Source organism: Alkalibacillus sp. S2W (genome assembly GCF_046764385.1).
Lineage (GTDB): Bacteria > Bacillota > Bacilli > Bacillales > Alkalibacillaceae > Alkalibacillus > Alkalibacillus almallahensis.
The window spans coordinates 2,710,161-2,767,831 of the sequence record NZ_CP177234.1; the positions used below are offsets into that span (position 1 = coordinate 2,710,161).

At 37.1% G+C, this 57,671-nt stretch carries 57 protein-coding genes, 2 tRNA genes, 3 pseudogenes and 1 riboswitch (2 of these 63 cut by a window edge); of the genes and pseudogenes, 8 read left to right on the forward strand and 54 right to left on the reverse strand.

The features are described 5' to 3' along the window. Positions 1-417, reverse strand: partial view of an OsmC family protein gene (locus ACKXGF_RS13990; RefSeq protein ID WP_411954305.1) — the 5' portion only. Its footprint begins 360 nt before the window's first position; only the first 417 of its 777 coding nucleotides appear in the window; the start codon lies at positions 415-417; its stop codon lies beyond the left edge, outside the window. Between the two features lie 161 nt (positions 418-578). Further along, positions 579-1,184, reverse strand: a complete 606-nt coding sequence (gene wrbA / locus ACKXGF_RS13995; protein ID WP_411954306.1) for an NAD(P)H:quinone oxidoreductase — start codon at positions 1,182-1,184, stop codon at positions 579-581. 259 nt (positions 1,185-1,443) lie between these two features. Between wrbA and ACKXGF_RS14000 the strand changes: the two genes are divergently transcribed. Beyond that, entirely contained in the window at positions 1,444-1,629 is a 186-nt protein-coding gene (locus ACKXGF_RS14000) for a small, acid-soluble spore protein, H family (protein WP_411954307.1), read from the forward strand. Between the two features lie 717 nt (positions 1,630-2,346). On the opposite strand, the gene ACKXGF_RS14005 is transcribed toward ACKXGF_RS14000, so the two are convergent. Both ACKXGF_RS14005 and ACKXGF_RS14010 read right to left on the reverse strand, forming a co-directional pair. After that, positions 2,347-3,672 carry a DUF2254 domain-containing protein gene (locus ACKXGF_RS14005; protein WP_411954308.1) on the reverse strand — a complete coding sequence of 442 codons (1,326 nt, stop codon included), beginning with the start codon at positions 3,670-3,672 and terminating at the stop codon, positions 2,347-2,349. A gap of 102 nt (positions 3,673-3,774) precedes the next feature. Beyond that, positions 3,775-4,035 (reverse strand): hypothetical protein, encoded by a 261-nt coding sequence (locus tag ACKXGF_RS14010; protein WP_411954309.1) that lies wholly within the window; start codon positions 4,033-4,035, stop codon positions 3,775-3,777. Positions 4,036-4,278: 243 nt separating this feature from the next. Here ACKXGF_RS14010 and ACKXGF_RS14015 point away from each other — a divergent pair, with 243 nt between their 5' ends. Beyond that, positions 4,279-4,587 carry a GNAT family N-acetyltransferase gene (locus ACKXGF_RS14015; RefSeq protein WP_411954310.1) on the forward strand — a complete coding sequence of 103 codons (309 nt, stop codon included), beginning with the start codon at positions 4,279-4,281 and terminating at the stop codon, positions 4,585-4,587. Between the two features lie 55 nt (positions 4,588-4,642). Here the strand turns inward: ACKXGF_RS14015 and ACKXGF_RS14020 are convergent, their stop codons facing one another. The 3 genes from ACKXGF_RS14020 to ACKXGF_RS14030 form a co-directional block, all read right to left on the reverse strand. Further along, positions 4,643-5,512, reverse strand: a complete 870-nt coding sequence (locus ACKXGF_RS14020; protein WP_411954311.1) for an EamA family transporter — start codon at positions 5,510-5,512, stop codon at positions 4,643-4,645. 152 nt (positions 5,513-5,664) lie between these two features. After that, positions 5,665-6,336 (reverse strand): phosphatase PAP2 family protein, encoded by a 672-nt coding sequence (locus tag ACKXGF_RS14025; protein WP_411954312.1) that lies wholly within the window; start codon positions 6,334-6,336, stop codon positions 5,665-5,667. Between the two features lie 56 nt (positions 6,337-6,392). Further along, positions 6,393-6,581 carry a hypothetical protein gene (locus tag ACKXGF_RS14030; RefSeq protein ID WP_411954313.1) on the reverse strand — a complete coding sequence of 63 codons (189 nt, stop codon included), beginning with the start codon at positions 6,579-6,581 and terminating at the stop codon, positions 6,393-6,395. A gap of 276 nt (positions 6,582-6,857) precedes the next feature. Here ACKXGF_RS14030 and ACKXGF_RS14035 point away from each other — a divergent pair, with 276 nt between their 5' ends. Next, entirely contained in the window at positions 6,858-7,064 is a 207-nt protein-coding gene (locus ACKXGF_RS14035; RefSeq protein WP_411954314.1) for a helix-turn-helix transcriptional regulator, read from the forward strand. Next, positions 7,061-7,537, forward strand: a complete 477-nt coding sequence (locus ACKXGF_RS14040) for a hypothetical protein (protein WP_411954315.1) — start codon at positions 7,061-7,063, stop codon at positions 7,535-7,537. Before ACKXGF_RS14035 ends, ACKXGF_RS14040 begins: the two co-directional genes overlap by 4 nt. A gap of 129 nt (positions 7,538-7,666) precedes the next feature. On the opposite strand, the gene ACKXGF_RS14045 is transcribed toward ACKXGF_RS14040, so the two are convergent. The 16 genes and pseudogenes from ACKXGF_RS14045 to ACKXGF_RS14120 all read right to left on the reverse strand — a co-directional run. Further along, the gene (locus ACKXGF_RS14045) at positions 7,667-7,927 is read right to left on the reverse strand and encodes a hypothetical protein (RefSeq protein ID WP_411954316.1); all 261 of its coding nucleotides are present in this window, start codon (positions 7,925-7,927) and stop codon (positions 7,667-7,669) included. A 5-nt stretch (positions 7,928-7,932) separates the two neighbouring features. Continuing rightward, the gene (locus tag ACKXGF_RS14050; RefSeq protein WP_411954317.1) at positions 7,933-8,460 is read right to left on the reverse strand and encodes a metalloprotease family protein; all 528 of its coding nucleotides are present in this window, start codon (positions 8,458-8,460) and stop codon (positions 7,933-7,935) included. Between the two features lie 261 nt (positions 8,461-8,721). After that, the gene (locus ACKXGF_RS14055) at positions 8,722-10,164 is read right to left on the reverse strand and encodes a hypothetical protein (protein ID WP_411954318.1); all 1,443 of its coding nucleotides are present in this window, start codon (positions 10,162-10,164) and stop codon (positions 8,722-8,724) included. Beyond that, positions 10,145-10,921, reverse strand: a complete 777-nt coding sequence (locus ACKXGF_RS14060) for an ABC transporter ATP-binding protein (RefSeq protein WP_411954319.1) — start codon at positions 10,919-10,921, stop codon at positions 10,145-10,147. Before ACKXGF_RS14060 ends, ACKXGF_RS14055 begins: the two co-directional genes overlap by 20 nt. Positions 10,922-11,373: 452 nt before the next feature. Next, a pseudogene (rhuM, locus tag ACKXGF_RS14065) lies at positions 11,374-11,484 on the reverse strand (RhuM family protein); the annotation flags it as partial. A 374-nt stretch (positions 11,485-11,858) separates the two neighbouring features. Then, the gene (locus tag ACKXGF_RS14070) at positions 11,859-12,734 is read right to left on the reverse strand and encodes a metal ABC transporter permease (RefSeq protein WP_411954320.1); all 876 of its coding nucleotides are present in this window, start codon (positions 12,732-12,734) and stop codon (positions 11,859-11,861) included. Next, a complete protein-coding gene (locus tag ACKXGF_RS14075; protein WP_411954321.1) occupies positions 12,731-13,645 on the reverse strand; it encodes a metal ABC transporter permease in 915 nt (304 codons plus the stop codon). Before ACKXGF_RS14075 ends, ACKXGF_RS14070 begins: the two co-directional genes overlap by 4 nt. Beyond that, positions 13,626-14,384: a metal ABC transporter ATP-binding protein gene (locus tag ACKXGF_RS14080; protein ID WP_411954322.1), complete on the reverse strand. Its 759-nt coding sequence runs from the start codon at positions 14,382-14,384 to the stop codon at positions 13,626-13,628. Before ACKXGF_RS14080 ends, ACKXGF_RS14075 begins: the two co-directional genes overlap by 20 nt. A 1-nt stretch (position 14,385) precedes the next feature. Continuing rightward, on the reverse strand, positions 14,386-15,327 hold the full coding sequence (locus tag ACKXGF_RS14085; RefSeq protein ID WP_411954323.1) for a metal ABC transporter solute-binding protein, Zn/Mn family: 942 nt from the start codon (positions 15,325-15,327) through the stop codon (positions 14,386-14,388). Between the two features lie 628 nt (positions 15,328-15,955). After that, a complete protein-coding gene (locus ACKXGF_RS14090) occupies positions 15,956-16,054 on the reverse strand; it encodes a hypothetical protein (protein ID WP_411955603.1) in 99 nt (32 codons plus the stop codon). A 23-nt stretch (positions 16,055-16,077) separates the two neighbouring features. Continuing rightward, positions 16,078-16,401 (reverse strand): ATP-binding protein, encoded by a 324-nt coding sequence (locus ACKXGF_RS14095; protein ID WP_411954324.1) that lies wholly within the window; start codon positions 16,399-16,401, stop codon positions 16,078-16,080. 487 nt (positions 16,402-16,888) lie between these two features. Next, the gene (locus ACKXGF_RS14100; RefSeq protein ID WP_411954325.1) at positions 16,889-17,797 is read right to left on the reverse strand and encodes a virulence RhuM family protein; all 909 of its coding nucleotides are present in this window, start codon (positions 17,795-17,797) and stop codon (positions 16,889-16,891) included. Next, positions 17,754-17,885 (reverse strand): hypothetical protein, encoded by a 132-nt coding sequence (locus tag ACKXGF_RS14105; RefSeq protein ID WP_411954326.1) that lies wholly within the window; start codon positions 17,883-17,885, stop codon positions 17,754-17,756. Before ACKXGF_RS14105 ends, ACKXGF_RS14100 begins: the two co-directional genes overlap by 44 nt. Before the next feature lie 112 nt (positions 17,886-17,997). After that, positions 17,998-18,591, reverse strand: a complete 594-nt coding sequence (locus ACKXGF_RS14110; RefSeq protein ID WP_411954327.1) for a histidine phosphatase family protein — start codon at positions 18,589-18,591, stop codon at positions 17,998-18,000. Positions 18,592-18,801: 210 nt separating this feature from the next. Next, on the reverse strand, positions 18,802-19,629 hold the full coding sequence (locus ACKXGF_RS14115) for a LysM peptidoglycan-binding domain-containing protein (RefSeq protein ID WP_411954328.1): 828 nt from the start codon (positions 19,627-19,629) through the stop codon (positions 18,802-18,804). A gap of 269 nt (positions 19,630-19,898) precedes the next feature. Beyond that, positions 19,899-20,684, reverse strand: a pseudogene (locus ACKXGF_RS14120) (NAD(P)-dependent alcohol dehydrogenase); the annotation flags it as partial. 170 nt (positions 20,685-20,854) lie between these two features. Between ACKXGF_RS14120 and ACKXGF_RS14125 the strand changes: the two are divergent. Continuing rightward, a complete protein-coding gene (locus ACKXGF_RS14125) occupies positions 20,855-21,004 on the forward strand; it encodes a small acid-soluble spore protein P (protein ID WP_411954329.1) in 150 nt (49 codons plus the stop codon). A 1,298-nt stretch (positions 21,005-22,302) separates the two neighbouring features. Here ACKXGF_RS14125 and ACKXGF_RS14130 read toward each other — a convergent pair. Beyond that, complete coding sequence (locus tag ACKXGF_RS14130; protein WP_411954330.1) at positions 22,303-24,549, reverse strand: YhgE/Pip family protein; 2,247 nt, start codon at positions 24,547-24,549, stop codon at positions 22,303-22,305. A gap of 367 nt (positions 24,550-24,916) precedes the next feature. Beyond that, positions 24,917-25,019, forward strand: a riboswitch (TPP riboswitch). A gap of 153 nt (positions 25,020-25,172) precedes the next feature. Between ACKXGF_RS14130 and ACKXGF_RS14135 the strand changes: the two genes are divergently transcribed. After that, positions 25,173-26,497, forward strand: a protein-coding gene (locus tag ACKXGF_RS14135; protein ID WP_411954331.1) for an IS3 family transposase whose coding sequence is annotated in 2 segments (ribosomal slippage) — positions 25,173-25,545 and positions 25,545-26,497 — 1,326 coding nt in all. Because the reading frame shifts where the segments join, the coding sequence is not laid out codon by codon here. A 1,466-nt stretch (positions 26,498-27,963) separates the two neighbouring features. Here the strand turns inward: ACKXGF_RS14135 and ACKXGF_RS14140 are convergent. The 3 genes and pseudogenes from ACKXGF_RS14140 to ACKXGF_RS14150 all read right to left on the reverse strand — a co-directional run bounded on the left by ACKXGF_RS14140 (position 27,964) and on the right by ACKXGF_RS14150 (position 30,263). Next, the gene (locus ACKXGF_RS14140; protein WP_411954332.1) at positions 27,964-29,067 is read right to left on the reverse strand and encodes a low temperature requirement protein A; all 1,104 of its coding nucleotides are present in this window, start codon (positions 29,065-29,067) and stop codon (positions 27,964-27,966) included. A gap of 203 nt (positions 29,068-29,270) precedes the next feature. After that, a complete protein-coding gene (locus tag ACKXGF_RS14145) occupies positions 29,271-29,594 on the reverse strand; it encodes a hypothetical protein (RefSeq protein ID WP_411954333.1) in 324 nt (107 codons plus the stop codon). 18 nt (positions 29,595-29,612) lie between these two features. After that, a pseudogene (locus ACKXGF_RS14150) lies at positions 29,613-30,263 on the reverse strand (SDR family oxidoreductase). Positions 30,264-30,759: 496 nt separating this feature from the next. Here ACKXGF_RS14150 and ACKXGF_RS14155 point away from each other — a divergent pair. Further along, entirely contained in the window at positions 30,760-31,107 is a 348-nt protein-coding gene (locus tag ACKXGF_RS14155) for a MerR family transcriptional regulator (RefSeq protein WP_411954334.1), read from the forward strand. 195 nt (positions 31,108-31,302) lie between these two features. On the opposite strand, the gene ACKXGF_RS14160 is transcribed toward ACKXGF_RS14155, so the two are convergent. The 22 genes from ACKXGF_RS14160 to ACKXGF_RS14265 all read right to left on the reverse strand — a co-directional run bounded on the left by ACKXGF_RS14160 (position 31,303) and on the right by ACKXGF_RS14265 (position 53,139). Further along, positions 31,303-32,352 (reverse strand): 2,3-butanediol dehydrogenase, encoded by a 1,050-nt coding sequence (locus ACKXGF_RS14160; RefSeq protein WP_411954335.1) that lies wholly within the window; start codon positions 32,350-32,352, stop codon positions 31,303-31,305. 424 nt (positions 32,353-32,776) lie between these two features. After that, a complete protein-coding gene (gene rlmH / locus ACKXGF_RS14165) occupies positions 32,777-33,256 on the reverse strand; it encodes a 23S rRNA (pseudouridine(1915)-N(3))-methyltransferase RlmH (protein ID WP_411954336.1) in 480 nt (159 codons plus the stop codon). Positions 33,257-33,701: 445 nt separating this feature from the next. Beyond that, positions 33,702-34,943, reverse strand: coding sequence for a S1C family serine protease (locus tag ACKXGF_RS14170; RefSeq protein ID WP_411954337.1), 1,242 nt, complete (start codon positions 34,941-34,943; stop codon positions 33,702-33,704). 60 nt (positions 34,944-35,003) lie between these two features. Next, complete coding sequence (locus ACKXGF_RS14175; protein ID WP_411954338.1) at positions 35,004-35,798, reverse strand: MBL fold metallo-hydrolase; 795 nt, start codon at positions 35,796-35,798, stop codon at positions 35,004-35,006. Next, complete coding sequence (locus tag ACKXGF_RS14180) at positions 35,795-36,631, reverse strand: two-component system regulatory protein YycI (protein WP_411954339.1); 837 nt, start codon at positions 36,629-36,631, stop codon at positions 35,795-35,797. The genes ACKXGF_RS14175 and ACKXGF_RS14180 overlap by 4 nt, the downstream gene beginning before the upstream one ends. 2 nt (positions 36,632-36,633) lie before the next feature. Further along, entirely contained in the window at positions 36,634-37,968 is a 1,335-nt protein-coding gene (locus tag ACKXGF_RS14185; protein ID WP_411954340.1) for a YycH family regulatory protein, read from the reverse strand. Positions 37,969-37,974: 6 nt separating this feature from the next. Then, positions 37,975-39,795 (reverse strand): cell wall metabolism sensor histidine kinase WalK, encoded by a 1,821-nt coding sequence (gene walK, locus ACKXGF_RS14190; RefSeq protein WP_411954341.1) that lies wholly within the window; start codon positions 39,793-39,795, stop codon positions 37,975-37,977. A gap of 5 nt (positions 39,796-39,800) precedes the next feature. Beyond that, positions 39,801-40,508, reverse strand: coding sequence for a response regulator YycF (gene yycF, locus ACKXGF_RS14195; RefSeq protein WP_167261558.1), 708 nt, complete (start codon positions 40,506-40,508; stop codon positions 39,801-39,803). A 147-nt stretch (positions 40,509-40,655) separates the two neighbouring features. Next, positions 40,656-42,212 carry a peptidoglycan DD-metalloendopeptidase family protein gene (locus tag ACKXGF_RS14200; RefSeq protein WP_411954342.1) on the reverse strand — a complete coding sequence of 519 codons (1,557 nt, stop codon included), beginning with the start codon at positions 42,210-42,212 and terminating at the stop codon, positions 40,656-40,658. A gap of 279 nt (positions 42,213-42,491) precedes the next feature. Next, positions 42,492-42,567: transfer RNA gene (locus tag ACKXGF_RS14205), tRNA-Phe, on the reverse strand. Between the two features lie 110 nt (positions 42,568-42,677). Then, positions 42,678-42,754: transfer RNA gene (locus tag ACKXGF_RS14210), tRNA-Asp, on the reverse strand. A 200-nt stretch (positions 42,755-42,954) separates the two neighbouring features. Further along, positions 42,955-44,244 carry an adenylosuccinate synthase gene (locus ACKXGF_RS14215; protein WP_411954343.1) on the reverse strand — a complete coding sequence of 430 codons (1,290 nt, stop codon included), beginning with the start codon at positions 44,242-44,244 and terminating at the stop codon, positions 42,955-42,957. 157 nt (positions 44,245-44,401) lie between these two features. Beyond that, positions 44,402-45,754 (reverse strand): replicative DNA helicase, encoded by a 1,353-nt coding sequence (gene dnaB, locus ACKXGF_RS14220; protein WP_411955604.1) that lies wholly within the window; start codon positions 45,752-45,754, stop codon positions 44,402-44,404. A 44-nt stretch (positions 45,755-45,798) separates the two neighbouring features. Further along, positions 45,799-46,245: a 50S ribosomal protein L9 gene (gene rplI, locus ACKXGF_RS14225; protein WP_167261498.1), complete on the reverse strand. Its 447-nt coding sequence runs from the start codon at positions 46,243-46,245 to the stop codon at positions 45,799-45,801. Beyond that, entirely contained in the window at positions 46,242-48,215 is a 1,974-nt protein-coding gene (locus ACKXGF_RS14230) for a DHH family phosphoesterase (protein ID WP_411954344.1), read from the reverse strand. Before ACKXGF_RS14230 ends, rplI begins: the two co-directional genes overlap by 4 nt. 32 nt (positions 48,216-48,247) lie before the next feature. Continuing rightward, complete coding sequence (locus tag ACKXGF_RS14235) at positions 48,248-49,186, reverse strand: YybS family protein (protein WP_411954345.1); 939 nt, start codon at positions 49,184-49,186, stop codon at positions 48,248-48,250. A gap of 225 nt (positions 49,187-49,411) precedes the next feature. Further along, positions 49,412-49,639: a 30S ribosomal protein S18 gene (gene rpsR, locus ACKXGF_RS14240; RefSeq protein ID WP_167261504.1), complete on the reverse strand. Its 228-nt coding sequence runs from the start codon at positions 49,637-49,639 to the stop codon at positions 49,412-49,414. A gap of 28 nt (positions 49,640-49,667) precedes the next feature. Beyond that, complete coding sequence (ssb, locus tag ACKXGF_RS14245; protein ID WP_411954346.1) at positions 49,668-50,159, reverse strand: single-stranded DNA-binding protein; 492 nt, start codon at positions 50,157-50,159, stop codon at positions 49,668-49,670. Between the two features lie 12 nt (positions 50,160-50,171). Next, positions 50,172-50,459, reverse strand: a complete 288-nt coding sequence (gene rpsF / locus ACKXGF_RS14250) for a 30S ribosomal protein S6 (RefSeq protein ID WP_411954347.1) — start codon at positions 50,457-50,459, stop codon at positions 50,172-50,174. A gap of 126 nt (positions 50,460-50,585) precedes the next feature. Then, positions 50,586-51,686, reverse strand: a complete 1,101-nt coding sequence (gene ychF, locus ACKXGF_RS14255; protein WP_411954348.1) for a redox-regulated ATPase YchF — start codon at positions 51,684-51,686, stop codon at positions 50,586-50,588. 189 nt (positions 51,687-51,875) lie between these two features. Continuing rightward, positions 51,876-52,076 carry a DUF951 domain-containing protein gene (locus ACKXGF_RS14260; RefSeq protein WP_306974025.1) on the reverse strand — a complete coding sequence of 67 codons (201 nt, stop codon included), beginning with the start codon at positions 52,074-52,076 and terminating at the stop codon, positions 51,876-51,878. Positions 52,077-52,113: 37 nt separating this feature from the next. Then, positions 52,114-53,139, reverse strand: a complete 1,026-nt coding sequence (locus ACKXGF_RS14265; protein ID WP_411954349.1) for a hypothetical protein — start codon at positions 53,137-53,139, stop codon at positions 52,114-52,116. Between the two features lie 82 nt (positions 53,140-53,221). On the opposite strand from ACKXGF_RS14265, the gene yyaC reads away from it, so the two are divergent. Then, positions 53,222-53,815 (forward strand): spore protease YyaC, encoded by a 594-nt coding sequence (yyaC, locus tag ACKXGF_RS14270; RefSeq protein ID WP_411954350.1) that lies wholly within the window; start codon positions 53,222-53,224, stop codon positions 53,813-53,815. A gap of 17 nt (positions 53,816-53,832) precedes the next feature. Here the strand turns inward: yyaC and ACKXGF_RS14275 are convergent, their stop codons facing one another. The 5 genes from ACKXGF_RS14275 to rsmG form a co-directional block, all read right to left on the reverse strand. After that, positions 53,833-54,552 carry a DUF554 domain-containing protein gene (locus ACKXGF_RS14275; protein WP_411954351.1) on the reverse strand — a complete coding sequence of 240 codons (720 nt, stop codon included), beginning with the start codon at positions 54,550-54,552 and terminating at the stop codon, positions 53,833-53,835. Positions 54,553-54,674: 122 nt separating this feature from the next. Next, positions 54,675-55,508, reverse strand: a complete 834-nt coding sequence (locus ACKXGF_RS14280; RefSeq protein ID WP_411954352.1) for a ParB/RepB/Spo0J family partition protein — start codon at positions 55,506-55,508, stop codon at positions 54,675-54,677. After that, the gene (locus tag ACKXGF_RS14285) at positions 55,489-56,262 is read right to left on the reverse strand and encodes a ParA family protein (protein ID WP_167263039.1); all 774 of its coding nucleotides are present in this window, start codon (positions 56,260-56,262) and stop codon (positions 55,489-55,491) included. Before ACKXGF_RS14285 ends, ACKXGF_RS14280 begins: the two co-directional genes overlap by 20 nt. A 190-nt stretch (positions 56,263-56,452) precedes the next feature. Next, entirely contained in the window at positions 56,453-57,310 is an 858-nt protein-coding gene (noc, locus tag ACKXGF_RS14290; RefSeq protein ID WP_411954353.1) for a nucleoid occlusion protein, read from the reverse strand. Positions 57,311-57,524: 214 nt separating this feature from the next. Continuing rightward, positions 57,525-57,671, reverse strand: the end of a protein-coding gene (gene rsmG / locus ACKXGF_RS14295; protein WP_411954354.1) for a 16S rRNA (guanine(527)-N(7))-methyltransferase RsmG. 576 nt of this gene lie beyond the right edge of the window; only the last 147 of its 723 coding nucleotides appear in the window; its start codon lies beyond the right edge, outside the window; the stop codon is at positions 57,525-57,527.

The following is a 57,671-nucleotide window of genomic DNA, read 5'->3' on the forward strand; positions in this document are numbered from 1 at the left end:
GACTAAGTATTCCATATTTCCTTTAATGGCTTGGCCAACAAAACATTTATCCCGAGCATCTGAGGCAATTTCTTTATACGTATTATAATGCTCTTCGTCAGCGCCAATAATCGTTGGATGAATCGTAATTCTTTTAAAACTGCTATCTTTAGGCAATTCTGATACAATACCTTCTGCCTGTATTGCTAAGGTCTGAAACGTTAAACCCTCATTCGTTAATAAACTCGATAACGTTTCACTATAACAAGTTGCAATGGCACTGACTAACAGTTCTTCTGGACTAGCACCAACGCCTTTACCACCCATATTCTCTGGCCCAGAGACGACAACCGATTCTTCCCCTATATTTAACGTACCCTCTCCATTTTCGTCTGCACCTGACCAACTTAATGTCGTTTCAAAAGATAACTCTTTCATCCTGCTTCATCTCCTTGTTTAAACCCTTTTTATCACTATATAATAAAAGATCAATATCTTAATGAATGTGATTTTAGCTCGAACCATCCATCTGTTAGTGACATTCCCCAAAAAAAGAAGGCCTAACCCAAAAAGTTAGACCTTCTATAATCATTCGTTATTTATATGTGCTTAACACCTTCAGCAACAGATACAGTACGTTTTGCCTGATGTTTAACAGCTTCTTCAGCATCTTCAGTCATATTGCCATCTTGATCGATTGTTACGCTCGTGCCATATGGGTTACCGCCAGCAGCAAAAATCGATCCGTCTGAATAACCAGGTGCTGCAATAATAGCGCCCCAGTGCATCATAGATGTATATAGTGATAAGATCGTTGCTTCTTGGCCACCGTGAGGGTTTTGAGCAGAACTCATACCACTTACCACTTTATTAACCGTTTTACCAGTTGCCCAAAGTGCACCTTGCATATCTAGGAACTGTTTCATTTGAGCAGGTAAGTTACCAAAACGAGTTGGGGTACTAAAGATCATCGCATCTGCCCATTCGATATCATCTGATGTCGCTACAGGTACGTCAGATGTTGCTTCAACAGTTGCCTTCCATGCTTCATTTCCCTCGATTGCTGATTGAGGTGCTAATTCCTCAACTTTAAGTACTCTAACCTCAGCGCCTTGTGCTTCTGCGCCTTCTTTTGCCCATTTAGCTAGTTGGTAGTTTGTGCCACTCATACTATAAAAAATAACAGCTAATTTTACATTTGACATTTGATCATTCTCCTTTGTTTCTTGTTCTTCATTATTCTTTCCAAACAACTTACTGATTAACCCCAAAACTCTTGCCCCTTCCTGGTCCAAGAATTTATAAAACAGTGTGATGTTTTTCACACATCTACTACCTTAATACAAAATTATCTTTAATTCAAGATAATTGCTTCAGCAATATAAATCTTTTTGATATTACATGTTTGAACGTAGTCTATTTCGGTAATGGTAGAATAAGGACTTAGGTAAGGAGGAATAACTTATGAACTTAATGCAAGCAAAAGACATTAAAGATGATCCAAATATGCGAGACGTCTTTTACAACGGTAAATACGTTTATATTAAAGAAGTAAACGATGATACACAGAAAGCTACGATCTTTTATGTAAACGAAGATGAACCGAAAGAGTTTGAAGTTGATTTAACAGAGTTAACTGAAGAAGATTAATAAAAACACGAACCTCTTCAAGTAAGGGGTTCGTGTTTTTTGTCGAAAAATTTCCCGGGAAATATCAATCGAAAATATAATTGTCTGCTTTTTAAGTAAAGTAACCTATATGCTTTCGCCACAAAAACATTGACAACCTTGGATGACTTAACGGCAAGAGCAAAGCGTCAAAGTTTAGACGATCGAGTCACTGCTATTAATATGTCCATGTTCGAAATGGCGTTCCAACCGGAATCATTCGATCTTATTTAGGCTGAGGGCTCAATTTATATTGCAGGTTTTCAAGCAGGGTTAGAACAGTGGAAGTCTCTATTAAAACCAGGTGGCTATTTAGTCTGCAGTGAGGTGTCATGGATGCATGATAACCTGTCTTCTGAAATCAGAGATTTTGGGAAGAGGATTACGCTGACATTGATACGATTCCCAACAAAATTAATCAAATTATCGAACATCATTATGATTATCAATTTTCATTTGTTTTACCTAAAGAAGATTGGACAGAGGGTTATTACAATCCTCTTGAAGCAAACCTGAAAACATTGGAACAACAATACTCAAATGTCTCAGACGCTTTAGATGTCGTAACTATGTTCCGCCAAGAAATCAAACTTTATCACGATTACTCGAATGATTTTAGTTATGTATTTTATGGCATGGTAAAACGTTAATTAGCAAAAAAAATAGAGAGATGGCCAACGCCATCTCTCTATTTTTAGTTTACTTATCCATGTTCTCCGGAAGCTCTTCGTCACATACTTCTGCTATTTTCCAACATGTTTGATAAAATCGTTCATAATCAAGTTCATGCATTTCCTCAATATCAGTCGATTCCATAACGTATTTCGCAAACGTCCATGTGTCTCGTTTGATATGATCTTCGTTCGTGATCGCAATTCGATAAAGCGCTTGAAGCATCTCATCCATAACCGTTAAGTCTTTCTTGCCGTATAATCGAATTTGGTAGAAACTCTTATATAGATAGTCCTCGAATTTCTTCGGTTCCATCATGAAACGCAAATGTCCATCCTGATCTCCATAATAACGAATCGGCTGATGAACAGAAGCTAATTCTGATAAAAATGAGCCTATTCGATTAATACAGTTAACGGCTGTATGAGGGTCATTAATACTTGGGGAAGTCGCCTTCACAGCTATTTCTACAAGTTTTTGTACGGAAAATTCAATATCTTGGACGTCTGTGCGTTCATTACCAATTAGAGTGTAACGATTGCAATCTTTTACAGACTCATCTGCTTCTTCTCCATTCTTCTTCCAATAGTAGAAGGCTGGTGCCCCTTTTTGTACATAATCGCCTACTTGATAGACTGAAGAGAGTAATAACTCATGTTGCTTAGCAAATTGGAGCAACCCTTCAATTTCAATACCTTGCAAATAACCAGATTGATTAGCCTTCACAACATGACGGGTATACTGTTTCCACCCATTCACTTCATTCTCGTCCCACTCAGTTGCTTCAGTGTAACTTTTCTCACGAAATGTATTATGAATTAGTGTAGATGCATCCCCGCGAATCTGACCAATCAGATTGTTCACTTGTAAATAACGTGATGCATGGTGAATAAATAATAGAAAGAATCCAAGTGAAATAATAGCAATTAATACAGTAGAAAATGGCCCTACAAGCCCTTTAGGTCCATCAGTTCCAAGCACTAACAAGTTAATCAATGTATAGATAAATCCGAATGAAAATACACCTAGTACGTGTTGCGTTACACGACTCTTCATAAAGTCCTGTAACGTTCGTGGTGAGAACTGAGTTGAATAAGTGGTTAAGACCACCATGATTGTAGAGAAACTGATCGTTGTCATTGTCAAAATTGAAGTAATAAGCGAGCTATAAAGACTCGAAGCGGTACTACTGCTCACAAATAAACCCGATGGAATTTGATCTTTAATGGTTGGAATAAACAACGTATCGATTAAGTTGGTAAAGGTCACGACTATAAGCGCTAGCAGACTATATATGGCTGGCAAAAACCAAAAACTATCGCGTATGTTGACCCAAGTTCGCATTGTGTTCATGTTTAAAATCTCCTTTTGATTGGCGGACCTCTATTATATTGATTTGCGATATTTCAAGCTATGATGAATGGATGATGTATATTTGAAAAAGATCGCCATTTTTTAAGTCAATCTACGTGGGCGAAATTGATTTTGAATCACAAGCAGGATCAATCCAACTACCACAAATGACGTTGGATGTAAGATGTTTGCGATTGATGTCACCGCTTCTGACACATTTCCTGAAGTCGTTGTAAACGATGGAAGGTTTGCAGTTGCATGAGCCAGCATCGGAAATAAGACAACACCGCCACTACCATTATATACCCAAGTAAAGATCAAAGATAAACCAACAACTGTCACAAGGTACGGAATAAACGACATCGTTTAACCTTCCCCTTATTCAAACTAATATGTTTCAATTTTTATAAGACTCGTGAAGTAGGTTCATGGTTTCATCCTTAACATCTATGATTAATCACAGGAAGTCAAAAAGCCTAAAATATAAGCTGTTCTGAGGAGATAATTCTTGTTTCATTTTGTTAAGTTTTTAAGTATTATAGTATCAACACTTCATCTTATAATTTTTATTTAACCAGTTAGTTAAGCTAATAAGGAGGCGCGAAAATGATTAGACCTGCTCAAGAGACAGATTTATCTGCAATAACTAAATTAATGGGTGAATTAGGTTATCATTACGAAAAGAATGACGATTATGTACGGATAGTCGCGTTAGTCGTGGATTCCCATTACCGAAAGCAAGGTATTGGCCAAGAGTTAATCCAACAAGCTGAAGAATGGGCAAAACAACAAGGTGCAGGTAGACTCGTATTAAATAGTGGAAATCGCGGAGAACGAGCTGATGCGCACCAATTTTATACGAGTCTAGGTTTTGAAGGAAAAGCAACGGGTTTCTATAAACTATTATCATCATAGGGCTAATGATAAGCACGAACAGTCCCCCAGCGTTTGCATAGACGATCTAATCGCATTAATCTGACTGCTTCACGCTCAGTAACATCACCGTCACTAAAATCAGTACCATACCAAGAAGTTGAATAAGTCCTAAATGATCCCCTAGGAGAAGCACACCAAATAATGAAGCTGTCACAGGTTCTAACATTGCGACCATAGAAGCTGTTGTGGGAGCTGTCATACGAAGTCCGACTAAATAGATGATAAATGAAACACCAGCGCCAAGAACACCTAACAATAGAAACCAACCAATATCACTCGAAGTGGCGACATTTGCTGCTTCTTCAAGGTCTATAAAGAAGAATAAAACGAAACAAAATGAGAGGAAAGCAAACGTTAGAGTCATCGGTGATTTTCCAAGTGAGGCAGCATTTTTGAAACCGAAAATAAACACAGCATAGGAAATACCTGAGGCAAGCCCTGCTAACACACCGATAAGACTTACGGAAATCGCACTAGGATTGTAGGCACCTGTGAGAAGAGCGATCCCGACTAGAACTGAAGCAATACAACCCCATTTAAACCATGTAGAACGTTCCAATTTTAAGACAAAGGAAATTAACAAAACGAATATAGGTGCGGTATACATTAGCGTCGCACCAACTGCGATACTCGAGGATTGAATACTGAGGAAATAAAATGTGAAATTACCTGCTACACCAATACCAGCTAAAAACGACCAGATAAAAAATCGGCGTGAGATAAACCATTTTCGCCTAAGATAAAACATTAACCATATAACAAAAAAGACAACCCCTATTGCCCCTCGGTAAAACGAAATGACTAATGGGCTCCACCCTTTAGACATTAATATATCGGCAATTCCGCCGGTTATACCCCAGCATATAGCAGCTAGCATTACTAACCCGACACCCGCAAATCGCATCGCTACCCTCCTAATCGCAAATCGTGCTGAATCATCGCAATTATCATATTCACCTCATAACTTGGTTATGCATACGTCATCCAGCTGCCTAACCTATACCCACGATTAAAAAGGTATTAAACGAGAAAATAATACTTTGTTAAATTTTTTATTTAGCGGCGTCGCAACAATGCCAAAGCTACGATACAAACAAGTAACCATGCCAGTCCAATGGCTAATCCAGCAATAATATCCGTGATATAGTGCACACCTACAAACACACGACTTAGTGCGATTAACAGAATCCATATCGTAAGAAATCCATTAATGACCCACTTCCACCCTTTACTTAGCTTACAGATGACGACCAAATAAATCATGAAGCCATAAAAGGTAATCGCTCCCGTCGAATGGCCACTCGGAAAACTAAAGCCAGTCCCATCAAACTGTTCAAGCGTTTCCGGGCGCTGACGTTCAAATAATAACTTCAATCCTTTCGTCAAACCACTGATTCCTAGCATATTAATCACTAAAAATGTCGCCACCCAATAACTCTTATCCGATAACAACACTAAATACACGACAACTAAAATCGTCGCAACTGTAAGCCACAGGACAGATCCCGTTTCCGTGATGTAACCCATCATATCTGTTAACCATGGCGTATTAAATGACGCGATGAACTTCTTCACCATTGCATCGAGCTTAAACGTTTCATCTTCCCACACGTCATCCGCAAGCGAAAGGAAAATGTAAAACGAGACGAAAAGCGCGACAAACCCAGTTAACATCAAGCCTAATGACTTTTCCGACAGGTTTTGAAAGTCAGTTGTATTGAAGCGCATCTAGGTGCCTCCTTTGGAACGGGGATACTTACAAAATATATGCCCTTCGCAAATAGTTATGAAACAGGTGTCTTTAAAGCCCGAATACGTTCCAATTGGCGATTACCTTCTAAATGAACTATTCGGTTTTTCCGAACATATGCTGTTTCAGGTAGTTCATAATCAGAATATAAATTCTTGAAATGCTCGTTAATTGTGTTCACGTCTTTTGATAAAGTTCTGCAAACCCCTTCTGTGTCATTCACACCGTTCAATCCTCTAATCTTACATCAATCCTCGTATGAACATCTTCGATTTGGTATATGAGAATAATCGATTCATGTTCCATCAGTCGCCCCCCCTTTTTAATTGAAAGCAGAATTATTTTAAGTTAAATTAAGTAACCATTTAAATGATTTTCTCCTTTACCAAGACTCTTATCTTTCAGTTGTACACTTTACTAATTAAACATTCACCTACACGTAAATATACTTTACAAAATGACAAATATCCTATACAATTATATTTGAGGAGAGATCATGATGAAGAATCGGATTAAGGAGTATAGAGCTCGTTATAACTACTCTCAAGACAAACTGGCTAAACTTATTGGTGTAACTCGACAGACAATTGGCTTTATTGAAAAAGAGAAAATGATCCCCTCAATTCTGCTTGCAATCAAGCTGGCAAGGGTGTTTCAATGCAATGTCGAGGATTTATTTTTGCTAGGTGAGGATGATTACTTATGAATAAATTTAAGCTCTATCACCCACTCATAATGGCTTGCTTTTATCTGGTCTTATTACTTTTTATCGGTTATATTAATTTCATCATGAACAATACAAACCTTGCGATTGTGACAATAAATGGGTTTAAAATTCATTTATTTATGGCAATAGTAATGATAGGGGTCATTGGATTCTCTGCATTCTTAATCATATACACTTATTACCTTCAAAAGTGGACCAAAGGTAACGCCTTATCATTGAAGCCACCGGAAATCAATGAAGAAGATGAGGGAACACAACAAATTTATGCTACAGCAACGAAGCGAATTTATATGTTCTATACAACGGTTATTCCGTTATTGACAGTGATTGCATTCTTTTTACATATAGCTTCCATTAATGTTGAAGCCTATATGTTGGTTTACGTGTTTCTTACCATTTTGTCGATTCATTATTTTATTTTTTATAAAGTTACCAGAGAGTTTTTTAAATAGTAGGGCATGATTTACCATATACTATTCATAAAACTCTTGCTACAAGCGATGTTTACAGGAAGCTTAAACCTTCCCTGTTTGCATAAATAAATAGCCTTCTAAAGCTAATAGCTTTAGAAGGCCCCCATATTACGTTGCACATTCAGCTTTTACACTTACTCCCCACTTCTCCCATTGCCAATCACCAGTAAAACTACCTCCTTGGTGAACGACGCACCATACGGCTAAACCTGAAGCAATTGAGAATGCAAGTGTTAAAAGCACTGCCAGCAACACTACAAACCATCCATCATATTGCACTTTACGTTCTTCAACCATGCCTTTTAGGTCATTTTTCCAAGATAGAAAAGTCAGTGCAATAAATAGTGATAAACGATTAGCTAATACCAATTTTCTCACCTCCTTTCAAGTGAAGATTTTTTATTAAAAATTGCTTTTATTAACATCATTCCATCACCAAGAGGTGGAATGAGATTAATCATGTGAAATGTGTATAAAAAACCAATAACCATTACAAATGTTTGGTTTGACCATTTAGCCAAAAGAATTAGACCGAGACCGAAGATAAATAGAAAAATCAGTGGTAGAATCGCTACTTTTATCATTTCGTTAGAAGTTAGTTTAAACTTTGGATAAAGCGTCATTTTGAGCAACGTCAATTCTACCTCGACCTCACCCTTTTTCTTACTTCTTTTAAGAAGTAATACATGTAGATACTCATGAATGATAAAGGATAACCAAAATCCCCCGAAAAAAATTATATGAAATTGTAATATAAAATAAGCCATGGACCAGTTTGTAACAACTGTCAACGGTATTAAAGTAAACAATAAAATTGCAATAATCATGATCTTATAATGAGTCATGATTAACTTTGATAAAAGCAGCAAAGACATTTTATGAAGAGGATAAGTTTTGATCACGCCGACGCCTGCTTTCTTTTATTAAAAAACAATAATATAATTAAAAATAAAACAAAAAGTATAGCTATTGTTATCAAAATGGGAAGCCCATCGGCGACACCGAATTCCATTTCAAGTGTGTCCTCAGATGTTGAAGTACTGTTAAAGAAAAGACTTCCAAAATAAATAGTTCGATAGCCTTCTTCCCCACTGCTAAAAAGCATAATAAGAAAACTTGCTGTAAGGATAAATAGTGTTGTAGCGATTGCCGCTATCAGACTATTAATATACGTGAACAAACGTTTCATTTCGAAAACCTCTTTTCATATTATTTAAGCCTTGTACACTGAACAGTACAATCACAGTATAGAAAAAAATCAGAGTACCAATATTTAACCATAGGTCTAAGTTTAAGAAAGTAAGCGAAATTCCAATCACAAGAATAGGGATTGTAACTACAGCAATGCTCGTAATCACCGAAAATGGATTATCGTTATATGGCGGAAATAAAATCCCTGCAAGCACAAATATTAGTACACTAAATGTAACAACAACATATGGAATGATGAGATGAATCATTGATTGAATTGTAATAAGCCCTGGAACAAATAACAGTAGTGAAACAGAATAAATAATGATAAGTTGAGATGTTATTAAATAAAGATAATCCTTCCAGGCTAAATAATTAAATCTATACAGTACTTTTCTAAGATTTTGAGAATGTATAAAACTATAAATGCTATTAAAACTAAGTATCACAGTCGTATATAAAATATACTCACTGAGATTAAAAAGAATCATAATTAATGCAGCCAGATAAACAAGTGCAATTGTGTTTAACGTATTCATATTTCGGACTGTACTCAGTACATAAGACCTCAACATAGAATTTGTGTTAAAATCAAAAACTAGAATATGTTTTGAATTCGACATATGGGATTGGTCTGGAATTACAATAATCATACCTAATAAAACAATAACCAGACTAAGATATATAATAGTAGTTAGTAAGAAACCATATTCTTCATGGGCTAACTGAAAAAGCAACAGTATACTATCTGTTTCATTGGTCCCCTGAATTAAATCATTAGATAAATCGGTTACGAGGCTTTGTGCTTTTCTAAAAACAACTGAAAAAATTAATACCAGAATAGATATATTAATAATGTGAAATAATTTCTGCATATGTAAATGAAAACATACAAAGGACACAAATCTGGAAACAACCTGTAAACCCAAATAAGTTATTGTACTAACATACAATAAATTAACAACCAAAATATCTATAAAAGCTAACTGGTGAATCAGCAACATTGATAACACAACTGAAAACGAGAGTAGGAAAATAACAGCAAAGGAAATAAACGTCTCATACAGGAATACAGAGAAATTTCGCTCCTTATTGCTAACCGGGAAGTTGATAGTCATTCTCAGAAAACTATCAACTTTAGAAAAAATCACTTTAAGAAAAATAGTCACAACGATGGTCCACAGTATAATGGTGCTAGAATAAGTATTTAACAGAAAGCGTACAATCTCCTCAGTTTGAACAGCTTCAGAAAAAAACATAAACACGGATAATGAAATAACAGTCATCAAAAGAAAAAACGCAATGAATAACAAGACTCTAATAATCGGATTTTTCAAAACGCCAAAATTTAAAATTTTGCGTACAAAAAATGTGCTATATAATTGAACCAGATGTTTAATTGGTTTTAATCTCATTATTTTCACCGTTAAATTTAATTTTGTTTTGATCCCAATCAATTTCCTTTTTCAACTCATCGTGATTTATAATCTCTTTGAAGACTGAAAGTAAACTTGTTGTTTTTTGAACATCTTCAATATTTTCTTGGGTATGTATCTTTCCGCCGTATAAAATTACCACTTTGTTACACATTTCTTCTAGTAAGTTCAAGTCATGGGAACACATAATTACTGTCTTCTCTGGTTTGATAAAATTCAAGAGGAGCAATTTAGTAATCTCTCTCGACTCGACATCCATGCCATTTAGTGTTTCATCTATTATCATCACCTTAGGAGATATTAACATAGCCGCAATAAGTTGAACCTTTTTCTTCATACCATTTGAATATTCTTCTATCAACACATCTAATGCTGATTCGAAGGAATAATATCTCACCAATCTATTAAGCTCCTCCTTGTCCAAAACAACAGAATACATTTTGAGCATAAGCTTTATATATTCACGTCCAGTCAGAAACTCTGGTAATATATCATCACTTGGTAAATAGAGGATTTCTTGCTTCACATTTAAGTCATGAGTGTCTGTACCGTTTAACTTTATAGTTCCCTTTTGTTTTTCAAGAAGATCACAAATCAACTTAATTAATGTTGTTTTTCCACATCCATTTGGACCGATTAAGGCTAGACAATCACCTTGTTCTACCTTTAAACTTAGGTCAGATAATACAGATGTTTTCTTGTCATAGGAAAAATGTATATTTTCTAATTCCAGCATAATAAACTCCTTTTTATGACTTTACACATTTTAAGAAATACAATTCTTTTATTTCATAGTATGGTGTATTATTGATGATTTCTGGATAGCTAAAGCTTAGCCGAACATGTTATTAGAGAATTAAATTAATTCAGAGTGGTACTTTTCGGTTGTTTTGTTACATTATTACATACTCAAATATACAAATCATGTCATAATTTGTCGAAATTATTAAAATAATCAAAAATGACTATGAAACATTTACTAGTTTCTAAATTTTATAAGGCGAAATACTTTTTCTACAGGTTCTGGAAGTCAGTTGCATTAAACGCATTTAGGTGCCTCCTTTATAACGGTAGTGATTACAGTATATATGCCTTTAGGAAATATTTATGAAACTTGGACCTCTTAAGCACGAATATGATAGATACATTCCAATAGTTTATCAAATTAAACTTGTCCAAAATGACTAAATCTTTCAATCGATCATCATCCATCCTAAAACCTTTAACTAAACATTGAGTAATACGCTCTGTCGCCCACTTACGAAATTGTGTTCCACGATGAGAACGAACACGATAACCATTGCCGCGTCGTTTTAATACCCAAATTTTGTTATTCGTGACTTCCATATCAGGAATACTTTCATCACTTTTGGTGAAGCAGATACTTTTCCATATAAGTTTTCACCCGTTCAGTAAATTGATATGTCCCTTCAAGATCAACAAACTAAAAAAGCACCCCATTTAGGAGTGCTATTTGACTCTTCATAAAAATTTCTAACCTTCTTGTCTATTATTAACGAATAGAATCCCTAGCAATACAACTGGTGGAAGAATAAATATAATAGACAAAGCCCCTCTCGCAGCGCCTCCAGTTCCAAGAGCACACTGTTCTATTCCTAGAATTTGCAATTCAGGTATAATCAATGTCAAAACACTATCCCAGAATGAAATTGTTATACTTCACTTTTTATTGGACGAATCACTTTTGATAACAGTCCATGTTTAGGAGAGCAAACAAAACAAATCAAAAATACCAACCCAGCTGCGAATGCCATCGCCCCCGAAATAGATGTATCAATCCAAGTAGCGATATAATACCCCGTCACAGCAGAAATCACGCCAAAAAGGCCACTCAATACCAGCATAATGGAAAGTTTATCTGTCCATAAATAAGCTGATGCAGCCGGGGTGATGAGCATAGCAACAACCATAATAGCACCTACACTATCAAAAGAAGCAACAGTCGTAATTGATACAAGGGTCATATAAAGATAATGCATTAATAACACTGGGATACCCAAACTCGCCGCCAGCGCTGGATCAAATGATGTAATTTTCCACTCTTTATAAAACCCAACAATAAAGAGCAACACGATTAAGAAGGCAAAAATCAATAATGCGGTCGCTTCTGGAATTTCACCAACAATAGGAAGCTCCGTCGTATTAAAAGGGATAAACGCGATTTCACCCATTAAAGAATGATTGATATCTAAATGGGCATTCCCGACAGAAGTCGCTATTAAGATGACACCCACGGCAAATAAGGTCGTAAATACAATCCCCATTGATGCGTGCTGCTGGATATCCATGGAATGAAGCCATTGTACCAAAAAGGCCGTGAGCAACCCTGCCAATATGGCTCCGATAAGCATAGGAGGACCACTTATTTCACGCGTAACTAGAAAAGCAACAACGATTCCTAGTAGGACCGTATGACTAATAGCATCAGCCATCATAGCCATTTTCCTAAGTATCAAGAAAACGCCCATCAAACCACAGGATACCCCAACTAATGAAGCAGTTACTATGATCCAGGCTGCATGAGTCATCGACTTTCTCCCCTTTCTTCTAGTTGATTAAGATTCACCTGTTTTTGATGCACTTTAAACTGTATATAGTTAATAAGAATACCTTTTTCTTTACCAAAAATAAGTGATATCACAAATAGTGTCGTCGCGATAACGACGATAAATGGTCCAGTTGGAAGGCCGCTACCAAACGTACTTATAAGCGTTCCAATCACTCCCGCTATACCTCCGAATAAACCTGATAATAAAAGCATCATTTTGAAATACTGTGTCCAATACCGAGCGCTAACTGGTGGAATGATAAGTAAAGCAGCAATTAAAATGACCCCAACAGCCTGAATTCCAATGACTATTGTCGTTACAAGAGCGAGTGTATACAGTCCATTCATAAAAGTGAGCGATAACCCTTCTCCCCTAGCGAATTGAGGGTCAAAAAGATAGATTTTCCATTCTTTAAACCCAACAACTATAATGAGGATCACGGCTATAGCCAGACTTAGCATGGTGATGACATCCGTGTAGACCATAGCTGCTGCCTGACCGACTATAAATGTATCCAAACCACTCTGTTCTCCACCACCAACCCGATTGGCTATCGTTAAAAGCATAATGCCTAAACCATAAAAAACGGATAGAACGATTCCCATCATTGTATCTTCCGTTATTCTAGTAGTAGAAATCACCCATTGGATAAAGACTGCGCCAACCAAAGCACTAATTGCTGCTCCAATGGTCAATAGAAGAAAGTTTTTTTCTCCAAGAAGAAGAAAAGCTATAACAATTCCGGGTAATGATGCATGCGCTAGAGAATCACTCATCAAGCTTTGTTTTTTCCAATAAGCAATACAGCCTATTGCACCTGCAGCAATCCCAAGAATCATCGTGCTAAATAATACCCATTGTGTATTACTTTCAGTGAGCATGCTCCACATGGTGATTCTCCTCTCCCATCCAGCGCATATTTCCGCCATAGGTCTGTGAAATGTTCTCTCTTGTAAAAATGTTCTCCGTCTTGCCATATTCAACTATTGTGCGATTTAATAAAAGAACATGATCAAAATAGTCTCTCACGGTTTGTAGGTCATGATGAACGACCATCACCGTCTTACCCATGTTTTTCAATTCTTTCAGCATAGCCATAATCGCTCGTTCTGTCGCTGCATCTACGCCTGCCATTGGTTCATCCATAAAGTATAAATCTGCTTCTTGGACTAGAGCACGTGCTAAGAACACACGTTGCTGCTGTCCACCTGAAAGTTGACTAATCTGACGATGTGCATAATCCGCCATTCCCATTCGATCAAGCGCCTCATATGCTTTGTTTTTATGGGCATTAGATGGCCATCTTAGCCATCCGATTTGCCCATATAACCCCATCGTTACAACATCTAAAGCGTCTGTCGGAAAGTCCCAATCAACGGAACCCCGTTGAGGGACATAACCAACTCTTTTTTTCACTCTTTTTAATGGCTGTTCAAAGAATTTAACCGAACCCGTTAATGAAGGGTGAAGACCCAAAATGGTTTTTAATAGAGTAGATTTCCCTGCACCATTCGGACCAACCACACCAGTCAATGTGCCACCTTTCATGTCAAAATTCACATCATACAAGACAGTATCTTTCCTGTAAGAAGCGGCCAAATTCTCCACATTTAGTACGGCTTGTGTCATATTAATCATTCCCTTCAGTCAAAGCTTCATAGATTGTATTTACATTGTGGCGATACATGCCTAAATAGGTCCCTTCTTCAGTTCCTGGTTCTCCCATTGCATCAGAGAAGAGCTCACCACCCAACTCTAGATCTAACCCTTTGTCTTCGGCTCCTTCAATAACCGCCTGAATAGAATCCTGATTAACACTTGTTTCAACAAAAATGGCGGGCACTTCATGTTCTTCAACAGTCGCAATCGTGTCATTAATATCAGAGACACCTATCTCATCTTCCGTACTTAACCCTTGAAGCCCAACTACTTCTAAATCATGCATTTCCCCGAAATAACCGAAGGCATCATGTGCTGTTACCAAAATTCTTTGGTCTTCCGGAATATCTTTTAACTTTTCTGCGTCCTGTTTTACCTCATCTATTTTTGCAAAGTATTCTTGCTTATTTTCTTCAAGATACTCGGCATCTTCTGGTGAATATTCTTTTAATTCTTCAACCGCAGAATCTAAAGCGTCTTGCCAAAGATCCAAGTTAAACCAAATATGGGGGTCAACTGCTCCATCCGTTTCTTCTATTAAAGCCTCTTCGGGCACAGTTTCCGCTATCGCTAGAACGGGGTTTGACTGCCCTATTTCATTGAATATTTCAATCATATTCGCTTCTAAATCCAGCCCGTTGTAGAAAACCAAATCTGCTTCTTCAATTGTTGCAATATCCCCTTGCGTCGCATTGTAAGCATGTGGATCCACTCCAGGCCCCATTAAGCTTTCTACTTCTATTCGGTCTCCCCCTATAACTGATAAGGGTTCTCCAATTTGTGCAATGGTTGTTACCACATTAACCTTTTCATCATCTGCATTACTATCGCTCTGTTCCTTATTGCAACCGGCCATCACGATCAGAATACATGACCATACTAATCCTACTAACCACAATTTTTGTTTCACCATTATTCTCCTCCACTTCTTATGTTTTTCGCTTATTTTAATTTGTTTTATCAGAGAAACTCATAAGTCATTTTTCTCCCTTAATCGTTTCAACCTCTGTAATCTAAACCATTTAATATCTCCGTTTGGCAAAATATAAAACAATCTAACTCAGAAAAAGTTGATTAGTTATATCTTTATGCATCACTTTTTTAACCTTGAACAAAAAAATTGCCTGAGGGCAAAAAAATAACTAAAAAAATATTCTTCTTTAGTTATTTTAGGTGTAAATAGATGTTTTGTTTTAGCTAAATTTAGATCATTGGTTATTTATACCAAAACCTATCATTACCCTAAAATATTTGAATAAGTAAAAAATCTCATTCTTTTACTAAGGTTATAAATTTTGCCTAGAGGCAATTTTTTGTCTGTAGGTAAAAGATATAATGTGATCAAGTAATTGTCAAGTTTTTAAATGAAAATTACAAACTTTTGTTTAGAATTTGTTTAATCGCTCGCTCATTCATTCACAAAAAAGCACGGTAAGATTTTCTGCCCAGAACAGTTATCTCTTATCACCGTCAACTAGAATTAAACAATTTTCCACAAATAAGATTAAACAGTCTAGCTAACTGACGTGTCGTGTGTTCATTTAATCCTCGAAAATAGATTGTCGGTACTTCATGCGAATGCTATCAGCCTTTTCACTAAATGTAATCACTTCACTTCTGTGAAGAAATCGATCTAATATAGCCGTCGTGAAGGTATAATCGCCTAAAAATCCCCCCCAATCACCCGGCCCTTGTTAGAGATCAGAATGAATGCAGCCTTATCATTCTTATCATAAATAAACTGGAAGAACAGATTGGCCTCTTGTGACTCATAAGTCATGTACATGACATCATCAATAATGATTAAGTCAGAATCCATAATGCGTTTGTAGCGTGTTTTGGATTTTGTGATATAATCACGTGTTTTCAAAACGTACATGAGATGGTTCATTGAGATAAATGACACTTGATAGCCTTGCTCGACAGTGTGAACGCGCAACACTATAGATAAATGCGTTTTCCCTGCTCCTGTGAGCCCCATCATCATAATGGTGAAACATTGTTAAACCCAGTTAAGTTCTTTTAAGATATTGAGTTGTTTGTCGCCAATCGCTGATTGCTCTTGAAGATCTTCTTTGTATTTATTTTCTTAAGTTTTTTTCTTTGTAATTCTTGTCCACATTAGTGAAAAAACAATAAAAATTACAAAGCAAATTACAAATTGAACTAATGTAGTAACGAGCCAATTACTTCCTAAATTTAACCCTTCTGTTACTTGTAAAACAACAAAAACTAGGAAAAAGATCAAAATAGATTTTGTATTCATTATGTATGTACCACCTTTTTCTTTTGTAATAGGGCCCAAGCTGCCACCCCTGTGCAATGTATCCAGCCGATTTAGCTACCCAGTCCCAAACATATCGCTTTAATTAGATACAGTGTTCTGGAGAACAAAGTGCTCACAAAATATATGCCCTGCTGAAATTTACAAAACACGTTACATTTCTTAATTGTCCAATCTATAACTAAGCAGACTACTTCTTCAAGTTCCGGCTTTCAAGAAACGCCTCAAAATCATCATTCGTTTGTTGCTCCACTCGCTGTTGATTAAACTTCTCATACTCTTCCAATGCAACCTCTTTAGCAACAGCTTGAGAAACTTTTCCTGAATCCTCTAAAATTTCTCGATCATTAAATTGTAAAAAAGCATTAAGTTTCTCCATCCAATCTTTCATATGCATAGGCTGCTTACGCTCAGCCTGATCCTCTGCATAATCCAAATACATGGTTACAATACGATTGAGTGATTTTAATTCATCTTCCGTTAAATAATTTTTCGCTACAATTACACCCTTTTGTCTTACCTTGTCACCTTTCCACGATGTGAGTCCCATATTATCTTGCTCAGCACTAGCTCGATTCGCAATTAGTTCTGCTGCCGTATTGCCATGAATCGCAAAGTGCAATTTGTTTTGAACCGTTGCAAAGAAATCTTGTGTCAATTGTGCATGAGGATCATAGTCAACTGAAGTCGCGTAAATATCGGTGATTTTTTGGTAAAAACGTTTCTCAGAAGCCCGAATATCACGAATACGTTCTAATAGTTCATCAAAATAATCCTGCCCAAAATGACGTATATCTTTCAAGCGATCTTCATTCATCGCAAAGCCTTTAACTAAATACTGATTAATCCGCTCTGTCGCCCACTTACGAAATTGTGTTCCACGGTGGGAACGAACACGATAACCAATCGCTATGATCATTTCGAGGTTGTAAAATGATACTTTACGCTCTACTTGTCGTTCACCTTCCAATCGAACTATTCGGTTTTCCCGAATAGTTGCTGATTCAGACAATTCACCATCAGCATAAATATTTTTAATATGCTCATTAATTGTATTAACACCTTTTTGATAAAGCTCCGCAATCTCCTTCTGTGTCATCCAAACCGTTTTCATCTTCTAATCTAACATCGATCTTCGTATGACCATCTTCGGTTTGGTATATGAGAATATCCGATTCATATTCCATCAGCCAACATCTCCTTTTCGAAAAGTTTTGTTATGACTATTATAGCATAATATCACACAAAACAAGAACGTACGTTCCTTAACAGATTAATCATTATATCAAGCGACTATCATTAACGATTCAGGAAATTAATCATTACCTTATCACTATGAATAGTAAGGTCTGAAATCCCCGCATCACCACTCATAAAGCCATGTTTAAATGATGGGATCTGTAAAAGCAATTGGATCATAATCGAAATGGTTCCACCATACCCAACGATGCAAATTTGCGCCAACTCTTCTCTTTCGGCTTCAGCTTTTATTCTTGAGAGTATGTTCTCTATACGATATTTAAAATCGATAAGGCTTTCTCCTTCTTCTACAGACTCGTGTGGTCTCCTATCCATTGGTAATGGATACTTAATTTTCGCTTCTTCCTTAGTCATACCTGCTAGAACTCCATTACTCATTTCCATTAACTCATCTAGGAAAACTATTTCACTATTCATATCCTGATTAATGATTTTTGCTGATTCTTTCGCACGTTTCAAAGTACTAGAATAAATACGGTCAAATGAATAGTTGCTTGTGGTGAATTCACTTAGCTTTTTGATCTGTTTACGCCCTCTGTTCGTTAAAGGATTATCTGCTTGTCCTTCATGTCTAACTGGTGGTATGTCTGCTTCTGATTCTTCATGTCTGATTAAGACTAAATTAAATGACATATTATAACCTCCTCAAATTCATCAACATAATAACAATTATATGATAAGAAATTTAAAATTTCAGATAAATAATGCTTAAATCTATTGGTGTGATTCATTGAAACTTTCACAGAATCCATAAATAAAGCGCAGTAACTTACCATTTTACCTGGCAAGTACTGCGCTTCTTATAATCTCTTAACTATTGTTTTCAATTGTTACGTTGAGTGATTACTCAATGATCGTTACATCGACTGTGCGGACGCCCCAGTCGTATGCTTCACTTTTGTTTGGTACGTGAACGTCAATCTTGTTGCCGTTAATAGCGCCACCAGTATCTGCAGCAATAGCAGTACCATAGCCTTCAACGTGTACTTTTGTACCTAATGGAATCACGTCTGGATCAACAGCGATTACTTTCTTGTTTGGATTAGCATTTAGGTCGACGCCCGTTGCTGTCACACCTGTGCATCCTGCGCAATCAGCTGTATAGGCTGTTGCTGATACTGAGATTGTTCGTCCTTCTGGGTCATTCTGTGAAGAAGACTGTTCTTCTGACGATTCATTATTGTTGCTAGATGTGTGTTGAACGTCATCTGATGTGTCTTGTTCAGCTGTTTCCTGAGATTGACTAGATTCATTGGATGAACTATTAGCTGATGCAGACGTTGATTCATTTGTGCTTTGTTGTACATTAGCACCATCTAGATTAAGTTCTTGTCCAACGATAATGAGGTCTGAATTAAGCTCGTTCCATTGCTTAAGTTCATGAACCGATACTCCGTGTTCTTGGCCAATGGCGAATAATGTATCGCCACTCTCAACTGTATATGATTCAACAGCATTGGATTGATCAAGCTCTAGTGTTTGATTAGGATAGATTATCGTTGTATCTAAATCGTTTATATCAACTATATTTTCTACTGTTGTGCTATTTTCTTTTGCGATGCCCCAAAGCGTATCGCCTGATTCTACTTCATAACTTGCTGCAGATGCTGTAGTTGCTGTAGCGCCCGCAATAATAACACCTGTAGCAATTGAAGCTACTAGTTTTTTCATGGGTGTTTCCCTCCTTTAATGTCTTACAAGCCACATCATAACACGTTGTGACAGGCTTTGTGGTTACAGGCGCGTTAAGTGTTTATGACGAGATTTTTCCAATAAGCCAATTCTATCTCAAAGTATTAACAACATATTTCAACAATCTTTTTCACTGTAATACTTGATAATTTTCTGATTTGTATAACAAATCACCTCCCCACTCGCATAAAAAATACACCTTCCAAACAGCTATGAACTGCTTGAAAGGTGTAAAGTCCACCTCTATTTTATCGGTTGATTTTTAGTATAGGTTTAATTGTCTCACCATTTTTAGAGTTTTCAAAGGCTTGGTTAATGTTTTCAAAGTCATAGAATTTAACCAGTTTATCGAACGGGAATTGTCCTGCTTTGTAGTATTCAACTAAATCTGGAATGAAGACATTGGGTACTGAATCACCTTCAATGACCCCGACCATTGTTTTTCCTTCAGCCATTAAGTCATTATGCACGTCGATATCCATTTCTGGCGTCACACCCACGATCGCCGATACACCTAGGGGACGTAATGCTTGTAAACTCTGGCGAACAACTTCCGGAACACCTGTCGTTTCCACTGCATAAGTCGTGCCGCCGTTAGTTAATTCTTTAATCTCTTCTAAGACATCAACTTTTGAGCCATTTAAGGTATGTGTTGCACCAAGCTCTTTTGCTAGCTCCAGTCGTGAATCGTGCACATCAACGGCAATAATCTTTTTACAACCAACTAATTTAGCCGCCATGATTGCACTTAAACCAACTGCTCCTGCTCCATAAATCGTAATAGCCGAACCGAACTCTGGCTTAATTCAATTCAGAACAGTACCTGCTCCTGTTTGAATCCCACATCCCAAAGGCCCTAATAACGCTAGATCCACATCTTGATCGACTTTGACAACATTACGCTCGTGAGCAACGGCATATGTACCAAATGACGATTGGCCAAAGAATGTTGAAAGTGGTTGACCATCTTTAGATAAACGATGTGTCGAATCATCATGTGTACCACCGAAATTTAATTCATTGAACGTTTCACATCATTAACATCTCTATTTAACCATTAAATGCGACTCGCTCATTGTAATTGATATGATATAACCTTTGCATTATTGATCATTTTCATTCACTAGTGATTCCTTTCTCTGTATAGATCCCTTTCCCTTGTCACAAGCTATACGCAAATCAACAAGGAGGAGATCGTTAATAAGTGGAAAACCTAAAGGGCCTAAACAGCAGGAAAAACCAGACTTATCCAAAGAGTCCGAAACAGCCGTATGGTAAACCCATGCAAGGCTCACACAAAGTCAAACAACACAATCATTCAGGGCAAAAACAAAAAACAGATCATGATATGTAAAGTTTAAAGAAAAAAGTCCGATTCACATAAACATGCTCATACTGCATGAAACAATCCCGTACGACGTTAATGATCATACGGGATTGGATTATGTAATGAAGACGCTCTGCGTGTGCTTATCCTTTGACCAGTAGAGAATAAAGTAAAGAATATCATCCACAATAAATATCAGCAACTCAAACAAATACGCCAGATAACATATTTACCGAAGTCAAAGACAGGAAGCATAAAGTAAGGCCTAAAAAGAACCTGGATTAAGAGCAATAATAAAGGGTTTCACCCAGGAATGATATTTCCATTCTGAATATAGGCTACTTTCCAAAGGGGTTTTTGAATTCGACTATGTCTTTCCTATTGGAGATGGTAAAGAAGGAAAACGAAATATTTATTTTCCTGTTACGTCAATTATCTCCGTTTAAATATGCCACCCTTTTATAGATTGCCTCGAGTTAAAAGCACCGCTCTATTCCCTCCTCTATTTATGGCACGATCCATCATAATGTATATAAAGAATTAGATCAGCCCCCTTTAACCACCGTGAACAGCAAACATTTTCAATTGGAATGTTAATATGTATAAACACTTCGTTGTTCAGTCACTATTATCGAATAAATAGATGGACAGAGTGTCACACTACACATAAAGCTATTGCGAAGTGTTAACCTCATGAATCAGATTATTCTTTGGTCACTCTTGATATTGCCTTATATGTCCTTGTTTTTATTAAATATGGATACTGTACGTAGATACATGCCAGTCGCTCTATTTATGACCGTTATTCATACCTTGGCATATCAAGTGGCTTATCATTACGGATGGTGGAATGAAGTAGATTCGAGTCTGTTTGGGTGGGATAAAGTCATCCCAGTACCATGGGTGTATGGAGCATATTTAGTTATAGTGATCTGGGTATTCCATTTTACTTTCCGAAAATTCTGGATATATTTTACTGTCAATATACTTTTGGGCGCGTTATTTATGTATATCGTTTACCCGATATGGCAACGTATAGGAATTGTTTCAAGTGAATCAACATTGCCCCACTTTAGCTATTGTTGCTATGATGGTCGGGTTTGCCTTAATCATTTATCTGTATCAATTGTGGCAGGACGAAGTGTTCAAAAAGGCCAATATAAACGCATAAATGACCTCAACTGATTTAACGCCCCTTTATCAAAAAGAAACGCAAGGTGCCGAGTTTAAAATTAATAATTTAAATACAAAAAATGATCGTAGGCATTGGCCCATACCTACGATCAAATCACCATAACTCAGAGATCTATATATACTTATAATTATTAATGGAATAAACCTGCGTCTCTAGACTTTTTCATCAATTTATCAGTCTGTTTATTAACCACTCTTTTAGATAGTATACCGAATAAAAAGAAACCAACGCCAAATGAACTTAAAATGATCATATTGTGTATAGCTGTTTTCCATATGATTCCCCCAACGGCTTCACGCATTAAATCAATGGCATATGTGAACGGAAGGAATGGGTTAATTACTTGGAAAAATTCAGGTAGTAATACGACTGGGTATGTGCCACCTGCACCCGCAATTTGCAAAACAAGCAAGACAATGACCATTGCTTTTCCTACATCACCCAAAAGTGAAACCAACGTAAAAGTAATTATGGTAAATACTATACTAATCAGCAGGCCAAATATAACAAACCAAATCGGATGTGCCATATATGCACCCAAAATAAAGTGATCACCTAACGTAACAATTAATGTCTGCAGTAGTCCAATCGTCAAGAACGTAAGCAACTTACCAACATAACGAGCCTTGTCAGTCAGACCTACTCTGTCATGAACATCTGCAGACAACAACGATATTAGAAGAAGACCACCAACCCATATAGCTAGAACCGTGTAAAATGGTGTCATCGCTGAGCCATAATTCGGGATAGGAAAAAATTCATTCTTACTTAGTTGAACTGGTTCTTCAAAAAAACTTCTTTCTGCCTCTGGATCATTCTGTAACAACTCAATAATTTCATTGATATCTGTTTCGCCCTGAATTTCACGGATCTTGTCAGCGAGACTGTTGACTTTAGTATTCACATATGGATACTCATCAAGTATTGTATTCAACTTATCTTGCCCTTCACTAATATGATTCTCTGTGTTTGACAGGATTCTCTCCACCTCTGGAATCGTTGAGTTAACTTCGGATAAAATTTCCTTAGCATTAGATAGTGTTTGTTGTACGTTGTTAATTTTCTCTTTGACAACTGGTTCAATATTTTCTTTATAGTCTGTTAGAAACTCCCCAATTCTGTTTTCTGCATTTCCAGACAATTCTTCTAAATCAGTTATAACAGAATTTACTTGCTTTTCTTTATCCTCAATAAAATCTGTAATGTTTTGCCCGTTCTGCTGTGCCTCTTGAAGAGCCTCTCGAATTGTTTGCAAACTTTTAATTGCTTCGTCGATCACCTGATTCTGATTGCTATTGTTGTTTTGATTATTGTCCCCCTGTTGAGATGAATCATCCCCATTCCCATTTGCATTCTCTGTTTCGTTGTTACTATTTTGTTGGTTTTCATTCATTTCCTTCAACTGTTTCAAATTCGCTTCTATATCATCGATACGAGTAATGGCATTGTCTAATGATTGATCAATATTTTCTTGCAGTTCTTTACCTTGACTGAAATCGATATCCACATTTTGAGCATCATTAAGAACCTTATTTATATCTTCAGCAGTTTCTTTTGCTTTCTCCATGTCTTTTTCAATTTTTGGTGCTAACTCATTCAAACGATTTTCAGCTTCTGATAATAAATCCTCTGTTTCATTCACTGTCGTAAGGCCATTATTCGTTGTCCGCTCAGCTTCTGGAATCATGTCTTGCGCTTTATTAATAATAGATTGCACATCTTTCGTATCTTGCAACCCGCTTGTAGTCGTATCATAAATTTCTGGAAGCTGTTTTTCCATCTCAAAAACATAGTTTTCAAACTTTTTAATATCTGGCAAGTTTTGATCTAATTCTACTCCAAGCTCATCAAATCTATCAAAAATAACACCATTTACTGTAGAGATAAAATTGCTACTAACTTCCTCCACAATTGCACTGGCACCCTTATCTGTTATCTTAGGAGATATGGCATTAATCTTTTCGTTTACATAATAATCCATGTTGCTTTTTTCTGGATTGTCTGTAATAACCGTTGATAGTTTGTCAGAAAAATCTTCCGGAATAACAATCACCGCAAAATAATCACCATATTTCAGGTTTTCCATTGCCTTTTCACGATTTGTAAAATGCCAATTCATTGAATCATTACTCTTGAGTTCATTAACAAGATCGGCGCCAACGTTAATTTTTTCGTCTCTAATCTGACCCCCATCATCTTCATTGACAACAGCTACTGGAATTTGGTCGGTTTGCCCATAAGGATCCCAGGAAGCCTCAATATTAAACCATGCATATAATGATGGTAATATGATGAGACCTCCAATCAAAATAGCTGCCACCCAATTACGTATTATGTTCGTCATATCATTCGAAAAAACATTCCAACTATTTTTCATGTGTATACCTTCTTTATTCTTTATTATTTAAAAGTCTTAATCTCAAGTACTCTTCATATATCTTAAAGAGAACCTAACCGAAAGAAAAAGCACCTGGTTTGAAAACTAAATCTCTTTCCTATTTTACTATAATTTCAACCAGATAGCATTCGTTCTTGTTCTGTCCAGTCTTTAATTAACACAAAAGTGATAATTACCATAATAAGACAACATGTGTCCTAAGTGCAAAATCTGAATGCACATAAATCGCTTCTCCATCTCTATATTAACATAATAAAAATGCTCAACTAGGTATTAAAAACTCTACACACTTACTTTTATATTTGTTTGACAAAAAAATAAGATACGATTTAAATAAAAGAATAAAATATCCCACTAGGGATGCCAATAGGCTGAGATAAGAATTATTTCTTAATCCCTTATAACCTGATCTGGATTATGCCAGCGTAGGAAAGTGGAGATGGAATATACATAGTGTCTTCATGTATCAAAACCACTCCAAATTTGAACTATACCCTGAATAAGGACACTGATAAAAAGTGCCCTTATTCAGGGTTTTTGTGTTTCATGACCTTGAATATCCATTTATAATCGAATTAACTAATACGAGCGGGGTTATAAACATGTCTAAAATTATTTTTAGCGAATCACAAAGAAGAGAACTAGAATCCAATTCCAATATCATCAAGGTTTCAGATCGTTCTATTTCTTATTCACCTGAATTTAAAGTGAAAGCTGTAAAGGAAAATGAGCAAGGAAAAGGGCCGCATCAAATCTTTGTTGAACATGGATTCGACTTATCCATTATTGGGGATAAAAAGCCCAAAGAATGTATCAAGCGTTGGCGAGATATGTTTCAGAAGTATGGAGAAGACGGTTTCTTTACAGAACGGCTTGGGAAATCGGCAACAGGACGTCCTTCATCGAAAGAGCTTTCTTCTGAAGACAAGCTAAAGAAAGCTGAAGCGCGCATTGCGTATCTGGAGGCAGAACTAGACTTCGTAAAAAAGCTAGAAGAACTCGAAAGGCAGTCGAAGAAGAAATAACAATATCCGACAAATTTCGATTGATTGAACAAATGGTTAGAGAGTATGGTTTTCCTCAGTTAATTCAATATTTTTGTGAATTAGCAGACGTCAGTCGATCGGGTTATTATAACTGGTTGAAATCAGACGAAGCTCGTCAACAAAAAGAACGACAAGATGAGGTTGCCTATGAGCTCATCGAGAAAATACACAGCCGATATAAAGGAAAAGTTGGCGCTCTCCAAATCAAAATGATCTTAGAGAATGAAGATAACATTGGGATGAACCATAAACGCATCCGCCGCATTATGAAGAAGTACAATCTGATGTGCACCATTCGCAGAGCGAATCCTTATAAACAAATCGCTCAGACAACGCAAGAGCATCAAACGTGCGATAATAAATTAGAACGTCAATTCGATCAACAAGAACCGCATAAAGTCCTCTTAACGGATATCACTTATATCTACTATGCGAAAGGACAAAAAGCTTATTTATCCGTTATTAAAGATGGGGCAACACGAGAGATTTTAGCTTATCACCTCTCGACCTCTTTAAAGATGGACATTATGTATACAACACTTGATAAGTTAGTGAAGCGTGAGGAGTTTGTCGCTCATTCAGACTGTCTCATCCATTCCGACCAGGGAATGCATTACACTCATTCTGAGTTTCAAAAGACAGTAAGAGGCCTAGGCGTAGATCAGTCGATGTCTCGTCGTGGTAACTGTTGGGATAATGCGCCGATGGAGTCTTTCTTTGGGCACATGAAAGTTGGCATTGATTTTAAAGCATGTTCCTCTGTTTTTGACGTGAAGCAAGCAATTGAAGATTACATGACGTATTACAACCATGGTCGATATCAATGGACCTTACAAAAAATGACCCCGGCACAATACCGAAGTCACCTATTAGCATCCTAGCGCTTTTTATTAAACTGTCCATTTTTAGGGTTACAGTTCATGAAAGTGAACGTTTCTTTCACAACGAGCGGTTCTTGTATTCTTGGTATTCTAATTCAATCAACAATCTGTTTCAACTCACCATAAACAATAATCAGATCTGATCCATCGTCACTGTAACATCTGACGAGTGTTAGAGTTTCTTTCCCTCGACGTTTTCAATTATGTCAGTTCGATGTGGCTCAACAACTTCACTATCAACCATTTCATAGATGTACTGCTACTTCCCATCTGAAAGAATCATGTCATCTCCTTTTTTAATATCACGAATTGGAGCAAACAGTAACGAACGGTTCGTATTGTTGTGTCTTGCTAAAGCGTAGTTGCCTCCCCCCCCATTTGTTGAACAGGCTTCATAGTCCCTGCTCCGACGTCCAAATTCTTATTCGTCGTTCCGTATAAAATTGGCAACTCCATTGAAACGGATGGAACAGAGATGGAGCCTAAGACATTTTTTTATTAATGTCAACACCCTTGATTTCAGATGAGTTTAGCGAATCGATCGCATCAATATCAAATTGAGGAAGGATCATGGCTAGCCTTCGTATTAGCCGTGATGGTTTCATGTGATACATTTAATACTTCACCATACTCTTTATCCAATAAATAGGGTTTGATTATATCAATCTAGCGCTGGTTGATAACTAACCAATATAATCCCTAAGACGAACATTCCAATAGCTATCGTTTTCTTCAACATCATCAACTCTTATCTTCTGACATCTTATTTCGATGTAAGAGCCATGCACCGCCGATTAATAAGATTACTCTTATTACAACATATCTTCACTCAAATACGTTATTTGTTTGTGGCAATGTTTCATCTTCATCATCAGAGCCTTGTTCGTGCTCATCTTGCCGCCACCTGATGAAGGTAGACTTTCTTCATAAGTATTGATGATTTGATACACATCAATTTCTGAAGAATAAGCATTTATAATATATTGTACATATTAATGTTAAATTTTTTAACCCTACAATGTTTAGTTAGTTCGTGCAAAATTCCACAGATAAATTTAATACTCAATAAATATAATACTCAATCATAAGCTCCAGATTGGATGAAATGCATACGTTTTTTTAAGTATTCTTTTAGAGGGCTTGAGTTTGTATGGTCAACGATTATAATTTCATCTTCATAATAAATAAAAATTTTTCCTATATGACGATCTAAAACTTTGATAGCACGCTGTTGTACATTGTTGTCAAAAGTCGTCTTAATTTTATATCTCCGAGTTTTCCCCTTATATGTCATAGCACCCATTCTCCCTTCATCATACAAATACATTCAACGTCAAGAGTTTTCACCACATCATGGGTATAGTCAGACAATCATTTCTCAATAGATATAATGGATTTTCTTTTTCGTATTACAATATGTTTATAGTCACATTTGTTAAACGACCATTTATAATTACCTTGAATATTTAAAAATATTGTAATAAAATCTTATGCTTGATTGGGTAAAACATTAAGGCCATATTCAATACAATATACATCATGATAATTGAAATAATTAAGTTAACTGAACCTACCATGAACAATGCGAATCCTGTAATCACAAATAATAGTATTAAACCAATTAATGGTTGCATCATTTTTACATGACCATAGATATGATTATCTAATACAATCATTAGTGAATAAACAAAAATAGATAATAAAATCGCTATAGACATTAAGGAATCAATATGTGATCCATGTAAAATATGACCTGTTAATAAGATTACCATATTTAAAGAAAAGATTAATATTAAATGAGTATAACAAATCCCAAAACCTGTTGTTTCTACATAATCTTTAGTACCAACCTTGTAATGCCACCCATATATGACAAATAATAAAACGATAATAGTAAAATGACCAATGTTCGTGTAACTAATTGCTTGCTCACTTAAATTATTAATAACGCCGACTATGCCTTCTCCAAATAATAAAATCATAAATAAACATAGTCTTTCTTGTAAATGATCAAAATAAACAGGTTGTCTACGAGATACATTTGTAAAAAATAATGGGAAAACTGATACAGTCAAGATTGCAACAAAATAAACCCAAAAATTAACATTTGCATCTAAAAAAATAGATATAATAGCAATAACGGATGAAAGAACTAAGCCAAATCCATATGTAATAGAAAGTTTCTTCACAGCTGAGTCATTATATTTTAAATAAACAATACCATACTGCACAGCGGTCGACATAAATAGAGCACTAGATAATAAGACAAATGGAGTGAATGTCTCTTGAAAATTACTATTAATAGATTGAGATAGTAATATGATTAGAAACATATCTATGAATACAAATAAATATTGGTACCATGTTTTATCAAAATACCTATTCACTAATAATGTTCGATAAACCCATATAGCGAAAAACACCAGAAACAACATTAAATGTTTCCCTAACCCTTCTAATGAAAGAATTCCTAATGAAATGCTTTCAACTGTTTGGGCAATGGAGGCTAAAACATAGACAAAAATCAAATCAAAAAATAATTCAGATATACTTACTTCTTTCTTTTGCATATTTTAATCACCTTCCTATTATTGTTTGGTCATTATTGTGTTAATCTTAAAGCCGTATTGAAATCATGCTAGGTACTCCAACTAACTGTCTATTGCATTAAAATCTGACGAGACTTTCCTGAAATATTTAAGTTAATGATTCAATCAAACATCACAATAAGAGAGAATCAAAGGTCAATACCTTTGATTCTCTGGTTTCTTCTTTATGACGACAATAGATTTTCAATAACATTCTCTTTATTAACATCTACAACAGCCAGAAAACCAAAGGATGATTCAAGGTGCTGTTGAAATTCTTCTTTGGATTGAAATTTCAATGTACCATAATTTGCTACGACCCCTATCCCAAAAATATCATCATGATAGAGTTCTTGTTCATGAGATAACTCAATAAGCTCTTTAGTCAATTTATTCACAAATGAATATTCTGGAATTTCCACATCACGATTTGCAATTGCCTTACCTTTTTGATCAAGTATAGAAATAGTTGTTGTAGATGACTTATATTCAGCTAAAAAAATATGCATATCTTTTTCCTCCCTTAATTATCGAACAGTATATCCGCCATTAGCGAAAATTGTTTGGCCATTAATCCACCAACCATCAGTCGCCAGAAAATGAACAATTGGTGCAATATCTTCTATTTGGGTCAATTGATTATGAAGTGCTTGAGATTTATGAAATTCAACTCTTTCATCCGTTTCTTGAGGGTAGAAAAATGATGTATCCATTGGACCAGGCGCAATAGCGTTCACTGATATTCCACGATCCATAAATTCTTTAGATGCTGCACGTGTGAAATGTTCTACCGGGGACTTGCCACCCGCATATGTTGAATATCCATCTGTATAAGCAGCTAGTAAGGATGTTACCATTGTTATAATTTTCCCATTATCCTCCAGTTTTTTAGCTCCTTCTCGAATAAAAAAGTATGCTGATTTAGCATTAATATCTGCCATACTATCATACTCTTCTTCACTGGTTTCTAGAATTGGCTTTCGTTACACTTTTCCTGCTGTATTTACAGCAACATCTACTTTTCCATAGTTATCTACAGCAAAGTCAAAAAGCTCGTTTATTTCTATAACATTTGTTAAATCTGCCTGAAACAAAGCAGCTTGACCACCACTTTCATTTATAGAATTCAAAGTGTTCTCCGCACTGTTTTTACTAGAATCGCTATGGTGATGAATCACAACCTTAGCCCCAGCATCCGCGAAGTTTTTACTAACCAAAGCACCTAAATTTTTCCTCCACCAGCTACAACAACAACTTTATCTTTTAACGTTGAAAATTTGCCCATGTAGATTCCTCCTTATTAATTGTAGAATTAGTATAAACTTTCAAGTGAACTTGAATGCAAATATTAATTTTAAAGAAGAAGTTAAGAACGTATGTTCTGTGGGTGTCATGCAAAATCAAAATACATCTCCGATTTATTTAAGTATGTAGATTTTTATAGTAAAATTTACATACAGATTATGAAAATTTGAATGATCTGTTTCATGTGTCACAGTGAAGAAATGTTAATGCATCAACAAACTAGACGGTACTAAAGCTATTTAACAAAATGAATAAGAGGTGGGATATACCGTGCACATTAATCGGAATAACCTTAAATTTCCATAACTATTCAAGGGTTAACACAAGATCAATGTATCTATCGTGACATTTAAAGGAGTGGAAGAAAATATGTTGACGATTAAAGAAGCTTCAGAAAGAGTATGTATACCGACTTCAACCATCCGTTACTATGATGAAGAGCAGCTCTTACCTTTCGTAGAAAGAGATGAAAATGGGTATCGTAGATTCAATGAAAATGATCTTTTTTGGCTTGAAATGATTAGTTGTATGCGTGAAACCGGCATGCCAATTAAAACACTTCGACATGTTGCTCATTTATATATGCAAGGGCCATCCACTGTAGAAGAAAGAAAAAATATTTTTGAAGATCATCAAACAAACTTAATCCAACAAAAAGAACAAATAGATGACGCCTTGGAAAAAATTCATAAAAAAATGGAGGTGCTAGACAGTTAATCCAAATCCCCCCCCCTTTTTTCTATCCTTTATAAGAATATTACATACTATAAATAGCCCATAGCAGTTTCATAGATCATCTAACAACGCGATGATGACACGACTACTATGGGCTATTTATCACTTTTATATAACTTATAATCTGCTTACAAACAGATTAAATAAACTATCCAATCATTTAAAGTTTACTCAGATTTACATTTCTCCACTCAACTCTACTAAAATCTTCGCTTGAGACTTATCATTACCTAAAGCTTCAAAACCTCGATCAACAATATCATCTAGTTGAATCTTATCAGTAATAATACCACGTGGCGTTAATTGTCCAGTCCCCATCAGGTCAACGGTTTGTTGAAAAGTAGTCGGTGAATAAGCAATTGTTGATGTTACTTTCACACCACTTCCTGTTAACTGCATTGGATTCCAATCGATTGATTTTGCAAAAATAGAAACAATAACCATTGTTCCACGCGCTTTCGTTCCAGCAATAGCTTGTTCAAAAGTAGGTGCTACTCCTGCGACTTCGAAAGAAATATCAACTCCATCTTTCTCAAGAGTATGAATAGCTTCTACTGGATTCGTTTCCCCAGAGTTAATAAGGTCAGTCGCCCCAAACTCTTTCGCTTTCTCCAAACGCTTTTCGGAAAGGTCAAGAGCAATAATACGTGTCGCACCCGCAGCTTTAGCAGCTAAAATGGTTACTAACCCAATCGGCCCTGCTCCAAAAACAGCCACTGTATCCCCAAACTTCATATCTGCTTCTTTCACTGCTTGAACAGCGACAGCCATTGGTTCCACAAGTGCACCATCTTGAAGAGTAAGTGAATCTGGTAAAATATACGCGTTTGATTCTGGCACGTTTGCGTATTTCGTAAAACCGCCATCACCATGAAGACCAATAAAGCTAAATCCATCATAAATATCCATCTTTTCTGGTTTGTTTCCATGTGTGAGAGTTGGATTAACCGCTACACGATCTCCTACTTTAATTGTTTTTACTCCTGAACCAACTTCTTCAACAATACCAGCGAATTCATGTCCCATTATTAAAGGCGTCTGCTCACCTGTTAATTCGTCTTTTGATTCGTTCGGCATAAAAACAGGACCTTCCTCATATTCATGAAGGTCACTTCCGCAAATACCAGCCCAACCGACACGTACTTTCACTTCATCTTGCTTAAGAGGTTTTAACTCCCGGTCTTCTACCCGTAAATCTTTTTTGCCATACCATACTGCAGCCTTCATTAACATTACCTCCCTAAATATACTGAAATATTATGCTTACATAATAAGTATACCCTTTAAAGTCAAAGAAATTGTTAACTTTCTATGAAAATGTCTATATTTAATTGTTCTTATAGAGTTATTCTATTTACTGTATTTTTGTTAATATACTTCTGAATATATTTGCTTCTGACAATACTCAACGTGGTCAGATTGAACGAACTTTCATCATCCCTCCTTAAAAGAGTAAATTGGATCCCCTATTTATGAATTATCAAAGGAAGGTATGCTGGTTTAACCAGCGACCTGTTTTCGAAAATAGGATTACCCTACTATTTCACACAAACTTATTAACGGTACCTTTGATAGTTTTAATGTTCTAATCCCAATAACCGATCAATTTGCTCTTTATTGAGTGTAATACTCGTATCACCTTTCTTTACCATTAACGGTGATACGGTTCCCCGCGCATAATCCGAAACGCGCGATAAACCTGCTCCACCAAGATCAGTCGCATCAATTGATGAGGGTACGTCATTTTACTAAACGAAATAGCCAAATCGCTGCGTTGTTTGATGTCGTCACTTAATCCAAGTGAGCCACCAATCACAAAGGCGACTTTACTTTTGCCATATGTAGCTAAGTCGTCGAGTTTTTGGGCGAATTGTTCAGATGTGAGTTGTTTGCCGTCGAGATCTAAGGTGATGACGTAGTGATCTGTGGATAACTTTGTGAATATCTTCTCGCCTTCCTTCTGTTTAACTTGTTTTTCTTCCGCTTCACTTAATTGATCAGGGGCTTGTTCGTCTGGTACTTCTTCAATTTTAACTTTGGCGTATTTGCTTAGTCGTTTTAAGTATTCGTCGATGCCTTGGATTAGATACTCCTCTTTTAACTTGCCGACAGATATGATGGTAATCTGCATGAAATCCCTCCATGAGCGCATTCTTTTGAATTATCTTTATTTCAATTTAATATTCACGTTTGTTTCATCGTTTTCGATTATAAATGTTCGTTTTTCAGTTATGTCTCTTTCACTATGTCATAAGTCGTGTATTTCTTGCAACGTTGATGTTATCGGATTTGGAGTTATTCAGACTGTTCACAGGTGTTGTTGATAACTTGTTCATAAACTCTTTATAGCTTGTGTAATGTTGTCTATAAGTGGGTTTATCCACAGAGTTACACACATATCAACATATGTTCGTGCTATATTTAGTGAGATATTCTTATCATCCTCCATATATAGAGAATTAAACAATTTCCCACCCACATGATGTGTATAAATCGGTGAATAGTGTGTACAACTCGCTATATCCGAATATTAAAAAGAACTTACCCACATTGTGAGTAAGTTCTTCATTGATCATTTAAAATTCTTGTGATGTGAGTGTGATGGTTGTTTCTTGTTGTTCGCCATTACGGTAGTACGTAACATTAATGTCTTGTCCTGCTTCTGCTTCGTTATACAGATACTGTCGTAGCTGAAGGACATTTTCGATTGATTGTCCATCAATTTCGACGATTACATCATATTGTTCTAAACCACCTTGTGCTGCTGGTGACATGTTCTCAACTGATGCGACCACAACACCTTTTTGAATATCATCAGGTAGGTTCAAGGTATTTTGCCAATGATATTTCGGCACATCTGCTAATGACATTGGTGAAATACCAACGTACGGTCGAGTGACAGCTCCATCTGCTTCTAGCTCATCCATGATTGGTTTCGCGGAACCAATTGGGATCGCAAAGCCAAGTCCTTCTAACTGAGCAGAAGAGATTTTCATGGAGTTAATCCCGACAAGTTGACCTTTCATATTGACGAGCGCACCACCTGAGTTACCAGGGTTAATGGCTGCGTCTGTCTGTAGGACTTCCATTTGCCAATCTTTCGTGCCATCTTCATTTAAGTCAACTGGAATTAAACGGTCTTTACCGCTGACAACCCCTTTGGTCACAGACCCTGCAAATTGTAGACCTAATGGGTTACCAATCGCAACGACAGGTTCACCCACATCTAAGGAGTCTGATTGACCTAACTCAATGACTTCACTGACATGTTCGTTATCAATGCGTAGAACAGCTAAGTCCGTGTACATGTCACTTCCAACAACTTCGGCTTCTACTTGTGTCTCATCTTGGAAGACGACCTCTACTGAACTAGCGCCTTCAATCACGTGATGATTGGTCACGACATAAGCTGAGCCGTCTTGTTCTTTATAAACAACACCTGATCCTGTAGAGCCTTGTCCAGATTCTTGTTGTTGTCTACCAAAAATATTCTGTTCTTGTATATTCACAACACCAACTATTGCATTCGATACACTATCAACCACTTCCGTTGTTTGTGTGGAAATATCGACATTAACATTTTCGGAATTACTGTCGCCACTTTGACCCTGTGAATCTTCTGAGTTTCCGTTCTCCGTTTCCTCAGTATTATTTGTATCATTCGACTCACCTAACGTCATATTCATATCTGTGAATGACGTTAGTAAAATAAACATGATAATGGATCCAATAACTGCACCCACTACACCTATAAGCCAGGATTTATTCGACTTAGACTTAGGTGTCTGGTTATGCTCGTTTTGATCATCATAACTCATCTTACCACCTCGCTATGGGATTTTAATCTATTACAACGTTGTCACGATAGTTTGGCAACGTTATAAACGTATCAAAGATGTCGGCTTAATTGGACTTGTCGGCACAAGGTCCAAGCCGTCTCCAATGGGATAGTCGTATTGGGTTAAGGTTTGTGAAACGCTCATCTGCGCCAAATCAACCATATTGTTATCTTGGCTTAAATGACCTAAAAATATTTGCTTTGTCTGATCGCCGATGACATCCATCATCGCCCATGCGGCATCATCATTCGATACATGACCTAAGTCACTGAGAATTCGTCGCTTCACATTCCACGGATACCGACCCATTTGTAACATACCCACATCATGGTTCGTTTCAAACAAAATAGCATCAGCATTTTCTACCGTTTTCTTCATCCGTTCTGACACATAACCCGTATCAGTTAAGAGAGCGACTTTTTTTCCTTCATGGTGAAAGACATAAAACATCGGGTCTGCTGCATCATGAGACACACCGAAACTTTCGACATCTAAATCCGCAAATGTTCGAACGGTTTCCATATCAAATTCGAACTTTTGCTCTTGGCTGACTTTGCCAATCGATGAATCCATGGCGCTCCATGTCTTCTCATTAGCATAGATCGGCAAGTTATAACGCCTAGCCATAATGCCTAATCCCTTAATATGGTCACTATGTTCATGCGTGACTAAGACACCATCTAAGTCATGTGGGTTCACCTCGACTTCATCGAGTAATGTTTCAATCTTCTTACCACTTAACCCTGCATCAACGAGCCATTTCGTTTGATCTGTTCCGATATAGAATGCATTCCCGGAACTTCCTGATGCTAAAACACTAAATTCTAAGCTCATTCTGTTTCACTCCGAATCAGTTCCTCTACTTGATAGTCTACAAAATAGGTAATGGAATCGACAAACTCCTCTTCCTCACTAGGAATGACTTGTCCTTCAATTGCATTCACAAAGTGTGTTTCTTCATCGTTAATTGTGATTTTCCATGTTGGGGTAAAGATTTGTTCCCCTTCTTCTAATGGCACTAGAGTATGATACCCCAAATTCATGTCCGTAATCTCATCTTGGCTCTCTAATACATCAGAATATAATGTCCGAATCGCACTCATCGGATCGAGAACCGTTTGTGGTTCACTTTCTTCTTCTGTTTCACCTAACAAGGTTTGAGCGTAGCTTGTCACTTCACCATTTTCATTTAAGAGTACAGCTAATACACCTGAATAATTGAAAAATACAGGTCGATCGTTCTGTTTTTGGAAATACAAGATTAATCGATTATTATAGGATTTCCAGAACTGATAATCCTCTCCACGATACACATGATCTAAAATATCATTATCCCCTCCATCAAGTTCTAGAGGTTCATTGAATTGACTCACGATCGTATCATCATTCATAATCACCATTTGTTGATTATTAAATGAGTTTTCTATATTATTAAAGTCTTCTTCTGTGAATTCATAGCGATTCGATGAGATATAGACCTCTTTTTTACCTGATTCCGGTAATTCTCCAACCTCAATTTCTTGCGCTTCTAAACGTTCCTCAAAACTCGCTTGCGATGACCGTTCCAAATCCGTGTCACTGATTTTTTCAAATAATTGTTGCCCTAAGAACACATTAAGGATGAGAAAGCTGATTATAAACAATGATTTAATTTGTCCCCACTGCATGCTTATCCATCCTCCTGCAGGGTAATTCGTTCTTCAAAATAACTAAACGGACGCCATGCCCCTGCATATTTAATAAACCACTTCGGTTCTAAAAATAACACATTACTCGAGCCTTCTTCTTCACTCAAGTCATAGCCCATCTTAATATCGCTAACTAATGATAGAGATATCTCTTGTGAGCTACTTTCTAGGTAGTTATAGATTGATATACCTGACGTAAGCTCCACGTTATCCCGATCCTGAAACGGTGTCGTGAGTTTAAACAACGGGCGTGACAATGACTCTAGCTCTTGATTAGCCCATATCTGCTGCAACGTCACATATTGATTATCATCAAAAACAGGATACCCATTCTGGTGCAAGCGATATTGAATCGTTTGGTTCTGTTCGCTTAATTCACTCGCGTTAAAATTATTTGTCCACCCATAATAGTCATTGGTATGATTCACACTTCTAGTTAATAATTCCATTGAGTTCAAATCGCTCAATTCTTGAGTTGGCGGTTTGTAATATTCAATATAACGACCAGAACTAAATGCGCTATTAAATCCTAATAAGCGTGTTCCATCTGTTAATACTTCTTCATAATCATCACCTGTGTTTTGTTGGCTAATCAATGTCGGGTTACTAAATAACACATTTCTAAGCGGCTGTTCGTCTAATTCGTTTAACAAAACCGTGTGCTCTGTCGCTATTGTATCTTCGCTAGTTAAATATATATAGTCTTTCGGTTGATCTTCATGAAGTTCAACCTTTTCCATTGATACTGTATTGTCATCATAGATATAGCCTTGTAAATGATCATAAGCACTTACAGATTCGATCAATCCATTTAACACTTGATCATGACGATCGGAGGTGAAACTCACACGAATTTGTTCTTCTGAGCCTCGTGTTAATTGAAAGAAAACACGATTAAATGATTCAGCCTGTAGATTCGTGCTATCATCAACATCGAATAATTGATTAACCGCTTCATACGGAACACTGACTGGCATCACCAGTTCAACATTAGGTGTCCAAACATCACCACCATCTTCCGACGAGTACTGATCTAGTTCCGAAAATGTCCAATCTGACATATCCTGAAATAACTGCTGTTCCTCTGTTTTACTCTGTAAGCTAGAGAAATTATTATGGTGATTAAAAATAATTTGATCTGGCGTAACAATTTCACTAATTGTCTGCTGCTCACCGTCTAATTCATTTTCTTCTAAATACGTAATCTCATCCGTTTCTTCGTATTGAGGTTGATATGTCCATAAAGCAAAGGTTAGCCCTAGACTTGTCGCAACGAGGATGACTAAAACAGCTGATTTTAACTTTTCTAAATCCATATTTCATCACCCTCGCTTCTTACGCATCAACGGTAGACGGAATGAGATTGTAGTCCCTTGATTCTCACGACTTTCAGCACGAATAGTTCCATCGTGTGCTTCTATTATTTCTTTTGCGATAGCCAAACCAAGTCCCGTTCCGCCTAACTGACGGGTCCGAGCTTTATCAACACGATAGAAACGATCAAAGATTTTATCAATCTTCTCATCCGGAATCCCGACACCTTCATCAGTCACTTTGGTGACAATATGATGCTTTTGGACATCAACTTTGACTTGAATTTGGCCACCCTCAGGAGAATATTTCATCGCATTCGAAATGATATTATCGAGGACTTGTGTAATTTTATCAGAGTCCATCCAAACATAATAACGTTTATTCGGCAGATCACGTTCAATAGAAAGGCCTGACCTTAAATTAATCTCAAATCGATCGACAATTTGATCAATAAAGGCAATATATTCTGTTCGCTTCTTCTCTAATCGGTAATCCTTATTATCCATTTTTGAAAGTTGTAATAAGTCATTCACGAGTCGAATCATTCGTTCAGACTCGTTCTGAACAACATTCAAGAACTTCGGTGCAATCTGCTCATCTTGCCATGTGTTCCCATCGGTTAACGCTTCTAAATAACTCCGCATAGTAGTTAGTGGTGTGCGTAACTCATGCGATACATTCGCGACAAATTCGCGTCGTTCACGTTCAACCTTCTCTTCTTCCGTGACATCACTTAATACAGTTAAGAAGCCATTCATTTCTTCCTCATCATCTTGGAAGACTGAGAAATTCGCTTTAAGTAATAATTCTTGATTTTCATCTGAAAAGTCAATAATCGTGCTACTAAGTTCCTTAATTTCATCTAAGTGATCCACATGATCATACAATCCGAGCACATCAAGAAGAGGTTGTCCTTGCACTTCAACGTACTCCTTACCGATTAATTTCGATGCAGGCTCATTCATTAGAATGATGTCGCCATAATCATCTGTTGCAATCACACCATCTGTCATATTCGATAAGACTGAGCTTAACTTACGCCGTTCTTCTTCAGTAGTTGCCTGTGCCAAGTGTAATTGCTCATTTAATTCATTAAAACTAACTGCTAATTGACCAATCTCATCTTCACCATGAACTTCAACTTGATTGGAATAGTCACCCGTTGCCATAACTTTTGCCTGTTTCCGCATTTCCATAATGGGTCGAGTGATCGTCCTGGCGACTAATACACCTAACAAAGCAGAAACTGTAATCGCGAGCATCGTACCATTCGCAAAAATACTGTTTATATCATCGAGCTGCGAATAAACACTTTCAATCGAAGCTTCAAGCGATAAAGCTCCGACAATCTCGCCATCCGCTTCAATTGGCGTGGAAATCACAAGCGTTCGGTGTCCAATTTGAGAGTTATAGACAATAGTTTCTTCTCGATTACCTGCTGAGAGAGCTCGCTGAATCCTGGGCTCAGTCGTACGGTTTCCAACATTCTCTTGATCAAACTGGCTCGTGGTTCCTAATACCCGATTATTACTATCAATCACTTGGATTTTGGTTATATCCTCTGAATCAAAGTCATAGATAATCGACTGAACGTCTTGTTCAAGAGTTGGTCCGTCCTCTTCACGTTCAGCGGACAGGGCTTGTTCTAAGTTATAATTCACTAATTCTACACGGTCATTAATCGATTCAGTAAAATTATCTAATAACTGCGTTTCAAGTTGGCGAGCAAAATAGGCTCCTATCACTTGAATCGCAATTAGTAATAATAGAATATAAATAATAATAAATTTTAACTGAATCGATTTGAAGAAGCTTTTAAGCCTATTCATTCAATCTACTCCTGCTCAGGATTTCGTAGGTAGTAGCCCACACCTCGTCGCGTCACAATCCATGTTGGGTTACTCGGGTTGTCTTCAATTTTTTCACGTAAACGACGAACTGTCACATCCACCGTACGGACATCGCCGTAATAATCGTAGCCCCATACGGTTTCAAGTAAATGTTCACGTGTCATGACTTGTCCGATATGTTTAGCTAAGTATAATAATAGTTCAAACTCTCGGTGTGTTAAATCTACTGGCTCACCGTAACGTGTAACGGAATAATTTTCTCGGTTAATATCAAGGCCGCCAATCTTAATATTGGGAATCGACCCTTGAGGTAATTCTTGCCCTTCTGTCCCACGACGTCTTAAATTCGCTTTCACACGGGCAATGAGTTCCCGATTACTGAACGGTTTTGTGACATAATCGTCAGCTCCTAGTTCTAATCCTAACACTTTATCAATTTCTGAGTCTTTGGCTGTCAGCATAATAATCGGAATTTGATAGTCTTGACGAATTTCCCGACACACTTCCATACCATCTTTCTCTGGCAACATAATATCTAATAAGATTAAATCAGGTTCTTCTTGTTTCGTTAAATTGACTGCTTCATCTCCATCATAAGCACAGATTACATCATAACCTTCTTTTTCTAAGTTGAATTTTAATATATCTGCAATGGGTTCTTCATCATCGACAACTAAAACTAAATGTCGCATCATCTGACACCATCCTTAAACGTATTTATTTCTTATTTTATCGTAATTTAGTGTAATTGTCTTACTATTTCCCTAATTTTACTTTAGTTACACTTTTTTGACCTATTTAAAGAACCTCTAGCTAATTTTTAGCTAGAGGTTCAAATCTTATTTGAAATAAGGTCCCGGGTTAATGGTACTTCCATTCTTCTTAAGTTCTAAATGCAGGTGAACGCCAGTTGAACGTCCAGTATTACCCATCTGACCAATCGATTGTCCCTTTTGTACAGTTTGGCCAACATTAACATTGATTGAGGATAAGTGAGCATATATTGTACGATAACCATTATTATGGTCAATAATAACGCGATTACCAAATCCTCCCGAATGATATCCCGCTTCAACAATCGTTCCATTATCGGCAGCTTTGATTGTGCGATCACTTACTCCAGCGATATCAATCCCATCGTGGTGAGAACCCCAGCGTGGACCATAAGTACTTGTTAAATGACCACCTACAGCAGGCCAAGCGAAGTCCCCAGTTCCGCGAGAAGGAATCACTTTAGTTCCTTCTTTTATAATTTTATCCTGAGCTTCTTCTACGACTTCTTCATCTACTTTTTCTTTAGAGACTTCTTTACCATTCTCTACTTTAACCTGATAGGTGATTTCTTTCTTACCATCAGATCCCTCTTGCTCTACTTCTGATTCGCCTTCATAAAGTGAATCCGTTTCTTCTGTGACTTCATCGTATTCAATCGTTTCTTCTTCTGTCACTTCTTTCGTATAGCTAACATCAACTAGAGAAGACATTCCTTTTACGTCAAGGCTTTGCCCTACTTGAATAACACTATCTTCTTCTAAATCTGAGTTTAAGCTGACTAATTCGTCAGCACTCAAATCATGTTTACTAGCAACAGTTGAGATTGTTTCACCATCTTTAACTTCATAAGACTGTGCCGTTTCAACGCCTCGTTCAATTAATTTAGCTAGTTGATCAACTTCAAGTAATTGTTGAGATTCTACTTTTGTTTCTTTAAATGAAACATCTTCGGTAAATCCGACGTCTAATTTCGTAGAACCTTCATCTAATTCAATTGATTGTTGGAAATATAGTTCTTGATTTTCTTTATCTGGGTTATCAGATAAATCAGTGTCTAATGATGATTTTGGTAGTAATTGACTGATTTTTGCTGATTGATCTTGTTTATCGAATTTGTCTTTTAATAGTTCAAAATCTTGATCAACATCATCTGGTAAATGATCTTCAATAACTTGATTCACGGCTTGATTGGCTTCATCTAAATTGTTGACATAACCAAGCACCTGATCACCAACTGTTAATTCAATAGCTGATGCAGCAAATGATAAATCTTCTTCTAATGTCGATTTTACTTGATCTGTACCATCTGGCTCTGAGAAGACAAATTCTTCAACGAATTTAATCTCTTGAGAAGGCACCAAGTCAATATTTTCATCAGAGTGAGATTTTTCAGCTGATTGTTCTTGTTCATCTATAAAATCTTGAACATTTTCTTTATTTCCTACCGTTCCTATATGTTTATCATCCATGTAGACGTGGTATACATTTGATAGATTAACGTTTTCACTATCAGCATGCACCGTTCCGAAGATCAATCCTGTACCTAAAACAGATGTTACAATTGTTTTCTTTAGCCAAGATTGACTGAGGAGATTGCTGATTTGTGTCTTACTATGAGACATTAACGTCCTCAAGTTAACCAATTTCTTTTCCCCCAATAAGTTCCTATGGTATTTATATGTTTACTCTATTATATTTAGATAGATTTAAACTGACAGTGTACAATGTACCATAAATTCTTTACCAGAATAAACCGTTTTAACACACTTGTAATGAAATTGTATAGAACTTGGAATAAATTTGAACTCCAACCAATGTAATGGTAGTTAAATTGTTGATTGGCGGATTTTTTTGTCAGTTTTTTGATATAAAAAAGACACAGTCTATTAACTGTGTAAAAATGGTGGCTCGGGACGGAATCGAACCGCCGACACACGGATTTTCAGTCCGTTGCTCTACCGACTGAGCTACCGAGCCGTATAATATTAAAATGTTATTATTTCAAACACTATGTTGTCTATTAAATAGTGTTTTTTTACTCACAAACTTAGGTGATGATCTTGTTTTCACGTGAAACACAATTAGAATGGCGGTCCGGACGGGACTCGAACCCGCGACCTCCTGCGTGACAGGCAGGCATTCTAACCAACTGAACTACCGGACCTTTTGCCGACAGATTAAATCTTATCACAGCCATTTTCTCTTTGACAAGCTATTTTATAAAATTAATAAAAATTCCCGCCTCCTCATATCAGTTAAGGAGGCGGGTTCTTTATGTGAGCTCATCATTTATTAAATTAATAGCTCTATTTATGAGATAACTTCGACAACTTATTTAATAAAATCCAGAGATTATTTAATAAGTTATTGGAACAGTGCATGACGGACAATTGTCTGGTCTCGGTCTGGTCCAACTGAAAAGATCGCTACACGTGTCTGAGTTAAAGATTCAATGCGCTCAATATAATGTTGTGCCGCTTCAGGTAAATCATCAAATGAACGGACATTCGATAAATCTTCCTTCCAGCCTTTCAACGTTTCATAAACTGGTGTACATGATGTTAACGTTTGATGAGTCGCTGGATAGCTCTTAATTGTTTCACCATTCACATCATACCCGATACAAATTTTCACTTGATCTAACCCTGATAATACGTCTAATGAATTTAATGATAGATCAGTCACACCACTTGTCCGACGAGCGTGGTTTAAAACAACTGCATCAAACCAACCGACACGACGAGGACGACCTGTTGTCGTACCATATTCGCGTCCAACTTCTCGGATTTGCTCACCAATCGCATCATCTAACTCTGTTGGAAATGGACCGTCTCCTACACGTGACGTGTACGCCTTAGAGACGCCAATAATCCGATCAATCTTATTAGGGCCGATTCCACTTCCTGTTGCAACACCAGAAGCTGATGTATTCGATGAGGTCACGTAAGGATAAGTACCATGGTCGATATCCAACATGACGCCCTGTGCTCCTTCAAACAATACATCTTGTCCTTCATTTAAAGCTTCATCTAATATAAATGATGTATCTTCTACTAATGGTGCCAATTGTTCGCCATAAGCTCGGTAAGTTTTGAAAATCTCATCAGCATCCAGTGGTTCTGCGTCATACAGTTTAGTTAATAGATGGTTCTTTTCTTCAACTTCACGCATAACTCGTTCATAAAGCTGATCAGGTTCAATAAGATCCGCGATTCGAATCCCTGATCGATTAATCTTATCACTATAAGCTGGACCGATCCCTTTTTGAGTCGTACCAATTTGAGATTCTTTTCCTTTAGCCGCTTCTTGCAATCGATCTAGTTCAATATGATACGGCATAATTACGTGAGCACGGTTACTAATTCGTAAATGATCTAAAGAAACCCCAAATTCCTTTAAGTAATCCATTTCCTTATTTAAGGATTCTGGATTAATAACCATTCCGTTGCCCAACAAACACAGTTTATCGGGATTAAACACACCTGATGGAATCAAGTGTAGTTTATACGTATCTCTGTTAAATTGAATTGTATGGCCAGCATTATCGCCACCTTGATAACGCGCTACGATATCCGCTTGTTTCGCCAAGAAATCTGTAATTTTACCCTTTCCTTCGTCTCCCCATTGCGTTCCTACAACCACTGCTGTCGTCATGCTGATTCCTCCTAAACATTCCGATATCTTTTTCATCCACGGCTATATTATCATAAACAAGCTACCTATTAAAACAAAATCCGAATAAAAGTTTTGTGAACTTTAATAATGTACGTATTTATAACAAAAAATAACCTACACTTCTTAATGGTGTAGGTTATGCTGGTGGAATATCTGCGTCACTGTAACGCCTGTCTAAGTCAACGAACTTGTTGTACTCTTTCACAAAGGCAAGTTCGACTGTGCCAACAGGACCATTACGTTGCTTAGCAATGATAATCTCAATAATATTTTCTTTTTCGCTTTCTTCTTCATAATAATCATCACGGTATAAGAACCCGACGATATCCGCGTCCTGCTCAATACTTCCTGATTCACGTAAATCAGACATGATCGGTCGCTTATCTTGGCGTTGTTCAACACCACGCGATAGCTGAGACAATGCGATTACAGGAACGCCTAGTTCTAGGGCTAATGCTTTAAGTGAACGTGAGATTTCAGATACTTCTTGTTGACGACTCTCACTACCTCCGGGTGACCCTTGAATTAACTGTAAGTAGTCAATCATGATCATCCCTAGGCCTTGATCTTGTTTCAGACGACGACATTTTGAGCGTATCTCATTAATCTTAATACCTGGCGTATCATCAATGTAAATCCCAGCGTTTGATAAACTACCCATGGCCATCGTTAATTTACCCCAGTCTTCATCTTCAAGCTTACCTGTACGGAGACGTTGGGCGTCGATATTACCTTCTGCACATAGCATACGGCTAACCAGTTGTTCACCGCCCATCTCCAAACTAAATAAGGCGACATTTTCTTGAGAATTGATTGCTACGTTCTGAGCAATATTTAACGCAAAGGCCGTCTTACCTACAGATGGTCTGGCAGCAATAATCACGAGGTCATTTTTCTGAAAGCCAGATGTGATATTATCTAAATCATTAAAGCCTGTCGCAACACCTGTCACGTCTTCATCATTGTAATGTAATTGTTCAATATTATCATAAACATTGACTAAGACATCTTTAATATTACGGAATTTACCCGAAGATTGAGCTTGCGAAATATCTAAAATTGATCGTTCCGCATAATCAAGCAATTCAGTGACGGCTTCATTTTCTTCAAAAGTCTTCGTCACTATTCCTGTAGCAGATGAAATAATGTGTCGTAAAGTTGATTTTTCCTTTACGATCCGAGCGTAATATTCAATATTAGCTGCTGTTGGAACTGAGTTGGCAATGTCTGTTAAGTATGAGACACCACCTATATCATTCAACATATCGGCATTTGATAATTCGGTTGTCACGGTTACTAAATCAATCGGCTCGCCCCTGTCCATTAACTGAACCATCATTTCAAACACGCGCTTGTGACTCACTCGATAAAAATCTTCAGGTAAGATAATTTCACTCGCAGTCACAACAGCATTGGGTTCTAGAAATATGGCCCCTAAAACAGCTTGTTCTGCTTCTATATTATGGGGCGGGGTGCGATCGTTTGTCATATCTTCAGCCACATTCGTTCCTCCTCTTCACCGGAGTGCTTCCCTTACTTCTCTGCGACGTGCACCCTTAATGTTCCTGTTACATCTGGATGTAATTTGACTGGAACATTTGTGTAACCTAGTGTGCGAATAGGCTCATCCAGTTCAATCTTACGTTTATCAATTTTGATATTATAGTTTTGCTTTAATTCATCAGCAATGTGTTTACTCGTTACAGACCCAAATAAACGTCCGCTATCGCCAGATTTCGCGGATAATTCAACGGTTAAGTCTGCAAGTGTATCTTTTAGATGTTTAGCCTCATCTAGCTCTTCTTGTTCTTTTTCTTCTTGTTTCTTCTTCTGGCCTTCTAGCTGTTTAAGATTTCCTTTAGTCGCTTCAACTGCTAGATTGTGTTTCAATAAATAGTTACGTGCATAACCTTCGTTTACGTCTTTTACTTCACCTTTTTTGCCTTTACCTTTAACGTCACTTGTGAAAATTACCTTCATGACGAATTCCCTCCTTGCATATAGTCATCGATGATATCTCGTAATTGTTCTTCAACCTGTTCGATTGTCGTGTCTTCTAATTGGGTTGCCGCATTCGTTAAGTGACCACCACCGTTCATTTTCTCCATTAAGACCTGAACGTTAATATCACCTAATGAACGGGCACTGACACCAATTTGATTGTCACTTCGTTCGGAAATGACAAAGGATGCTTGTACCCCATCCATCGTCAGTAATGTATCAGCTGCTTGTGCAATAATAATTGGCCCATAACTTTCGCCTTCATTACCTTTAGCAATCGCAACACCTTCTTTAAAGACCGTCGCATTCTTAATCAGTTCACTTCGTTTCACATAAACGTCTAGATCTTCTTTAAGCAGTTTTTGGACGAAAACGGTATCTGCCCCTTTCGACCTTAAATATGACGCTGCATCAAACGTTCTCGATCCTGTACGTAAAGTAAACGACTTCGTATCGACAATAATACCAGCTAATAGAGCGGATGATTCAAGTGTACTTAACTTCACCCGTCCATCTTGGTATTGTAACAACTCAGTTACGAGCTCTGCAGTTGATGAGGCATAAGGTTCCATATAAACGAGCGTTGGATCATTAATGAACTCTTCGGCACGTCTATGGTGATCAATCACCACAACATGTTCTGTTCGATTTAATAATTTTTCTTCCATCACCATCGACGGTTTATGCGTATCAACAACGACAATAAGTGTATTCTTCGTCACCATATCTAATGCTTCATCTGGTGAGACGAATTGTTCAGCTAATGAGTCATCTTCATCTATTTCATCGATTAACTTTTGAACACCTGTATTCATGCCATCTCGATCAAATACAACATAGCCTTCTTTATTATTTTGTTGAGCCAGTTTTAAAATACCGACCGATGAACCGATCGAGTCCATATCTGGCATTTTATGACCCATAATTAATACTTGCTCACTTTCATTAACCAATTCCCGTAAAGCGTGAGAAATAACTCGAGCACGGACGCGTGTACGTTTCTCCATTGGGTTAGTTTTACCACCAAAGAATTTCACTTTCCCGTGCTCATCTTTAATCGCAACTTGGTCACCGCCACGACCTAAGGCCAGGTCTAAGCTTGACTGTGCCATGTCACCCAATTCTCGTAATTCTGCTGTCCCTCTTCCTATGCCAATACTTAAGGTTAACGGAACATTCTGGTCAGAAATCAACTCACGAACATCATCTAATATCTCGAACTTACTTGACTCTAGTTTCTCTAGAATTTCACGGTTCATCACAGCAAGAAAACGTTCCTGTGACGTTCGCTTCAAGTAAAATCCATATTCTTTTGACCAACGATTTAAAATGGATGTTACTCGTGAATTCATTCGGCTTTTCGACGTATCATCCATTGCTTGCGTTAATTCTTCGTAGTTGTCTAAATAAATAATCGATATAACCGTTTCTTCATTTTGATAACGTGTTTCTAATTCAGCGTACATCGTTCGATCGAAGAAATAAACGAGTTTTTCTTCTCGTTTAATGACAGCACGATAAATCTTGCCATCAATTTCTATACGTAGTTCATCATCTTCATCTTTAATCGCTTTGATCAGGTCATCAGATAAATCTGATAAGCTCTCTCCGATTAAAGTATCGTCCGCTTCCATAAAATCATTCATGTACGGATTGGCCCACTCAATTTGGTACTCATCATTATATAAAACGATTCCAAAAGGCATTTCCAATAATGCCTCTTCACCAACCTTTTTCACTCGGTAGGATAGCGTTGAAATATATTGCTCAATTTTACGTTTCAAACGATCTTCCATTCTTAATCCTGAAACGATAATCAAGGCAAAAATACCTGTTAATACGATCCCAATGATCCAGTGATAATAAATTACAATACCGAGTAGGACAACCGTCAACGCATGTAATAGCCAAATGGTTCTATTTGTGATTAACTTTTTGACATCATTCATAACACGTCATCTCCTAAGATGAAGTTCATCACTTATTTGTTCCCTTCAAGTCTTTTCCGTAAGTGCAACCCTAAATCAATGATGCCAATCATTCGTAGCGGAAATACGAGCAAATACGGAAACAGTACAAAGACAATCACAGCAATAATCGGAATTGATTTATTCCAATTTTTATAATGTGTATAGTAAAAGATAAATGACAATCCTTGCAATACTAATAATAATCCTGGCAAGGCGTAAAGATTAGTGGCTGCTAAGTACATCGTATCAGCTGGGTCGGTATAAATCCATGACATAATAATACCTAACAAGAAAACCCATATAATACTTGTTGGCAATGAAAAATTCCTGAATGGTGGAAACTTGTATTTCCCATTTTCTTTACGATTCATCCATTTATAACTTAACCACTGTGAAACGAAGGCCAAGAAAAGGCCGACCAACACCATCAATGTTGGTAATAAATAAATTAAATCTTGATACCCTTCTCTAACGATCTCTAAATCTTCGGATGAGACATTAACTCCAATTTCTTCAACCGATGAAACTGTTGTATCAATTGATTCTTCCATCGCCGTTTCAAACTGTCCTATCCAATCCATATTAAAGATCAGTTGGGTTGATGCATAGACAACGGCCAATGTCACAACAAAAGCAATCGTTCCCTTTGCTAACACTTCGTAAGGTTGCTGGTCTTGATAAATGGCAACACCAATCATTAAACCACCTAGGCCCATAATAAGGGCGAACGGTATCGTAAACCATGTTAGCAAAATACCTATAGCCAATACTAACAGCCACAGAATTAAAGCTGGTTTAAAGCCGTACTTCGATGCAAAAATAATCATCGGAATCGGTAATAAGAGTATGGTTAGAAAACTAATCATGGGCACAAAAAATGTGACCATTAATAACGCTAAGAAGGTTAAACCATATGTGGCGGCATGTTGAATGATTTGTTTGTCAGTCATAGCTGGCACCTCAATTATTTTGTTCATTACAATTTGTTAGTCGCATATAACTATTTTACCAATGATTGATTCAAAATGTAAAAACAAACCACTATGATAAAGTTATATCTATCATATATGAAATAACCCTTAATGAACAGACATAATGTGACGTTCTAATTATGTAGTTGAAGAATAAATAAAATGGTGTTGTAAATGCGATGATTTACAACACCATTTGGTAAATTATTCGTTAACGTATGGCAATAATGCCATTTGTCTAGCGCGCTTAATAGCGACTGTTAATTTACGTTGATACTTGGCAGACGTTCCAGTTACACGGCGAGGTAAGATTTTACCACGCTCTGAAATGAAACGTTTTAGAAGATCAACATCTTTATAATCAATGTGTGTAATGCCGTTAGCTTTGAAATAACAAACCTTACGACGTTTGCGTCCACGACGTGCTGCCATTTGAGACTACCTCCTTTAAGTGATCATTTTAGAATGGTAAGTCATCGTCTGATAAATCGACTGGTTCACCACTATCTTCAAATGGATTCTGCTCTTTAGATTGTGATTGTTGTTGTTGCGGTTGATAACCGCCCTGATTTGATTGTTGCGCTTGGTTTGATGTGTTTCCAGGTTGTCCACCTTGTTTACCCTGGTTGCTGTTTCTTGACTCAAGGAATTGAACACTTTCTGCTACAACTTCTGTCATGAAGATTCGTTTACCTTCTTGATTGTCAAAGCTGCGCGTTTGAATACGTCCATCAACCCCAACCATACTACCTTTACCCATGTAGCTAGCTAGGTTTTCCGCTTGTTTGCGCCAAATAACACAATTAATGAAATCCGCTTCTCGTTCACCTTGTTGGTTGGAGAAAGGGCGGTTTACAGCTATTGTGAAATTAGCAACAGCAACTCCATTCGCTGTATAACGTAGTTCAGGGTCTTTTGTTAACCTACCTACTAATACTGTACGATTTAACACACCAAACACTCCTTATTGTTCGTCGCGAACTGCCATGTGACGAATAATGTCATCAGTGAACTTCGCTTGACGATCGAATTCTTCGATAGCTGTCGAGTCGCCTGTGAAATGAACAACCACGTAATAACCATCACGATAGTCTTTAATTTCATAAGCTAAACGACGCATACCCATTTCATCTACATTTTCGGTCTCCGCACCATTATCAGTTAGGACTTTGTTGAAACGCTCGACAACAGCTTGGCGAGCTTCTTCCTCCATGTCTGGGCGGATGATGTACATGATTTCGTATTTATTCATCCGTCTTCACCTCCTCTTGGACTTAGCGGCCCTTAAAATAGGGCAAGGAGTAATTTTTCTTGTCAATTACTCACATCATAAGATTATAACAAAAACCTAATGCAATGACAACCATTGATTAAGTCTTTATACGTTAAATCGGAAATGAATGACATCGCCGTCTTTCACAATGTATTCTTTTCCTTCCAAGCGAACATTACCTTGTTCTTTAGCCTTAGCCATAGAACCAGCTGCCATCAAATCATCGTACGAAACGGTTTCCGCACGGATAAAACCACGTTCAAAGTCAGAGTGAATCACACCAGCTGCTTGTGGGGCCGTCATCCCTTTCTTGAACGTCCAAGCACGAACTTCTTGCTCACCCGCCGTGAAGAACGTTGCAAGGCCTAACATATCGTAAGACGCTTTAATTAATTGATCTAATCCTGCTTCTTCGATCCCTAATTCATCTAAGAATTCAGCTTTTTCTTCGCCTTCTAATTCAGCGATTTCTGATTCAACTTTAGCACAAACCACGATTACGCCAGCTCCTTCATTCGCTGCGTACTCTTTCACCTGTTGTACCTTTTCATTCTCATCAGCTTCGAGTAGTTCATCTTCACCAACATTGGCTACATATAAAATAGGCTTAATCGTTAATAAATGAAGGGATTTTACATACTTCATTTGCTCTTTAGTGAATTCGATCGCACGAGCTGGTTGCTCTGCCTCAAAAGCATCCTTTAACTTCTCAAGCACTTCAAATTCATATTGTGCATCTTTATCCTTTTGTTTCATGAGCTTTTCGACTTTCGGATAACGTTTCATCACAGTTTCTAAGTCTGCTAAGATCAGTTCCAAGTTAATCGTCTCTATGTCACTGATTGGATCAACACGACCTGAAACGTGTGTGATGTCATCATCCGCAAAGCAACGTACAACGTGAGTAATCGCATCTACTTGGCGAATATGCGATAAAAACTGGTTTCCAAGCCCCTCACCTTTACTTGCACCTTCAACAATGCCGGCGATATCTGTAAATTCAAAAGCGGTTGGGATTGTTTTTTGAGGTTGTACGAGTTCTGATAAATTAAACAAACGTTGATCTGGCACTTCTACGATTCCAACGTTTGGGTCAATCGTCGCAAACGGATAATTCGCTGATACTGCTCCAGCTTGTGTAATTGCATTAAATAATGTTGATTTTCCAACGTTCGGTAAACCAACAATCCCTGCTGTTAATGACATGTTTTATTGCACTCCTTCAATTTCCCGGTCCCAATTTCAAGATTAGTCATACCAATTATAGTGATTTATATAGAAAAAAACAACCGCTACAAAAATCAAAAAAACAAAGGCGTTCACACCTTTGTTTTTCGTAAAGTAAAGGTTAATTTTATTTTCTCAATAATTGATCGATTGTTTCACGTGAAACATTTATGATTTTTCTTCATTTTTAATCACTTTTTTTACATTCTTATTGAATTTTTTCCGAGGGATCATGACACTATGGCCGCACCCTTGGCATTTAATGCGGATATCCATGCCCATGCGAATGATTTGCCATTCATTAGAGCCACATGGATGCTCTTTTTTCATTTCTACATAATCATGTAACTCATACTCTGGTTGATTCATCATCCTACCTCCCGTTCATCCTTACATTTATAGTTTATCAAATTTTGTGCCGCTTCGCTCGTTTAATAATAGGAAATAATAACAACGTTGCTAAGACATAAAGGTTTATAACACCGTAAAGGGGGTATAGATAACTAATTAAATTCGAAAACCCGACAAAAGTAAAAGGTAAAGCCAGTCCAATTATTAAGACGCCTAGTTTGCCTTTGCTATAATTAATCTGTGATTGAATTCGAGCGATTAATCCAAATAAACTAGTGAGTGCCGTGGTGTAAATTGCAAATACCAATAACCCTGTCATCCCAAAAAATATTTCAATTCGATAACCATAAAGAATCGCAAATAATGGTATGTCGTAAAAATATAATTGGTCAGCCACTTGAATTAAACTAATATTGTATAAATAAGATAACACACCTAAAATTAGGCCACTTCCGATACTTGCAATATATATTTCTAAATAACTTGTAATCTTTTTTCCTATTGCCCCTAACACTGCAATTAATGGTATCACATTCAATGATGTAAATGGAATAGAAGCCATCCAATTACCCTGATCAGTTAGGTCATGATATAGTAATGGCACATCCTCTCGCCAAATAAATAGCATAAGTACCACACCTAAAGCAACAATCATTACAGGTAGTAACAGTCGATTGATTGATAGAATGCCATCCATTCCTCTAGGTATAATGACTAGCAAGCCGACGACCATACAGATCACACCAACAATCGTTGGCCAATCAAATACCGCAACTGTCGCGCCACTTCCTGATATCATAATAAATATCGTTGTAAATAAGTATAATAAAACGCTCCAGTCATAAAACTTTGCCCATCGTTCACCCACCAACCGTTTTAATAGCGGCATATAATCTTCACTATTAAGCTCATAACTCAAAGTAAGTATGGCATGACAACTCAACGTAAACAAAATTGCAAATAACACAATAGCTAAACTACTTTCATGCCCAAAAAATTCCCAAATCTCTCGCCCCGATGCATAACCTGCCCCAATCATAGTTGCAACAATTAAACCAATCCATTGAATACCTTTAACCATACACGTCCTCCGCCTCATATTACGTATAAAAACAACAGCTTATCCATATACTATTTATACATATGCTGAAGGAGTGACGCCTATGCGAGAGTCAAAAGACGATTATCTATTTTCTATGCACTACCAAGATCCGCATATTACTTGGAAATTAACGAATCATATTCAACAAGCGATTCCTCACCCTAATTGTGAGATTATTATTTTATGCATTGGAACGGATCGATCAACGGGGGATAGTTTTGGACCCTTAACTGGTAGCTTTATTCACCAACGGCAGCACGATCAATTTACTATCTATGGTACACTTGATCACCCTGTTCATGCTAAGAATCTAGAGGAAACTTTAAATACAATTTATGCAACTTTCGAAAAGCCCTTTATTATTGCCATAGATGCTGCTTTAGGCTCCATTGAGTCTCAACACTCGATCATCGTCGAGCATGGTTCCATGTTGCCTGGAGCGGCAACTGAACAAGCAATTCCTGCAGTAGGCGATTTATCTATTAAAGGCATCGTAAATGTGGGCGGCTTTATGCCATTACAAGTACTTCAAAGCACCCGCTTATCTATTGTTATGGCATTAGCAAAAACAGCAGCTCAAGCCTTATCATTACTAAACTATCGTTTAAGACATATTAGAGATACACAAACAAAACCCGTCCAATCAAGTTCATGATTAAGACGGGTTTTCTATTAAAATAGTATTTCAATTTGCGTATAGGCATACAAAACAAAACCAACTGTAATAAGACTAGGTAATAAATTAGCTACACGGATATTAGTCACTTTAATTAAATTCAAACCAATTGCCACAATCAACAGCCCTCCTGTTGATGTCATATCCTCAATGAACAAATCAAGAAATGATTCAGATACAAAACGGTCGATTTGCGTTGCGAATAATGCTATACCACCCTCATAGAGCAACACTGGAATGGCTGCAAAGATGACACCTATACCTAAAGTGGTCGTTAATACGAGTGCCACAAAGCCATCAATCAAAGACTTGGTGAATAACACCTCATGGTCCCCTCTCAAACCACTATCAAGCGCGCCCACCACAGCTAAGGCTCCAATAACAAATATAAGGGATGCTGTCACAAACCCTTCTGCGATTTTAGATTCTGATTGAGTGTTACTTTTAAATTTTGCTTCAATAAAGCCACCTAAACGATTCAATTTCTCATCAATATCAAATAATTCACCAATAATAGCGCCCGTTAAGAGGCTGAGCAAGATCACTACAATTCGATCTGATGTCATACTCATTGATAAGCCAATTAATATAACGGTTAGACCAATCCCACTCATGACTGTCTCTTTAAAACGCTCTGGAATACGACTAAAAAACAAACCTATTAATGTACCAACCACGATGCCAAACCCATTCACAATAGGCCCAAGCAATTCCATATGTATCACCACACTTCAAATCAATCACCAATGTTTCACGTGAAACATTGGTCTTATTTTCTGTACTTGACCAATTAAAATTTGAAAAAAGAGCCTACCCTTAATAAAGGATAGACTATATGTTAAGCATTCGTTAATAACTCAATAATACGATCTAGATCATCTCGATCAAAATATTCAATTTCGATTTTCCCTTTTCGCTTTCCTTGTTGAATGTTCACACCTGTACCAAGCCGTTCTTGCAGCTCAGATTCCTTGGAGGAAATAAAAACATCTTTTTTCTCTTTTGTTTTCTTTTTAGGTTTATTATTTAAATTTGTAATTAATTCCTCAGTTTGTCGGACATTTAAACCTTCTTTACGAATTTTTTCTGTCACTAACATCAACTGTTCTTCGTCCTTAATTGATAAGAGTGCACGCGCGTGCCCCATTGATAGTTCTTTACTATTAACTAGGGCTCTCACCCGTTCTGGCAAGGATAATAAACGAACCATATTTGCAATATGTGGTCGACTTTTACCAAGACGCTTCGCTAAATCATCTTGTCTAATTTTTAACTCATTGATTAAACGATCAAACGCTTCTGCTTCTTCTATCGGGCTTAAGTCTTCACGCTGTAGATTTTCAAGTAATGCCATCTCCATCATTTGTTCATCTGTCAGTTCACGAACAACTGCTGGAATCGTTGTTAAGCCGGCTTCTTTAGACGCACGGAAACGTCTTTCACCAACCACAATTTCATATCCCTTAATCGCTTGACGGACAATGATAGGTTGCAGAACGCCGTGTTCTAAAATTGAATCTTTTAATTCTTCAATAGCCTCTGTATCAAAAACTTTCCGGGGCTGATATGGGTTCGCCCGACATTGACTCATATCGACTTCTTGAACCGACTCAGCATGGTAATCGACATCTTGAAAAATAGAATTAAGTCCTTTACCCAACCCTTTGGCCATTGGCAATCACTTCCTTCGCTAAGTCACTATAAACTTCTGCACCTTTTGATTTTGAATCATACTGAATAATAGGTTCACCATGACTTGGTGCCTCACCCAAACGAACATTTCTTGGTACAACTGAATCAAACACTTTGTCTTGAAAGTATTTCTTCACCTCTTCAATGACTTGTATGCCTAAATTTGTACGTGCATCAAGCATCGTTAGCAACACACCTTCGATTTGCAAATGTTGATTCAATCTTCTTTGAACTAAACGAACTGTGTTAAGTAATTGGCTTAAACCTTCTAATGCGTAATATTCGCATTGGACCGGAATAATTACACTATCTGAAGCCGTTAAAGCATTTAAAGTTAATAATCCAAGTGATGGTGGGCAATCAATGATCACAAAATCATAATCATGACGTATTGATTCTAATGCCTTGCGTAACCGTAATTCTCTTGAAATTGTCGGTACTAGTTCAATTTCAGATCCTGCTAATTGTATCGTTGCAGGAATTGCATCTAAATTAGGTACTTTCGATGCTACACAGACAGAATGTGCATCCTCTTCTTCTATCAAAATATCATAAATACATGAATCTAAATCACCTTTATTGATCCCGACACCACTTGTTGCATTACCCTGTGGGTCAATATCAACTAGTAATACTTTATAATTCAAGTTTGCTAAGCAAGCACTTAAATTCACTGCTGATGTTGTCTTTCCAACGCCACCTTTTTGGTTAGCCATGGAGATTACTTTGCCCATAATGTCACCTGCCTAAAATTAAACATCGATATTAGTATTCTATCATGAAAAGCTCGTTTCGAGTATAAATACCTTTAGTCTTTTCTTATAAAAGATAGTCTTATATTCAATCCTTCACTAAATTCAACCTTGTATGAAGTGAAAAAAGTCCCATCTTTACATTAAAGATGGGAAAAACAAACGTTGTTCTTTATTTCTTTGGTAATTTAATCGTAATTTGGTAATAATCTTCGTCATCTTCTTCTTTGGTCTCTACATCCATGCCAGTATCTTGCACCATACTAAGCGACTGACGAATCGTATTAAGCGCAATTCTTATGTCCTTGTTAACGCCTTGAACTTTCGGTTTTGACTTTTTCTTTTCGTCAGCCTTTTCTTCTGGATTGAGAATCGATTCAACTCGATCCTCCGCTTGTTTAACGCTTAATTGTTCTTCAATAATCTGGGACAAAACTTGTTCCTGCAACGTTTCGTCTTGAAGTTGAATCAGCGCTCTGGCATGTCGCTCAGAAATTTGTTTATTTAGTAAAGCTTGTTGAACCACACTAGGTAATTTTAACAGGCGCATCTTATTCGCAATCGTTGACTGACTTTTACCTAATCGCTGCGCTAATGCTTCCTGTGTTAGTCCATGGGAATGAAGTAATTGATCATAAGCAATTGCTTCCTCTATGACGGTCAATTCCTCACGCTGTAAATTTTCAATTAGAGCAACTGATGCTGTTTCAGTATCAGTCATATTCTTAATAATAGCAGGTATTGTTTTCCAATCTAAGGTTGATACAGCACGCCACCTGCGTTCACCAGCGATCAATTCATATGATTCACCGTCCTGTAATTGACGAACGACAATCGGCTGAATCATTCCGTGGGTATGAATTGTTTGGGCCAATTCAGCAATTTTATCTTCATCAAAAATCGTTCTTGGTTGATATTGGTTTGGCTCAATACGTTCAATCTCTAAATCAACCACTTCATTCGTCTGAATTTCATTTTGCGAATCGTCTTTCGTTTCCCCTTTGCCAAACAATCTACTTAGCGAACTCATCCTGTTGGCACCTACCTTCTACAACTCTCTTAAGCTATGTAAAAAATGAAATGTTTCACGTGAAACATTTCATTTCTATTACTACTCAACAACTTATTTAAAACCGCTTCAATCTTTGCACTCTATTATTATAATACCATAGAATGAATCGAAATATAAAGAAAAACTTCTAAATAATCAATCGCCACTATCCGTCAAAAATTGCATAAATTATTTAAGATTCGATCGGGTCTTTGTTTGGTGTGCCAGGTTTTCTAGGATATTTATTAGGTGTTTTTCGTTTCTTGTTGACCAGGACAATATGACGATCGCTTTGTTCAATTGGTAGTTGAAATTCAGAAGTTTCAACTAATTCACCACC

Coding starts and splice junctions, on each gene's coding strand:
- wrbA (WP_411954306.1), bottom strand. CDS start 1,184: ATGTCAAATGTAAAATTAGCTGTTATTTTTTATAGTATGAGTGGCACA.
- ACKXGF_RS14000 (WP_411954307.1), top strand. CDS start 1,444: ATGAACTTAATGCAAGCAAAAGACATTAAAGATGATCCAAATATGCGA.
- ACKXGF_RS14005 (WP_411954308.1), bottom strand. CDS start 3,672: ATGAACACAATGCGAACTTGGGTCAACATACGCGATAGTTTTTGGTTT.
- ACKXGF_RS14010 (WP_411954309.1), bottom strand. CDS start 4,035: ATGTCGTTTATTCCGTACCTTGTGACAGTTGTTGGTTTATCTTTGATC.
- ACKXGF_RS14015 (WP_411954310.1), top strand. CDS start 4,279: ATGATTAGACCTGCTCAAGAGACAGATTTATCTGCAATAACTAAATTA.
- ACKXGF_RS14020 (WP_411954311.1), bottom strand. CDS start 5,512: ATGCGATTTGCGGGTGTCGGGTTAGTAATGCTAGCTGCTATATGCTGG.
- ACKXGF_RS14025 (WP_411954312.1), bottom strand. CDS start 6,336: ATGCGCTTCAATACAACTGACTTTCAAAACCTGTCGGAAAAGTCATTA.
- ACKXGF_RS14035 (WP_411954314.1), top strand. CDS start 6,858: ATGAAGAATCGGATTAAGGAGTATAGAGCTCGTTATAACTACTCTCAA.
- ACKXGF_RS14040 (WP_411954315.1), top strand. CDS start 7,061: ATGAATAAATTTAAGCTCTATCACCCACTCATAATGGCTTGCTTTTAT.
- ACKXGF_RS14055 (WP_411954318.1), bottom strand. CDS start 10,164: ATGAGATTAAAACCAATTAAACATCTGGTTCAATTATATAGCACATTT.
- ACKXGF_RS14060 (WP_411954319.1), bottom strand. CDS start 10,921: ATGCTGGAATTAGAAAATATACATTTTTCCTATGACAAGAAAACATCT.
- ACKXGF_RS14070 (WP_411954320.1), bottom strand. CDS start 12,734: ATGACTCATGCAGCCTGGATCATAGTAACTGCTTCATTAGTTGGGGTA.
- ACKXGF_RS14075 (WP_411954321.1), bottom strand. CDS start 13,645: ATGTGGAGCATGCTCACTGAAAGTAATACACAATGGGTATTATTTAGC.
- ACKXGF_RS14080 (WP_411954322.1), bottom strand. CDS start 14,384: ATGACACAAGCCGTACTAAATGTGGAGAATTTGGCCGCTTCTTACAGG.
- ACKXGF_RS14085 (WP_411954323.1), bottom strand. CDS start 15,327: ATGGTGAAACAAAAATTGTGGTTAGTAGGATTAGTATGGTCATGTATT.
- ACKXGF_RS14095 (WP_411954324.1), bottom strand. CDS start 16,401: ATGATGATGGGGCTCACAGGAGCAGGGAAAACGCATTTATCTATAGTG.
- ACKXGF_RS14100 (WP_411954325.1), bottom strand. CDS start 17,797: ATGACACAGAAGGAGATTGCGGAGCTTTATCAAAAAGGTGTTAATACA.
- ACKXGF_RS14105 (WP_411954326.1), bottom strand. CDS start 17,885: ATGGAATATGAATCGGATATTCTCATATACCAAACCGAAGATGGTCAT.
- ACKXGF_RS14110 (WP_411954327.1), bottom strand. CDS start 18,591: ATGTCATTTAATTTAGTCTTAATCAGACATGAAGAATCAGAAGCAGAC.
- ACKXGF_RS14115 (WP_411954328.1), bottom strand. CDS start 19,629: ATGAAAAAACTAGTAGCTTCAATTGCTACAGGTGTTATTATTGCGGGC.
- ACKXGF_RS14130 (WP_411954330.1), bottom strand. CDS start 24,549: ATGAAAAATAGTTGGAATGTTTTTTCGAATGATATGACGAACATAATA.
- ACKXGF_RS14140 (WP_411954332.1), bottom strand. CDS start 29,067: ATGCAAAAGAAAGAAGTAAGTATATCTGAATTATTTTTTGATTTGATT.
- ACKXGF_RS14145 (WP_411954333.1), bottom strand. CDS start 29,594: ATGCATATTTTTTTAGCTGAATATAAGTCATCTACAACAACTATTTCT.
- ACKXGF_RS14155 (WP_411954334.1), top strand. CDS start 30,760: ATGTTGACGATTAAAGAAGCTTCAGAAAGAGTATGTATACCGACTTCA.
- ACKXGF_RS14160 (WP_411954335.1), bottom strand. CDS start 32,352: ATGAAGGCTGCAGTATGGTATGGCAAAAAAGATTTACGGGTAGAAGAC.
- rlmH (WP_411954336.1), bottom strand. CDS start 33,256: ATGCAGATTACCATCATATCTGTCGGCAAGTTAAAAGAGGAGTATCTA.
- ACKXGF_RS14170 (WP_411954337.1), bottom strand. CDS start 34,943: ATGAGTTATGATGATCAAAACGAGCATAACCAGACACCTAAGTCTAAG.
- ACKXGF_RS14175 (WP_411954338.1), bottom strand. CDS start 35,798: ATGAGCTTAGAATTTAGTGTTTTAGCATCAGGAAGTTCCGGGAATGCA.
- ACKXGF_RS14180 (WP_411954339.1), bottom strand. CDS start 36,631: ATGCAGTGGGGACAAATTAAATCATTGTTTATAATCAGCTTTCTCATC.
- ACKXGF_RS14185 (WP_411954340.1), bottom strand. CDS start 37,968: ATGGATTTAGAAAAGTTAAAATCAGCTGTTTTAGTCATCCTCGTTGCG.
- walK (WP_411954341.1), bottom strand. CDS start 39,795: ATGAATAGGCTTAAAAGCTTCTTCAAATCGATTCAGTTAAAATTTATT.
- yycF (WP_167261558.1), bottom strand. CDS start 40,508: ATGCGACATTTAGTTTTAGTTGTCGATGATGAAGAACCCATTGCAGAT.
- ACKXGF_RS14200 (WP_411954342.1), bottom strand. CDS start 42,212: ATGTCTCATAGTAAGACACAAATCAGCAATCTCCTCAGTCAATCTTGG.
- ACKXGF_RS14215 (WP_411954343.1), bottom strand. CDS start 44,244: ATGACGACAGCAGTGGTTGTAGGAACGCAATGGGGAGACGAAGGAAAG.
- dnaB (WP_411955604.1), bottom strand. CDS start 45,754: ATGACAAACGATCGCACCCCGCCCCATAATATAGAAGCAGAACAAGCT.
- rplI (WP_167261498.1), bottom strand. CDS start 46,245: ATGAAGGTAATTTTCACAAGTGACGTTAAAGGTAAAGGCAAAAAAGGT.
- ACKXGF_RS14230 (WP_411954344.1), bottom strand. CDS start 48,215: ATGAATGATGTCAAAAAGTTAATCACAAATAGAACCATTTGGCTATTA.
- ACKXGF_RS14235 (WP_411954345.1), bottom strand. CDS start 49,186: ATGACTGACAAACAAATCATTCAACATGCCGCCACATATGGTTTAACC.
- rpsR (WP_167261504.1), bottom strand. CDS start 49,639: ATGGCAGCACGTCGTGGACGCAAACGTCGTAAGGTTTGTTATTTCAAA.
- rpsF (WP_411954347.1), bottom strand. CDS start 50,459: ATGAATAAATACGAAATCATGTACATCATCCGCCCAGACATGGAGGAA.
- ychF (WP_411954348.1), bottom strand. CDS start 51,686: ATGTCATTAACAGCAGGGATTGTTGGTTTACCGAACGTTGGAAAATCA.
- ACKXGF_RS14260 (WP_306974025.1), bottom strand. CDS start 52,076: ATGAATCAACCAGAGTATGAGTTACATGATTATGTAGAAATGAAAAAA.
- ACKXGF_RS14265 (WP_411954349.1), bottom strand. CDS start 53,139: ATGGTTAAAGGTATTCAATGGATTGGTTTAATTGTTGCAACTATGATT.
- yyaC (WP_411954350.1), top strand. CDS start 53,222: ATGCGAGAGTCAAAAGACGATTATCTATTTTCTATGCACTACCAAGAT.
- ACKXGF_RS14275 (WP_411954351.1), bottom strand. CDS start 54,552: ATGGAATTGCTTGGGCCTATTGTGAATGGGTTTGGCATCGTGGTTGGT.
- ACKXGF_RS14280 (WP_411954352.1), bottom strand. CDS start 55,508: ATGGCCAAAGGGTTGGGTAAAGGACTTAATTCTATTTTTCAAGATGTC.
- ACKXGF_RS14285 (WP_167263039.1), bottom strand. CDS start 56,262: ATGGGCAAAGTAATCTCCATGGCTAACCAAAAAGGTGGCGTTGGAAAG.
- noc (WP_411954353.1), bottom strand. CDS start 57,310: ATGAGTTCGCTAAGTAGATTGTTTGGCAAAGGGGAAACGAAAGACGAT.